General features: G+C 63.3%; 55 protein-coding genes (2 of these 55 running past the window's edge). 24 read left to right on the forward strand and 31 right to left on the reverse strand.

The features are described from left to right. Window positions 1-1,709, forward strand: the 3' portion of a protein-coding gene (locus tag KUV26_RS07955; protein ID WP_315900092.1) for a glycosyltransferase. 103 nt of this gene lie to the left of the window's left edge; the window shows 1,709 of its 1,812 coding nt (coding positions 104-1,812); its start codon lies off the left edge, out of view; its stop codon occupies window positions 1,707-1,709. Here the strand turns inward: KUV26_RS07955 and KUV26_RS07960 are convergent. Beyond that, a complete protein-coding gene (locus tag KUV26_RS07960) occupies window positions 1,681-2,325 on the reverse strand; it encodes a GntR family transcriptional regulator (protein WP_222504058.1) in 645 nt (214 codons plus the stop codon). The genes KUV26_RS07955 and KUV26_RS07960 overlap by 29 nt on opposite strands. A 142-nt stretch (window positions 2,326-2,467) precedes the next feature. Between KUV26_RS07960 and KUV26_RS07965 the strand changes: the two genes are divergently transcribed. The 3 genes from KUV26_RS07965 (at window position 2,468) to KUV26_RS07975 (ending at window position 4,799) form a co-directional block, all read left to right on the forward strand. Then, window positions 2,468-3,112: a pyrimidine 5'-nucleotidase gene (locus KUV26_RS07965; RefSeq protein WP_222507952.1), complete on the forward strand. Its 645-nt coding sequence runs from the start codon at window positions 2,468-2,470 to the stop codon at window positions 3,110-3,112. A 163-nt stretch (window positions 3,113-3,275) separates the two neighbouring features. Beyond that, on the forward strand, window positions 3,276-3,524 hold the full coding sequence (locus KUV26_RS07970; protein ID WP_222504060.1) for a hypothetical protein: 249 nt from the start codon (window positions 3,276-3,278) through the stop codon (window positions 3,522-3,524). 78 nt (window positions 3,525-3,602) lie between these two features. Further along, window positions 3,603-4,799 carry a UbiH/UbiF family hydroxylase gene (locus KUV26_RS07975; protein ID WP_222507953.1) on the forward strand — a complete coding sequence of 399 codons (1,197 nt, stop codon included), beginning with the start codon at window positions 3,603-3,605 and terminating at the stop codon, window positions 4,797-4,799. A 74-nt stretch (window positions 4,800-4,873) separates the two neighbouring features. Here the strand turns inward: KUV26_RS07975 and KUV26_RS07980 are convergent, their stop codons facing one another. The 3 genes from KUV26_RS07980 to KUV26_RS07990 form a co-directional block, all read right to left on the reverse strand. Continuing rightward, the gene (locus tag KUV26_RS07980) at window positions 4,874-5,998 is read right to left on the reverse strand and encodes an aminotransferase class V-fold PLP-dependent enzyme (protein ID WP_222507954.1); all 1,125 of its coding nucleotides are present in this window, start codon (window positions 5,996-5,998) and stop codon (window positions 4,874-4,876) included. 199 nt (window positions 5,999-6,197) lie between these two features. Next, window positions 6,198-6,656, reverse strand: a complete 459-nt coding sequence (locus KUV26_RS07985; RefSeq protein ID WP_174145422.1) for an Lrp/AsnC family transcriptional regulator — start codon at window positions 6,654-6,656, stop codon at window positions 6,198-6,200. Next, the gene (locus KUV26_RS07990) at window positions 6,653-7,108 is read right to left on the reverse strand and encodes an Lrp/AsnC family transcriptional regulator (protein WP_222507955.1); all 456 of its coding nucleotides are present in this window, start codon (window positions 7,106-7,108) and stop codon (window positions 6,653-6,655) included. The genes KUV26_RS07985 and KUV26_RS07990 overlap by 4 nt, the downstream gene beginning before the upstream one ends. Window positions 7,109-7,240: 132 nt before the next feature. Here KUV26_RS07990 and ilvC point away from each other — a divergent pair, with 132 nt between their 5' ends. The 3 genes from ilvC (at window position 7,241) to KUV26_RS08005 (ending at window position 10,259) form a co-directional block, all read left to right on the forward strand. Next, complete coding sequence (ilvC, locus tag KUV26_RS07995) at window positions 7,241-8,263, forward strand: ketol-acid reductoisomerase (protein ID WP_027236799.1); 1,023 nt, start codon at window positions 7,241-7,243, stop codon at window positions 8,261-8,263. Window positions 8,264-8,352: 89 nt separating this feature from the next. Next, entirely contained in the window at window positions 8,353-9,261 is a 909-nt protein-coding gene (locus KUV26_RS08000; protein WP_222507956.1) for a DMT family transporter, read from the forward strand. A 92-nt stretch (window positions 9,262-9,353) separates the two neighbouring features. Continuing rightward, on the forward strand, window positions 9,354-10,259 hold the full coding sequence (locus KUV26_RS08005) for a DMT family transporter (RefSeq protein WP_222507957.1): 906 nt from the start codon (window positions 9,354-9,356) through the stop codon (window positions 10,257-10,259). Between the two features lie 24 nt (window positions 10,260-10,283). Here KUV26_RS08005 and glmM read toward each other — a convergent pair whose 3' ends face one another. The 8 genes from glmM to KUV26_RS08045 all read right to left on the reverse strand — a co-directional run bounded on the left by glmM (window position 10,284) and on the right by KUV26_RS08045 (window position 20,945). Further along, window positions 10,284-11,630, reverse strand: a complete 1,347-nt coding sequence (gene glmM, locus KUV26_RS08010) for a phosphoglucosamine mutase (RefSeq protein WP_222507958.1) — start codon at window positions 11,628-11,630, stop codon at window positions 10,284-10,286. A 22-nt stretch (window positions 11,631-11,652) separates the two neighbouring features. Next, window positions 11,653-12,648 carry a dihydropteroate synthase gene (folP, locus tag KUV26_RS08015; RefSeq protein ID WP_222507959.1) on the reverse strand — a complete coding sequence of 332 codons (996 nt, stop codon included), beginning with the start codon at window positions 12,646-12,648 and terminating at the stop codon, window positions 11,653-11,655. Further along, window positions 12,645-13,565 carry a dihydroneopterin aldolase gene (locus tag KUV26_RS08020; RefSeq protein WP_222504068.1) on the reverse strand — a complete coding sequence of 307 codons (921 nt, stop codon included), beginning with the start codon at window positions 13,563-13,565 and terminating at the stop codon, window positions 12,645-12,647. Before KUV26_RS08020 ends, folP begins: the two co-directional genes overlap by 4 nt. A gap of 128 nt (window positions 13,566-13,693) precedes the next feature. Further along, window positions 13,694-14,350, reverse strand: coding sequence for a cell wall hydrolase (locus KUV26_RS08025; RefSeq protein WP_261398692.1), 657 nt, complete (start codon window positions 14,348-14,350; stop codon window positions 13,694-13,696). 172 nt (window positions 14,351-14,522) lie between these two features. Further along, window positions 14,523-17,099 carry a putative PEP-binding protein gene (locus tag KUV26_RS08030; RefSeq protein WP_222504069.1) on the reverse strand — a complete coding sequence of 859 codons (2,577 nt, stop codon included), beginning with the start codon at window positions 17,097-17,099 and terminating at the stop codon, window positions 14,523-14,525. Between the two features lie 177 nt (window positions 17,100-17,276). After that, entirely contained in the window at window positions 17,277-19,376 is a 2,100-nt protein-coding gene (gene glyS, locus KUV26_RS08035; protein WP_222507960.1) for a glycine--tRNA ligase subunit beta, read from the reverse strand. Window positions 19,377-19,449: 73 nt separating this feature from the next. Continuing rightward, entirely contained in the window at window positions 19,450-19,986 is a 537-nt protein-coding gene (locus KUV26_RS08040) for a DUF6446 family protein (RefSeq protein WP_222507961.1), read from the reverse strand. Between the two features lie 17 nt (window positions 19,987-20,003). Beyond that, on the reverse strand, window positions 20,004-20,945 hold the full coding sequence (locus KUV26_RS08045; protein ID WP_222507962.1) for a glycine--tRNA ligase subunit alpha: 942 nt from the start codon (window positions 20,943-20,945) through the stop codon (window positions 20,004-20,006). Window positions 20,946-21,200: 255 nt separating this feature from the next. Between KUV26_RS08045 and KUV26_RS08050 the strand changes: the two genes are divergently transcribed. Beyond that, window positions 21,201-22,967, forward strand: a complete 1,767-nt coding sequence (locus tag KUV26_RS08050; RefSeq protein ID WP_222507963.1) for a trypsin-like peptidase domain-containing protein — start codon at window positions 21,201-21,203, stop codon at window positions 22,965-22,967. A gap of 146 nt (window positions 22,968-23,113) precedes the next feature. Here the strand turns inward: KUV26_RS08050 and KUV26_RS08055 are convergent, their stop codons facing one another. From KUV26_RS08055 to KUV26_RS08070, 4 genes are all read right to left on the reverse strand, one after another. Next, a complete protein-coding gene (locus tag KUV26_RS08055; RefSeq protein ID WP_222504074.1) occupies window positions 23,114-23,755 on the reverse strand; it encodes an SDR family oxidoreductase in 642 nt (213 codons plus the stop codon). A 28-nt stretch (window positions 23,756-23,783) separates the two neighbouring features. Next, on the reverse strand, window positions 23,784-24,290 hold the full coding sequence (locus KUV26_RS08060) for a DUF1178 family protein (protein WP_222507964.1): 507 nt from the start codon (window positions 24,288-24,290) through the stop codon (window positions 23,784-23,786). 78 nt (window positions 24,291-24,368) lie between these two features. After that, entirely contained in the window at window positions 24,369-25,142 is a 774-nt protein-coding gene (locus KUV26_RS08065; RefSeq protein ID WP_222507965.1) for an EcsC family protein, read from the reverse strand. 52 nt (window positions 25,143-25,194) lie between these two features. After that, on the reverse strand, window positions 25,195-25,683 hold the full coding sequence (locus tag KUV26_RS08070; RefSeq protein ID WP_222507966.1) for a GNAT family N-acetyltransferase: 489 nt from the start codon (window positions 25,681-25,683) through the stop codon (window positions 25,195-25,197). Between the two features lie 98 nt (window positions 25,684-25,781). Between KUV26_RS08070 and KUV26_RS08075 the strand changes: the two genes are divergently transcribed. Both KUV26_RS08075 and KUV26_RS08080 read left to right on the forward strand, forming a co-directional pair. Then, on the forward strand, window positions 25,782-26,387 hold the full coding sequence (locus KUV26_RS08075; protein WP_222507967.1) for a flavin reductase family protein: 606 nt from the start codon (window positions 25,782-25,784) through the stop codon (window positions 26,385-26,387). Window positions 26,388-26,395: 8 nt separating this feature from the next. Further along, window positions 26,396-27,037 (forward strand): CatB-related O-acetyltransferase, encoded by a 642-nt coding sequence (locus KUV26_RS08080; RefSeq protein WP_222507968.1) that lies wholly within the window; start codon window positions 26,396-26,398, stop codon window positions 27,035-27,037. A gap of 278 nt (window positions 27,038-27,315) precedes the next feature. On the opposite strand, the gene KUV26_RS08085 is transcribed toward KUV26_RS08080, so the two are convergent. After that, window positions 27,316-28,959, reverse strand: a complete 1,644-nt coding sequence (locus KUV26_RS08085; protein WP_222507969.1) for a SulP family inorganic anion transporter — start codon at window positions 28,957-28,959, stop codon at window positions 27,316-27,318. A gap of 252 nt (window positions 28,960-29,211) precedes the next feature. On the opposite strand from KUV26_RS08085, the gene KUV26_RS08090 reads away from it, so the two are divergent. The 5 genes from KUV26_RS08090 to KUV26_RS08105 all read left to right on the forward strand — a co-directional run bounded on the left by KUV26_RS08090 (window position 29,212) and on the right by KUV26_RS08105 (window position 33,094). After that, a complete protein-coding gene (locus KUV26_RS08090) occupies window positions 29,212-30,147 on the forward strand; it encodes a PRC-barrel domain-containing protein (RefSeq protein ID WP_222507970.1) in 936 nt (311 codons plus the stop codon). Between the two features lie 285 nt (window positions 30,148-30,432). Beyond that, complete coding sequence (locus tag KUV26_RS08095; RefSeq protein WP_222508013.1) at window positions 30,433-31,296, forward strand: S-methyl-5'-thioadenosine phosphorylase; 864 nt, start codon at window positions 30,433-30,435, stop codon at window positions 31,294-31,296. Window positions 31,297-31,461: 165 nt separating this feature from the next. Then, on the forward strand, window positions 31,462-31,842 hold the full coding sequence (locus tag KUV26_RS23600) for a hypothetical protein (RefSeq protein WP_261399776.1): 381 nt from the start codon (window positions 31,462-31,464) through the stop codon (window positions 31,840-31,842). A gap of 93 nt (window positions 31,843-31,935) precedes the next feature. Next, entirely contained in the window at window positions 31,936-32,415 is a 480-nt protein-coding gene (locus KUV26_RS23605) for a DUF418 domain-containing protein (protein ID WP_261399801.1), read from the forward strand. Window positions 32,416-32,554: 139 nt separating this feature from the next. Next, complete coding sequence (locus KUV26_RS08105; RefSeq protein ID WP_222507971.1) at window positions 32,555-33,094, forward strand: adenine phosphoribosyltransferase; 540 nt, start codon at window positions 32,555-32,557, stop codon at window positions 33,092-33,094. 170 nt (window positions 33,095-33,264) lie between these two features. On the opposite strand, the gene KUV26_RS08110 is transcribed toward KUV26_RS08105, so the two are convergent. The 11 genes from KUV26_RS08110 to coxB all read right to left on the reverse strand — a co-directional run bounded on the left by KUV26_RS08110 (window position 33,265) and on the right by coxB (window position 43,235). Further along, entirely contained in the window at window positions 33,265-34,683 is a 1,419-nt protein-coding gene (locus KUV26_RS08110; protein ID WP_222507972.1) for an FAD-binding oxidoreductase, read from the reverse strand. Window positions 34,684-34,723: 40 nt separating this feature from the next. Then, window positions 34,724-35,548, reverse strand: a complete 825-nt coding sequence (locus KUV26_RS08115) for an MBL fold metallo-hydrolase (RefSeq protein WP_222507973.1) — start codon at window positions 35,546-35,548, stop codon at window positions 34,724-34,726. A gap of 174 nt (window positions 35,549-35,722) precedes the next feature. Continuing rightward, complete coding sequence (locus KUV26_RS08120; protein ID WP_222507974.1) at window positions 35,723-36,313, reverse strand: GNAT family N-acetyltransferase; 591 nt, start codon at window positions 36,311-36,313, stop codon at window positions 35,723-35,725. Next, window positions 36,313-37,575 (reverse strand): M16 family metallopeptidase, encoded by a 1,263-nt coding sequence (locus KUV26_RS08125; RefSeq protein WP_222507975.1) that lies wholly within the window; start codon window positions 37,573-37,575, stop codon window positions 36,313-36,315. Before KUV26_RS08125 ends, KUV26_RS08120 begins: the two co-directional genes overlap by 1 nt. Continuing rightward, on the reverse strand, window positions 37,572-38,960 hold the full coding sequence (thrC, locus tag KUV26_RS08130; protein WP_222507976.1) for a threonine synthase: 1,389 nt from the start codon (window positions 38,958-38,960) through the stop codon (window positions 37,572-37,574). Before thrC ends, KUV26_RS08125 begins: the two co-directional genes overlap by 4 nt. 20 nt (window positions 38,961-38,980) lie before the next feature. Next, window positions 38,981-39,649: an SURF1 family protein gene (locus KUV26_RS08135; RefSeq protein WP_222504088.1), complete on the reverse strand. Its 669-nt coding sequence runs from the start codon at window positions 39,647-39,649 to the stop codon at window positions 38,981-38,983. A gap of 116 nt (window positions 39,650-39,765) precedes the next feature. After that, the gene (locus KUV26_RS08140; RefSeq protein ID WP_222504089.1) at window positions 39,766-40,575 is read right to left on the reverse strand and encodes a cytochrome c oxidase subunit 3; all 810 of its coding nucleotides are present in this window, start codon (window positions 40,573-40,575) and stop codon (window positions 39,766-39,768) included. A gap of 23 nt (window positions 40,576-40,598) precedes the next feature. Next, entirely contained in the window at window positions 40,599-41,186 is a 588-nt protein-coding gene (locus KUV26_RS08145; RefSeq protein ID WP_222504090.1) for a cytochrome c oxidase assembly protein, read from the reverse strand. Beyond that, window positions 41,186-41,350, reverse strand: coding sequence for a cytochrome C oxidase assembly protein (locus KUV26_RS08150; RefSeq protein ID WP_222504091.1), 165 nt, complete (start codon window positions 41,348-41,350; stop codon window positions 41,186-41,188). The genes KUV26_RS08145 and KUV26_RS08150 overlap by 1 nt, the downstream gene beginning before the upstream one ends. A 1-nt stretch (window position 41,351) precedes the next feature. Next, entirely contained in the window at window positions 41,352-42,293 is a 942-nt protein-coding gene (cyoE, locus tag KUV26_RS08155) for a heme o synthase (protein WP_222507977.1), read from the reverse strand. A 96-nt stretch (window positions 42,294-42,389) separates the two neighbouring features. Continuing rightward, entirely contained in the window at window positions 42,390-43,235 is an 846-nt protein-coding gene (gene coxB / locus KUV26_RS08160) for a cytochrome c oxidase subunit II (RefSeq protein WP_222504093.1), read from the reverse strand. A 194-nt stretch (window positions 43,236-43,429) separates the two neighbouring features. On the opposite strand from coxB, the gene tldD reads away from it, so the two are divergent. The 3 genes from tldD to topA all read left to right on the forward strand — a co-directional run bounded on the left by tldD (window position 43,430) and on the right by topA (window position 49,092). Next, window positions 43,430-44,851, forward strand: a complete 1,422-nt coding sequence (gene tldD, locus KUV26_RS08165; RefSeq protein WP_222507978.1) for a metalloprotease TldD — start codon at window positions 43,430-43,432, stop codon at window positions 44,849-44,851. Between the two features lie 227 nt (window positions 44,852-45,078). Beyond that, window positions 45,079-46,260 carry a DNA-processing protein DprA gene (gene dprA / locus KUV26_RS08170; RefSeq protein ID WP_222507979.1) on the forward strand — a complete coding sequence of 394 codons (1,182 nt, stop codon included), beginning with the start codon at window positions 45,079-45,081 and terminating at the stop codon, window positions 46,258-46,260. Window positions 46,261-46,449: 189 nt separating this feature from the next. Continuing rightward, window positions 46,450-49,092 carry a type I DNA topoisomerase gene (gene topA, locus KUV26_RS08175; protein ID WP_222507980.1) on the forward strand — a complete coding sequence of 881 codons (2,643 nt, stop codon included), beginning with the start codon at window positions 46,450-46,452 and terminating at the stop codon, window positions 49,090-49,092. Here the strand turns inward: topA and KUV26_RS08180 are convergent. After that, window positions 49,089-49,628, reverse strand: a complete 540-nt coding sequence (locus KUV26_RS08180) for a TetR/AcrR family transcriptional regulator (RefSeq protein WP_261399777.1) — start codon at window positions 49,626-49,628, stop codon at window positions 49,089-49,091. The genes topA and KUV26_RS08180 overlap by 4 nt on opposite strands. Before the next feature lie 113 nt (window positions 49,629-49,741). On the opposite strand from KUV26_RS08180, the gene KUV26_RS08185 reads away from it, so the two are divergent. The 3 genes from KUV26_RS08185 (at window position 49,742) to KUV26_RS08195 (ending at window position 51,655) form a co-directional block, all read left to right on the forward strand. Continuing rightward, window positions 49,742-50,167, forward strand: coding sequence for a VOC family protein (locus tag KUV26_RS08185; protein WP_222507982.1), 426 nt, complete (start codon window positions 49,742-49,744; stop codon window positions 50,165-50,167). Between the two features lie 136 nt (window positions 50,168-50,303). After that, window positions 50,304-51,026: a CoA transferase subunit A gene (locus KUV26_RS08190; RefSeq protein ID WP_222507983.1), complete on the forward strand. Its 723-nt coding sequence runs from the start codon at window positions 50,304-50,306 to the stop codon at window positions 51,024-51,026. Next, complete coding sequence (locus tag KUV26_RS08195; RefSeq protein WP_222507984.1) at window positions 51,026-51,655, forward strand: CoA transferase subunit B; 630 nt, start codon at window positions 51,026-51,028, stop codon at window positions 51,653-51,655. The genes KUV26_RS08190 and KUV26_RS08195 overlap by 1 nt, the downstream gene beginning before the upstream one ends. Window positions 51,656-51,721: 66 nt before the next feature. On the opposite strand, the gene KUV26_RS08200 is transcribed toward KUV26_RS08195, so the two are convergent. Then, window positions 51,722-52,093 (reverse strand): hypothetical protein, encoded by a 372-nt coding sequence (locus KUV26_RS08200; protein ID WP_261399778.1) that lies wholly within the window; start codon window positions 52,091-52,093, stop codon window positions 51,722-51,724. A gap of 244 nt (window positions 52,094-52,337) precedes the next feature. Continuing rightward, window positions 52,338-53,147 (reverse strand): lytic transglycosylase domain-containing protein, encoded by an 810-nt coding sequence (locus tag KUV26_RS08205; protein WP_222507985.1) that lies wholly within the window; start codon window positions 53,145-53,147, stop codon window positions 52,338-52,340. Window positions 53,148-53,505: 358 nt separating this feature from the next. Between KUV26_RS08205 and KUV26_RS08210 the strand changes: the two genes are divergently transcribed. From KUV26_RS08210 to KUV26_RS08220, 3 genes are all read left to right on the forward strand, one after another. Next, window positions 53,506-53,712 carry a hypothetical protein gene (locus KUV26_RS08210; protein WP_222504103.1) on the forward strand — a complete coding sequence of 69 codons (207 nt, stop codon included), beginning with the start codon at window positions 53,506-53,508 and terminating at the stop codon, window positions 53,710-53,712. A gap of 176 nt (window positions 53,713-53,888) precedes the next feature. Beyond that, complete coding sequence (cpaB, locus tag KUV26_RS08215) at window positions 53,889-54,746, forward strand: Flp pilus assembly protein CpaB (protein ID WP_222504104.1); 858 nt, start codon at window positions 53,889-53,891, stop codon at window positions 54,744-54,746. 215 nt (window positions 54,747-54,961) lie between these two features. Further along, window positions 54,962-55,953, forward strand: the 5' portion of a protein-coding gene (locus tag KUV26_RS08220) for a type II and III secretion system protein family protein (protein ID WP_222504105.1). Its footprint extends 415 nt past the window's final position; 992 of the gene's 1,407 nt are visible here — the first part of the coding sequence; its start codon is at window positions 54,962-54,964; the stop codon falls past the right edge of the window.

The following is a 55,953-nucleotide window of genomic DNA, read 5'->3' on the forward strand; positions in this document are numbered from 1 at the left end:
CCCGGCAATACCGCATGCCCCGCGCCGACTTGACCGGTCAGATGGCCAATGCCCGGCTTCTGGCATGCAAACCGGCACAGTTCTGGCTGCGCCATTGCGCGTTGCCGTGGATGCAGCTTGGTCAGGCCGTCACAATTGCCATTGCCCATCCCGACCGGTTTGAGGCTCTGCAACAGGATCTTCAGGGCAGTTTCAAGCAGGTCATTCCGGTTCTGGCCAGCGAAGCGCAGATCACCGCGTTGCTGACCTCCCATTTCCGCACAGCACTCGCACGCGAGGCCAGCCGCAGCGTTGCCCCGCGTTTGAGCTGCCGCACATTGCAGCCTGCCAAAGGCCGCGTCCTGCTGAGCGCCTGCGCCTTGCCAGTAGCATATCTTTGCTGGGCTGCCCCCGCAGCGGTTTTCACCCTCCTTAGCGTGACGGCACTTTTCTCTGTGCTCCTGTTCACTGCGCTCAAGCTTTGCGGGCTCGTCTCTTTTTGGACCGCAAAGGCCCGCCGGAGCCCCGCCCCGCCTGCTGTTTTTCCGGGTGCTCCGCCTGAACAGCCAGTCATTTCAATTCTCCTGCCGCTGTACAAGGAGGCGGAGATCAGCCGCGCTCTGCTCGTCCGCATCCGCAAGCTTCGCTACCCGCGGGCGCTGACCGATGTGATTCTGGTGCTGGAAGAGCATGACCGCATAACCCGTGCGGCCCTGGAGAACACCCGTCTGCCGCCCTGGATCCGCGTCGTCGAGGTGCCGGCCTTCGGCGGGCTGACCACCAAGCCGCGGGCGATGAACTACGCGCTGAACTTCTGCCGCGGAAGTATAATCGGGGTGTGGGACGCCGAAGATGCACCCCAAGCGGATCAACTGGATAAGGTGGCGCAAGCTTTTTTCAGCGCAGATGAACGCACAGCCTGCTTTCAAGGGGTGCTCGACTATTACAATCCTGGCACCAACTGGATTTCGCGCTGCTTCACGCTGGAGTATGCTAGCTGGTTCCGGATCGTCCTGCTCGGGATCGCCAACCTTGGGCTTGTGGTGCCGCTGGGCGGCACCACTATGTTTGTCCGGCGCGACGTACTGGAGGAACTGGGCAGTTGGGATGCCCATAACGTGACTGAGGACGCTGACTTGGGCGTCCGCCTTTACCGGGCAGGGTACCACACGGAAATGCTGCCTAGCACCACCTTTGAAGAGGCAAACTGGCGCCCCTGGCCCTGGATAAAGCAACGCTCCCGCTGGCTGAAAGGGTTCATGCTAACCTACCTGGTGCATATGCGCCAACCGCTGCGCCTCTTGAATGAACTCGGCTGGAAACGCTTCCTGGGCTTTCAGGCTTTCTTTCTGGGAACTATCGGGCAGTTTTTCTTTGCCCCAGTTCTTTGGTCGTTCTGGCTGATAGCACTTGGCCTTCCCCATCCCACCGCAGACAGCCTGCCGCCGCTTTTGCTGACGCTTGCGGCGGCGGCGCTGGTGTTCTTTGAAGGGCTGGGGCTGGTCATCAGCATCACCGCGGCTTTTGCAGCGCAGCGGCCCTGGCTGGCGGTCTGGGCACCGGTGATGGTTCTCTACTTTCCAATGGGGGCCATCGCCGTGCTCAAAGCCGCGCACGAAATGCTCGCCCGCCCGTTTTTTTGGGACAAGACAGCGCACGGCATAATACCCGCGGCCAAGAACCGGCACCGGCTACGGAGGCTTATCCCCGTCCGCTGGCGTCCTGCTTGAGCCGGGTCATGAAGGCGATCGAGATATGTTCCTTTAGCGCCTCGCCCGCCGCAGCCTCATCCCGGCGGCTGATCGCATCGACGATCCCTTTGTGCTCGGACTGGGCAATCTCGCTGCGGCCCTCGGCAGCCAGCGACGTTGTCGCCATCAGCGCCATAGTCCGGTGCACAAGATCCAGCTGCTGCACCAGGTAACGGTTGTGCGAGGCCAAGTGGATCTGCTCATGAAAGCGGCGATTGGCCTTGGACAGCGCAGCCGGATCGCCGATCAGCTTGTCGTCAGCCTCGACCATCTCCTTCAGAACCTTGATCTCTTCCTCGGTGGCATGGCGCGCCGCCAGCCGCGCTGCCAACCCCTCCAGCTCGCGCCGCACCACATAAAGCTCGGCCATCTGGTTGTGATCCAGCGAGGCCACAATCAAAGACCGCCCATCTCGCTCCAGCAGTGATTGGGTTTCCAGCCGCTGCAACGCTTCGCGGATCGGAGTGCGCGATACGCCAAAGCGTTCCGCCAGATCGCTTTCCACCAGCCGGTCGCCCGGTTTGTAGATCCCGGAATCGATTGCCTCAAGGATCAGCGCATAGGCATCTTTCTGGTTGCTGCGGCTCTGGCTCATGGTCGTTCCTGTCTGTTCCGATCCGACAATCTCTACAGCGCGGCGGTCAGCAATCAACCCTGATGGCGCCAAAGTGCTGAAAACCCGCAGGCAAAATGCGCTTTTGATTGCAAATCCGGCCGCACCGCCCTACTCCGTCGGCATGCCCAAACAATCCTTTTCCCACGTCCGCCAATGGGTGTTCGATCTGGACAACACCCTCTATCACCCGTCTGCGCGGCTGTTTGACCAGATAGAGGTCAAGATGACCGCCTATGTGATGGACGCGCTCAAGGTGGACAAGGCGGAGGCCGACCGCCTGCGCAGCCACTACTGGCGCGAGCATGGCACCACTCTAGCCGGGCTGATGCGGGAACACGATCTGGACCCTGATCCCTATCTGGTCGCGGTGCATGACATCTCGATGGACCACCTGGAGGAAGACGCGCCGCTGGCGGCTGCAATCAGCAACTTGCCGGGCAAGAAGATCGTCTATACCAACGGCTCTGCCCCCTATGCCGAACGGGTGCTGGCCGCCCGCGGGCTGTCCGGACTGTTCGATGAGGTCTTCGGCGTCGAACACGCGGACTACCACCCCAAGCCCGAACGCCGCGCCTTCAACCGGGTGTTTGCCCGCGCCGGAATCGCCCCGCAGCAGGCCGCCATGTTCGAGGATGACCCGCGCAATCTAACCGCCCCGCATGAGATGGGCATGCGCACCGTGCATGTAGCGCCGGAGCCGGTCAAGGCCGCACATATCCATCATCATTCAGATGATCTGGCAGGCTTCCTGGCCGCTCTGACCTGATACCTGCGCAGGTCCGGCGGCGCTATTCATCCGTCAATTGCCGCATCGCGGAATGTGTGCCTGGGCATTCCGGCAAGTTTCTGCAACTGCGGCAAAATACACCTGTTTGCAGCATCTTTTCCTCCCTATATGCGCCGCGAACCCAAACGCAGGAGACCACCCGATGAGCGCATATACCCTCCCCGCCCAACTGACCCTGTGGCAGCGCATCTTGTTTGCCGTGCCGCTGCTGGGACGGATGATCAAAGAGGTCGCCTATGGCCCGGAGGAAAACATCTGGTACGCCCTGGCAACCTTTGTCAGCCTGTGGGGCTGCGCGATCATGCTGTTCGGCATCCCCGGCCTCTACATCCCGGCAGTGTGCATGGTGCCGGTGGTCTTCCTGGTGCTGATCTCCATCACCCGCGGCTAATTCCCCGCGCGGCAGGTTGCTGCTTGTCTTCCCCCTCCGTCAGGGCCTATTTCAGGGCAACAACGGAGGGCTGAGACCATGGCCGAGACCTGCGACATCCTGATTTCCGGCGGCGGCATTGCGGGACTGACCGCAGCCGCCGCTTTTGCCTCCAGCGGGTTCAGCGTGATCTGCGCCGACCCGGCCCCGCCAGTGACAGAACGCGACGCCGAAGGCGCTGACCTGCGCACCACCGCCTTTCTGCAGCCAGCCCAAGCGCTGCTGGAGCAATGCGGGATCTGGGCCCGGCTGGCGGGCCACGCCGCCCCCTTGCAAATCATGCGCATCGTCGATGCCGGCGGCGCCCGGCCCGAGCCGCGGGTGGTCAAGGACTTCAACGCCGCCGATATCTCCGACCAGCCCTTTGGGTGGAACCTGCCCAACTGGCTCCTGCGGCGCGAGTTGATTGCCCGGCTTGCGGAGCTGCCGAACGTGGATATGCGCTTTGGCACCGGCACTACGGGCCTCTTCACCCGCACCGATGAGGCGCGCGTCAGCCTCAGCGACGGCAGCCAGGTGACGGCCAAGCTGGTGGTGGCCTGCGACGGCCGCAACTCCCCGATGCGCGAGGCCGCGGGCATTCCGGTGAAAACCACCCGTTACGGGCAAAAGGCGCTGGCCTTTGCCGTCACCCACCCGGTGCCTCACGAAAACGTCTCGACCGAGATCCACCGCTCCGGCGGCCCGTTCACCCTGGTGCCGCTGCCCGATTACCAGGGCCAGCCGTCCTCCGCGATTGTCTGGATGGAACGCGGTCCGCGCGCGCAGGAACTGCTTAACCTGAAGCCTGCCGCCTTTGAGGCCGCGATGACCAAACGCAGCTGCGGGTTGTTCGGCGATCTGAAACTGGCGTCGCGCCGCACCATCTGGCCGATCATCAGCCAGTCGGCAGAGCGGCTGAACGGCGAGCGTCTGGCGCTGATGGCCGAAGCCGCCCATGTGGTGCCGCCGATTGGCGCACAAGGCCTTAACATGTCCTTGGGCGATCTGCGCAGCCTGCTGGAGCTGGCCGAGGCCCGCCCCGAATCCTTAGGTGATGCCCAGATGCTGGCCGCCTACCACAAGGCCCGCCACAATGAAATCCTGCTGCGGGTAAAGGGCATCGACCTCCTGAACCGCACCTCGATGCTGGCGCCGCGCCCCTTGCGTGATCTGCGCGCCTTTGGCCTCAACGCGCTTTACTCGCTGGCACCGGTGCGCAAGACGCTGATGCAGATGGGGCTGGGGGTTAAGTAAAGTACGCGGCTTTCCTGATGGAAAGCCGCTGCCTCCGGCGGGAGTATTTTTAGAAAGATGAAACGCCGGTGCGTTTACAGCACTTGGTCCAAGACCGTCTTCAGCCGCGCCAGGGTGGCATCCACATCATAGAGCTTGTCGAGGCCGAACAGGCCCAGGCGGAAGGTACGGAAATCGGCGGGTTCGTCGCACTGCAGCGGCACGCCCGCGGCGATCTGGGTGCCCAGCGCCAGGAACTTCTTGCCGTTCTGCACATCCGGGTCGCTGGTGTAGCTCACCACCACACCTGGCGCGCCGAAGCCATCCGCGGCAACCGAGGTGATGCCCTTTTCCTTCAGCATCGCGCGCACGCCGTTGCCCAGCGCCCATTGCGCATCCCGCAGCTTCTCGAAACCGTATTCCTTGGTTTCCAGCATGGTGTCTCGGAACGCCTTCAGCGCATCGGTCGGCATGGTGGCGTGATAGGCGTGGCCGCCATCCTCATAGGCCTTCATGATGGTGCGCCATTGCTTAAGGTTGATGGCAAAGCTGTCCGAAGTGGTTTCCTCCAGCCGCGCCAGCCCTTTCTCCGAGAACATCACAAGACCGGCTGACGGCGAGGCGCTCCAGCCCTTCTGCGGTGCCGAGATCAGCACATCGACGCCGGTGGCCTTCATGTCGACCCAGGCGCAGCCAGAGGCGATGCAGTCCAGCACCATCAGCGCGCCGACCTCATGCGCGGCGGCGGCCATCGCGGTCACATAGTCGTCCGGCAAAATCACCCCGGCGGCGGTTTCCACATGCGGTGCAAAGACGATGTCCGGCTTCTGCTCCTTGATCGCGGCGACAACCTCGGCAATCGGTGCGGGTTCGAACGGAGAGGCAGATTCATTGCCGGTGCAGCGCGCTTTCATCACGGTCGAGGACGCGGTGAAGCCGCCCGCCTCGAAAATCTGGCTCCAGCGGTAGGAGAACCAGCCGTTGCGGACCACCAGCGCATTGGACCCGCGGGCAAACTGGCGCGCCACCGCCTCCATCGCATAAGTCCCGCCGCCGGGCACCAGCGCCACGGCTTCAGCGTTATAGACCTCTTTCAGCATCGCGTTGATGTCCAGCATCACCTGCTGGAAGGTCTTGGACATGTGGTTGAGCGAGCGGTCGGTGAAAACCACCGAGAATTCATCCAGACCCTGCGGGTCCACGGTGTCGAGCAGTGCCATCTGGGCCTCCCTTGTTGTATTCCTTTACAAACGGCTAGCCGGCGCCGCAGGCTTTGGCAAAGCCTACAATGGCATACAGCACCGCCGCCGTTCTCCGAAGGGGATACTGGCGAAACGGACGGGAAAAGACAGCCCAAGCACGACAGAAAACACCCGTATTTGCGCCAAGCCGGTTTCGCAGCGGCAAAAAAGTTCGGCCTCAGCCCAGCGGCCCCGGCCGCCGCTCCTCGCTCAGCAGCACATTGGCCTCGACATTCCCCACCCCCGGCAGCGTCATCACCCGGCGCCGCAGCACGCGCTCAAAGTCCGAAATGTCCCGCGCCGTGACCCGCAGGCGGTAATCGTACATGCCCAGCACATGCTCCACCGTCTGCACTTCGGGGATGGCAGAGACCGCGCGTTCAAAGTCCTCCAACGAGACCCGCCCCTTGGTGGCCAGCTTCACCCCCAGAAAGACGGTGACGCCAAACCCCAGCTTTTCCTTGTCCAGTTCCAGCCTGCGGCCCGCGATGATGCCCGTCTCCTGCAGCCGCTTGATCCGCCGCCATGTGGCAGGCTGGCTGAGGCCCAGCTGCCGCCCTAAGGCGCCTGCCGACAAGGTCGCATCCTCCGACAGCGCCCGCAGGATGGCAAAATCCAGATCATCCAGCGCACTCATACCGGCAGCACCTCATCCGATTTGATCCGCGCCACATGCATCAGCGCCTCGATATCGGTGATATGCGGGAGGTTCAAAATGGCTGCGCGGTAGATCTGCTGGTAATGTGGCATGTCCCGCGCAATCACCGAAAGCCGTACATCGACCTGGCCCAGAAAGGTCTGAATCTCGATCACCTCGGCAATGCCGCGGGCGGCCTCGATGAACTCGTCAAAGGCGCGCGGATTGGTCTTGTCCAGCGTCACCCGCAGCGACACCTCAACCTCATACCCCAGGGCCCGCCAGTCGACCACCGCCCGCTGGCCCAGGATCACGCGCGCCTCGCGCAGCTTCTCCAGCCGCCGCGAAAGCCGCGAAGCCGAAAGGCCCAGCCGTTCGGCCAAATCCGGAATCGATTGCTCCGGGTCGCTTTGCATATAGCGCAGAATGCGCCTGTCGAGATCATCAAGCATGATTTCATCACTATCAGGCCAAATGACGAATGACTACTGCAAAGAAACTGTAAAATTCATGCACAACAGCAATCGCCTTCCCCGCCCGCATGCCTATGATGCCCTCAAACACCAAACGAAAGGACGTGGATCATGCGCGTTTATTACGACCGCGATTGCGATGTGAACCTGATCAAGGACAAGAAAGTGGCCATCCTGGGCTATGGCTCCCAGGGCCACGCCCACGCGCTGAACCTGCGCGACAGCGGCGCCAAGAACCTTGTCGTTGCCCTGCGCGAAGGCTCCCCCTCCGCCAAGAAAGCCGAAGGCGAAGGCCTGCAGGTCATGGGCATCGCAGAAGCGGCCGCCTGGTGCGACGTGATCATGTTCACCATGCCCGACGAACTGCAGGCTGAGACCTACAAGAAATACGTCCACGACAACATCAAGCCGGGCGCAGCCATTGCATTCGCGCACGGCCTGAATGTGCACTTCGGCCTGATCGAGCCGAAAGAAGGCGTCGACGTCATCATGATGGCGCCCAAGGGCCCCGGCCACACCGTGCGCGGCGAATACACCAAAGGCGGGGGCGTGCCCTGCCTGGTCGCGGTTCACACCGACGCCACCGGCAAAGCGCTGGAAACCGGCCTGTCCTACTGCTCCGCCATCGGCGGCGGCCGCTCCGGCATTATTGAGACCAACTTCCGCGAAGAATGCGAAACCGACCTGTTCGGCGAGCAGGCGGTTCTCTGCGGCGGCCTGGTTGAGCTGATCCGCTGCGGTTTCGAAACCCTGGTCGAAGCCGGCTATGCCCCGGAAATGGCCTACTTCGAATGCCTGCACGAAGTGAAGCTGATCGTTGACCTGATCTATGAAGGCGGCATCGCCAACATGGATTACTCGATCTCCAACACCGCCGAGTACGGCCAGTACGTCACCGGCCCGCGCATCCTGAAGTACGACGAAACCAAAGCCCGCATGAAAGCGGTTCTGGAAGACATCCAGCAGGGCAAATTCGTCCGCGACTTCATGCTGGAGAACCAGGTTGGCCAGCCGACCCTGAAGGCCTCGCGCCGCGCCAACGACGAGCACCTGATCGAGGAAACCGGCGCCAAGCTGCGCGGCATGATGCCGTGGATCTCGGCCGGCAAGATGGTCGACAAAGAGAAGAACTAAGGCGCCCGCGGAACCCTCCGCTGACCTTACCTCTGCAGGGCGCTCCATTTTGGGGCGCCCTTTTTCATTTATTTTATTGAGGTTATCCGATGCCAGACTCCCCCGGCGCCGCCAATTGGGCCAAGCTTCTGTTCCTCGGCGTGATCTGGGGCGCCTCCTTCATGGCGGTGTCGCTGGCGCTGCGGGGCTTCCCGCCGATGACCATCGCCGCGCTCAGGATTTCGATCGGCGCGGTTTGCCTGCTGGCCGTCGTCTATGCGATGGGCATCGGCCTGCCCTCGCTCCGCACGCGTGACGGCCGCGTCATCTGGGCCTGCGCCATTGGCATGGGGTTCTTTACCAACGCCCTGCCCTTCACCCTGCTCAGCTGGGGGCAGACCTACGTGGCCAGCGGCTTTGCCGGGGTCTGCATGGCGGTGGTGCCGCTGTTTGTGCTGCCGCTGGCGCATGTGCTGGTCCCGGGCGAGCATATGACCCTGCGCCGCACCATCAGCTTTCTGATCGGATTTGCCGGCGTGGTCGTGCTGATCGGGCTGGATGCCTTCCGCTCCGCTGGAACCGACTTTGAATCGCTCGCGCGCCTCGCCTGCCTTGGCGCCTCGCTGTGCTACGCCATCGGCTCGATCATCACCCGGCTCTGCCCGCAGGTGAACATGCTGTCGCTATCTGCCGCAGCCCTCCTGTGCGGAGCCGCCATGATGACCCCCGCCGCGCTTTGGGCTGAGGGCGTGCCGGACTTGCCCGCCGCCCTGCCGCTTGGTGCCGTCTTATACCTTGGCCTCTTGCCAACCGCCCTCGCCCAGGTGCTGCTGGTGCAGGTTGCCCGCAGCGCAGGCCCGGCATTCCTGTCCACTGTGAACTACCAGGTGCCGGTCTGGTCGGTGATCTTCGGTGCCGCCCTCTTGGGCGAAACCCTGCCGCCGCAGCTGTTTGCCGCGCTGGCGCTGATCCTCGGCGGCCTCCTGCTCAGCCGCAGCCGCCGCCCGCGCGTGGCGTGAAGCGCAAACCGTTCGATAGATAACAAAGCAATTGCCATTGACCCCGCCTGCCCGGCGGGGTCTTGTCGCGCGGAAACCGGCACGAGGGACCCATGCCCGATATCGCACCGCGCTACTGGCTGATGATCGCCACCCTAGGCTTTGTCTGGGGCGGGACGTTTCTGCTGATCAAGCTGGCGCTGGACGGCATCACCCCGTTCTGGCTGGCGGCCAGCCGGATCGGATTTGCCGCGCTCTTGCTCTGTGCGGTCTGGGGGTGGCGCGGGTTCAAGCTGTTTCGGGGTGAGGCCAACTGGCCGTCGCTGATCCTGATCGGCATTCTCAGCACCGCCCTGCCCTTCATGCTGATCTCCTGGGGCCAGCAGCATGTCTCCTCCGGCTTTACCGGCGTCAGCATGGCGGCAATCCCGCTGATGGTGCTGCCGCTAGCACACTTCTTTGTGCCGGGTGAGCAGATGACCCTGCGCCGCCTCATCGGCTTTTGCATCGGCTTTGCCGGTGTTGCGCTGCTGATCGGCGGCAAGGCGTTTGAAACCAGCGGCACCGAGCTGGAAGCCTATGGCCGCGCCGCCTGCCTGTCCGCAGCGGCCTGCTATTCGGTCAGCTCGATCCTGACCCGCCGCCTGCCGGCGGTGGATCCCGTGGGACTGGCGGCTGTCCTCCTGGTGATCGGCTGCTTCATCATCTTCCCGGCCGCCTGGGCCGCCGAAGGCCCGCCGGTGATGCCGGACACCCGCACCCTAATAATTGCCGCCATCCTCGGCCTGATCCCCACCGCCGCAGCAAACCTGCTGCGCGTCATCGTGGTGCGCGAGGCAGGCCCCACCTTCATGACCCTCACCAATTACCAAGTGCCGGTCTGGGCCGTGGTGCTTGGGGCGGTGTTCCTGGGCGAGGAGCTGCCGCCCTCGATGCTGCTGGCAATGGTAATGATCCTGGGCGGCCTTGGCCTCAGCCAGTTCGGCAGGCTCAGCCGCCTGTTCAGCAAAGGGCGCTGAGCGCGCCCCCCCCCCCCTGCCCGCTTAGTCCGCGACAGCCGCTTCAACCGCGGCGACCACGCTGTCGACTGCCAGCGTCATCACTTCGGCGTCCTCGCTCTCGGCCATCACCCGCACCAGCGGTTCGGTGCCGGATTTGCGGATCAACAGGCGCCCCTGGCCGTCCAGCATCTTCTCAGCCGCGGCAATCGCCTCCTGCACCCGCGCATCCTCCAGCGGCATCTGGCCCGCCTGGAACCGCACGTTGCGCAGCCGCTGCGGCACGGTTTCGAACTGATGCGCCAGCTGGGAGGCCCTTTGCCCCGTCTGCACCATTTCCGCCAGGAAATGCAGCCCCGCCATCAGCCCGTCGCCGGTGGTGGCATAGTCGCTCATCACGATATGGCCGGATTGCTCGCCGCCCAGGTTGAACCCGCCTTCGCGCATGCGCTCCACCACATAGCGGTCACCCACGGCGGTGCGTTCCAGCCCCAGCCCCTTGCTTTCCAGGTGGCGCTCCAGCCCGAGGTTCGACATCACTGTCGCCACCAGCGCGCCGCCTTGCAGCTGGCCCTGTTCGGCCCAGCGCGTCGCCAGCAGCGCCATCAGTTGATCGCCATCCGCCACCGTGCCGGTCTCGTCAATCAGGATTACCCGGTCGGCGTCCCCGTCCAGGCAGATCCCGACATGCGCCCCATGCGCCACCACGGCCTCAGCCGCCGTCTGCGGCTGGGTCGAGCCGCAGCCCCGGTTGATGTTCAGCCCATCCGGCGCCACACCCACCGGGATCACCTCGGCGCCCAGCTCCCACAGAACCTCAGGCGCTGTCCGGTGCGCCGCGCCATTGGCGCAGTCAATCACAACCTTCAACCCGTTCAGGCCCAAATTGCGCGGCAGGGAGCTCTTGACCCGCTCGCCGTAGCGGAAGCGGGCATCGTCGATCCGCTTGGCGCGGCCGATGTTGGCGGCCTGGGCCGGCTCAACCCCGGCCTCGACCAGCGCCTCAATTTCCATCTCCGCACTGTCCGACAGCTTGAAGCCGTCAGGGCCAAAGAACTTGATGCCGTTGTCCTCGGACGGATTGTGGCTGGCAGAGATCATCACCCCCAGATCCGCCCGCATCGATCGTGTCATCAGCCCCACCGCCGGCGTCGGCACCGGGCCCAGCAGCAGAACGTTCATACCGGTCGAGGTCAGCCCCGCGGTCAGCGCGTTTTCAAACATGTAGCCGGACAGCCGGGTGTCCTTGCCGATCACCACCCGGTGCACCCCGGTGCCATCGCGCCGGAAATAGCGCCCGACAGCGGCGCCGATGCGCAGTGCCATTTCGGCGGTCATGGGATGGGTATTGGCGGTGCCGCGCACGCCGTCGGTACCAAAAAGTTTCCGCATTATGCTTTCCTGCCCAAAGGCCTTACCGGACTGCCTGCCAAAGCCGCAGGGCCTGAACCGTTTCAGCCACGTCATGCACCCGCAGGAATTGCACGCCTTGCGCCAGGGCTGCAAGCCCCACGGCTATCGAACCGGGCGCGCGGGCATCGGCCTGCGGCTCCTCGCCGATGGTGCCGATGAATTTCTTGCGCGACACGCCCAGCAATATCGGGCAGCCAAGCCCGTGAAACAGGCTGAGGTTACGCAGAAGCGTCAGGTTATGCGCCTGCGTCTTGCCAAAGCCAATACCCGGATCAATCACAATCTGCTCGCGGATCACCCCGGTCGCTTCCAGCCGGTCAATCTGCGCGCTCAGGAAATCATAAACATCCAGCAGCACATTTCCGTACTGAGGGTTTGCCTGCATTGTCGAGGGATCGCCCTGAGCATGCATGATGCAGACCGGCACATTGGCCTGCGCTGCCAGCGGCGCCAGAGCCGGATCGAAGGTGAAGCCGGATACGTCGTTCAAGAGATCCGCGCCGGCCTCCAGCGCTTCCATTCCGACATTGGCTTTACGGGTGTCGATCGAAACCGGCACCTGGCTTACGGCGCGGATCGCAGCGATCACCGGCGCGGTACGCTCAATCTCCGCCGCCTCAGCAACCTCATCTGCCCCGGGCCGGGTGGATTCGCCCCCGACATCAATGATCGTGGCGCCATCCGCCACCATCTGAAGCGCCGCAGCTTTGCCTGCCTCTACGCCTGCATGCTTGCCGCCGTCAGAGAAGCTGTCGGGGGTGACATTCAGGATGCCCATGATCTGCGGCTGCGTCATGTCCAGCCCGGCAATAGATGCCCGCCGCGCGCTCAGGCGCCGCCGCTCTTTCTCCGGAACCAGCCCGGCCGGCGCAATCCGCGGCGGCGCCCCCCGGCTGAGAATCTCGACTTCGGTAAACCACAAGGAACTGCCTGCCAGCGGCACAGCCCCTTCCGGGCGTGCCTCGCCATGCTGAACCAACGGCCGGTAGTAAATCACAGTTGAGCTTGCTCCACGCTGACGCTCCGCAAGGGAACGCCGGGATTATCCGGCAAATCCCCGCCAAGCACAATCATTTCGCCTGCTGCAAAAGTCGACGCGAACCAAGCCGCCAAAGCCACCGAGTTCGAGGGCGGCGCCGAAGGCCCCTCCACCGCGTCGAGCACAATCTTGGAGGGCGCCCAAACGCAAATCTGGCGGTTCTTCATGGCCCAGTCCAGTTCGGTCCGGGTGGACACCACAACGCAGCGATCATCCTTGGCTGCCAAGCGCCAAGCATTCTGTTCAATCGCCAGAAGGTCAATCCGGCGCTGGGTCCATTTATGTCCGGTCGTGGGCACTGTCAGCGGGTGGGTTCCGACACAGAGGATAAGCGGCCGCTTGCGGCACTCCATCTGGTCGATCCAGGAAGTCAGGTTGTCGCTGTCGATGGCAGCATTGGACAAGTACATCAACCGCGGATGCGGACGGTCTTCCTCGCCTTTCAGGTGGCTGATCTGGTCCTTGGAGCGCACCACCTCGACGCCCAGTGCGCCGGGACCGCGGTCCAGCTTTTCGATCCGCACAAAAGCGCGCACAGCCTGATGCTCCAGCAGGATCCGTTCGGCCACGCGTTCCGCCAGCGTCTCAAGCAGGTTCAGCCGCTCGGCCGCCAGTTCATGGGCGATGGCCTCGGTCACCTTGTCGTAGGACAGGATCCGGTCGACATCATCATCCAGATCCTTGGGCAGCGGCGCTACTTCGACAACCACGTTAAAGCAAATCCGCTGGGTAGTGCCGCGCTCCGCCTGGAACGCGCCGATCTCCACTTCGACGATATGGTCACGCAGGGAAATACGGTCCAGCGGTCCCGGCGCGGCAGTTGCCATGGAACGCTCGGACGGATGCGCAAAGGCGAGGCGGATTTCTGAGGGCATTGGAAAAGGGCCTTTGGCTGGCTGTGTCAGGTGTGGGTCCCAACAATAGACTTTCAGCGGCTTCTTAACAGTCCCGCATACGCCATGCCAGTGGCAGAAAGCGGCACATGCATGCCGCCTTCAGGCCATCAGTTGCTCATCGCGGTCTGATAGCGATCGTCGCGATAGAACAGATGAACGCCAATGCGCGTGGTGTTTGTGAAAACCCGGCTCCAGCGCGGCCGCACCGCTGTGGTGTGATAGTAGGTCGCGCCTTCTGTCAGCTCGGATTTCAACCCGTCCAGCGCCGCGCGGGCTACCTTGGCCACTCGCTGATACGCTTTCTTCTCGCGGATCACTTCCTCGTATCCGTCGCAGGTGTAGGTGAACTGGCATTGGTACTTGCGCCCGGTCCCCTGATTGATCACCCCGCAGGGGGTGTCCGGGAACTGCTCGCTCTTGACCCGGTTCAGGATCACCTCAGCCACCGCAAACTGGCCTTTCACGGTCTCGCCCCGCGCCTCGAAGTACAACGCCTCAGCCAGACAGGCGAACTGCTCGCCGCCGGTGGCTTTCGGCTGGTTGTCCAGCCAGGCCTTGGAATACTCCACCTGTTGCGCACCGTTCTTGCGGCTCTTGAACGGATTAGTGCGGAAACCAAAGAATCCGCTGAACTTCCGCGCAGGCACCGCATTCAGACTGGCCTGTTCACGCTCGATCAGCGTATCCAGGCCGGTTTCGGCAGCAACACTCTTACCCATCGTGATGGTGGCAGCCATCACGGCGATCATAGTCAACAATTTCATTCAGGGTTCCCCCGTCCTCGCAGCTTGCAACCGGTTTCCCCGGCCACATGCGGTCGCATCCCTTAATGGAATTGGTCAGCAACGTCCAGCTTGCCCCCCCGCGCCGCGACAACGTGGTTAACCGGTACGCGCACCTGACACCGCTTCCCGCTGAAAGGCAGACTGTATTTTCCTAATATTTAGCGTAAGTTGGCGCGACCTGCCCGGTTTTACTGCCAATCGCCAGCTGGGCAGCGGCTAACCGCGCAACCGGCACACGAAACGGCGAACACGAAACGTAGTCAAAGCCCGCGTCACGGCAAAATGCAATCGATTCGGGGTTGCCGCCATGCTCGCCGCAGATCGACAGCGTGATAGCGCCGTTCTCCTCCCGGCCGCGCCGAACCCCCAGTTTCAGCAATTCGCCGACCCCGTCGGTATCCAGAACATGGAACGGATCTTCCGGAAACACACCCTGGTTCACATACTGTGACATGAACCGCCCGGCATCGTCCCGCGACAGGCCATAGGTCATCTGCGTTAGGTCATTGGTGCCGAAACTGAGGAACGCCGTATGCGGCGAGATTTCCCCCGCACGCAGCGCTGCCCGCGGCGTTTCTACCATCACGCCCAGCCGGTAGGTGAAATCCTCGCCGCGCTCGAATTTGACTGCGGCAGCCACCGCATCAATGCGGGCCTTGACCAGCTCCACCTCGCGCTTGGCAGATACCAGCGGGATCATGATCTCCGGCACCACTGGCTCACCCCATTTCGAAGCCTCCAGCGTGGCCTCGAAAATGGCCCTAGCCTGCATGTCATAGATTTCCGGCACGGTGACGCCCAGCCGCACACCGCGCAAGCCCAGCATCGGATTGTACTCGTCCATCTCCTCAACCCGGCGGGTCACGTCGCTGACCGGAATACCCAGCGCCTCGGACAGCTCACGCTGACCGGTCTTGGTGGCTGGCAGGAACTCGTGCAGCGGCGGGTCGAACAGGCGGATGCAAACCGGCATGCCTTCCATGATCCGGAACAGCTCGCGGAAGTCATCGCGCTGCATTGGCAGCAAACGTTCCAATACCGCCGCCCGCCCCGAGGGTGTCTCCGCAAAGATCATCTCCCGCATCACCGTCAGCCGCCCGGGCTCAAAGAACATATGCTCGGTGCGGCACAACCCGATACCCTGCGCATTGAACTTTCGCGCCATTTCAGCATCTTCCGGCGTATCCGCATTGGCCCGGATACCAATGTCGCGAGCTTCGTCCGCCCAGGTCAGCAAGGTCAGCAGCGCCCCGTCCTCGGCAGCCTCCAGCATCTGCGGCTGGCCTGCCAGCACCTGGCCGCTGCTGCCATCAATGGTAATGGTATCGCCCGGTTTGAACACCCGGCCGTCCGCCGCCTCGAGCATCTTGCGCTTGCTGTGGAATTTCATGTTGGAGGCGCCGACAATGCACGGCAACCCCAGCCCGCGGCCAATCACCGCGGCGTGGCTGGTCATGCCGCCCTTTTCTGTCAGCACCCCTGCGGCGGCATGCATGCCGCGCACATCCTCAGGCGAGGTTTCCCGGCGCACCAGGATGCAAGGTTCGCCGCGCGCGGCACTGGCCTGCGCGCCTGCAGCAGTGAACACTAGCTTACCGGTGGCCGCACCGGGGCTGGCCGCAATCCCGCGGCCGATGACGTCGCGCTTGGCATCCGGTGCCACCTGGCGGTGCAGCAGTTCATTGAGGATATGCGCATCAACCCGCATCAGCGCTTCTTCCTTGGAGATCACCCCATCCTCGGCCAGTGCCACCGCAATGCGGACCGCCGCCTGCGCCGACCGCGTGACGCGGACCCCGTCCAGGATATGCACCCGGCCGTTTTCGACGACAAACTCCAGCTGCATCTCTTCGCGCAGCTTCACCCGCATCAGCGCGGCATGGGCTTTCAGATCAGCAAAGGCCTCCGGCGCCAGCTCCTCCAGCGACAGCCCGCGCGCATCCTTGCCCAGGTACAACGCCTTGGCCCCGGCGCCCAGCGCATCGCGTCCCTGGCTCTGGCTCAGGTAGCGGCCGGTCAGCTGCGGCATGCCCGTCGTCGAATTCACCAGCTGCAAAACACCGGAGCCGCACTCGCCCTGCCCTACGCCCGGGATCATCTCCTGCACCACCAGACCCAGGCCCGCATCGGCAGGCGCGCCCTTGGCCTGGCGCAGCAGCCGCGCCGAAGTTCCCTCCCAGGCCCGTGCCATTGAGCGCAGCACTGCCGCCAGCTGCTCGCTCGGGTCCTGCGGGAACGGCTCATCCGTCTCCGCCTCATAAGCATGCAGGATTTCGCTCAGCGCATCGGGACCGCCGTCCTCGACATCATCGAACACATCCGGGTCCAGACGCGCCACATGCACCGCATAGGATTGCACGAACCGCAAATAAAGCGCCGCCGCGGCCTCCCGCCCCAAGCTGTCGCAGAGGTCGACATAGCGCGCATCGTTCATGCCGATATTCAGGATCGCCCCTGGACCGCCCCAGTCCGGGTCCTCCGAAGACGGGCGCACGCACAGCAGCGCCTCGTGATCGAACTCCGAAAGCACCACATCCAGGTCCGGCATCTGACCTTCGGCAATGGAGTGCACCGCATCAAAAGACAGCGCCACCGTGCGCGGCACCGGCAGGTCCAGCCGCACCAGCCGCTGCAAGCACTTGGCCCGCCCGCCATGGGTGGCGGTGGCAATCGGTGCGGTCGCTGTGATGAGGCAAGCCGGCGGGGTCTGTTCGAAATCTTTCTGCACTGCAGCGTGTCTCCTTTGCCTGTCACCATAAGGGGATGCGGCGACGGCGCAAGAGTCTTGTAACAGGGCGGCGACGCATAAAGCGGGTGCAGATACGAAAAACCGGCCTTCCCTGACGGAAAGGCCGGTGCTTCCGGCTGGAGTCATTTTGGAAAGGTGAAAGAGCGGGCGACTCTCTCAGCCCTCAACCTTGGTGAGGTCCGCCACCTGGCCGCAAACCGCGCGGATCTGGCTGAGAAGATTCAGCCTGTTGCGGCGCACCACTTCACTGTCCGCATTGACCTGCACCGCTTCAAAGAACGCATCGATGGGTGCCCGCAGGGCCGCCATGCCCCGCATGGCGGCCGCGAAATCCTCGGCCGCGATGGCCGGAGAGATCGCCGCCCCGCCTGCCTCCAGCGCATCGAACAGCGCTTTTTCGCTGTCATCCTCGGCAAACTTGCGGTCGGCGCCATAGGAATACTCGACGCCATCCTTTTCCTCTGCCTGGGACAGGATGTTGTTGGCGCGTTTGAAGCCCTGCAAGAGGTTCTCGCCGTCCTCGGTCTTCAGGAAATTCTCCAGCGCGCGGGCACGCTTAACCAGCAGGGTCAGGTCGTCGTTGCCGTCCATGGCGATGCAGGCGTCGATCACGTCATGGCGGATGCCCTGATCGCGCAGGAAGACCTTGAGACGGTCATGGAAGAAGGAGAGGAGGTCGTTCACATCAGCAAATGCTTCACCTGACGCACCTTCACGCTTGCCAGTAATCTCAGCGGCTTTGCCAAAGACCAAATTGAGCGACATCCGCACATCATTCTCCAGCACCAGCCGGATCACCCCCAGCGCAGCGCGGCGCAGGGCGAACGGGTCCTTGGAGCCGGTGGGCTTTTCGTCAATCGCCCAGAAGCCGGTCAGCGTGTCCAGCTTATCGGCCAGCGCAACGGCCACCGAAACCGGCTCCGACGGCACATCGTCGCCCGGGCCCAGCGGCGAATAATGCTGCTGGCAGGCGTTTGCCACGGCTGAGGGCAGGCCCGCCGCCTCGGCGTAGTAGCGGCCCATCAGCCCCTGAAGCTCAGGGAATTCATAGACCATCTCAGAACTGAGATCGGCCTTGGCCACCCGCGCCGCCTGTTCCGCCAGATCCTCATCAGCCCCAACAACCGGCGCGATCTCCCGCGCCAGCGCGGCGATACGGTCAATCCGCGCCGCCTGGGTGCCCAGCTTGTTGTGGAAGGTCACGTTGCCCAGGTTCTCCACCCAGACGCTCATGCCTGCCTCGGATTTCGCGGTGCGCAGGTCGTTCTCCCAGAAGAACTTGGCATCCGCCAGGCGCGCCGACAGGACTTTTTGGTTGCCCGCCAGGATGGTGGCTCCATTGTCCGCGGTCTCGCGGTTGGCGACGGTGATGAATTTCTCGATCCGGCCGGTCTTGGGGTTCTTCACCGAGAAGAACTTCTGATGCTCCTTCATCGAGGTCTGCAGCACCTCCGGCGGCAGTGCCAGGAATTCTTCGTCAATCGCGCCCATCAGCACCACCGGCCATTCGACCAGCCCGGCAACCTCGGCCAAGAGGCCCTTGTCCTCGACCACTTCCAGCCCGTTGGCAAAGGCCTGATTGGCCGCCTCCTGCCAGATCGCCTCGGCCCGCTCGCGGGCATCCAGCACCACATGGGCACGCTTCAGCTTGGCGGCATAGTCGTCAAAACCGATGACGGTGATCTCGTCCGGCGCCATGAAGCGGTGGCCGCGGGTGGTGTTGCCGGACTTGATGCCGTCGATGTCCAGATCAACTACGGATGCGCCTGCCTCATCCGACAGGATACACAGGATCGAATGCAAGGGCCGCACCCAGCGCAAGGCGCCTGCGCCCCAGCGCATCGACTTGGGCCAGGGGAAGTTGCGGATACAGTCTTCCAGCACTTCGGCAATGATTTCGGCTGCCGGGCGGCCCGGCTTTTCGATCATCGCAAAGTAAACTGCACCTTTGGGGGTCTCGCGCTCTTCCAGCTGCTCGCGGCTCAGGCCCGCGCCGCGCAGGAAGCCCTCGATCGCCTTGTCCGGCGCGCCCACTTTCGGCCCCTTGCGCTCTTCGCGGATAGTGGGGCTTTCTGCCAGCAGGCCGTCCACCGCCAGGGTCAGGCGGCGCGGTGTCGACAGCGCGGCGGCCCCGGCATAGGTCAGACCCGCCTCAACCAGGCCATCGGTCACGCGCTTCTTCAGGTCCTCGGCGGCACGCGCCTGCATGCGGGCCGGGATTTCCTCGGAAAACAGTTCAATCAGCAGATCGGGCATCAGATATCCTCGGGCGTGGCCGCGCGGGCGGGCGCAGCGGAAAATTCAGAAAATTCGGGCAAGATGCGGGGCACTATCCGTTGCCTCCGCCGGCCTCAGGCCGCGGCGGGCATTCCTCGCCCACCACGGTGCCGTCATAGGCTTTCTGGCCGCAGTCATTCAGCTCATGCCAGACATAGCCGCGGCCCTCATTGGTGACGGCGACAATCCGGTCGACGCCATAAGAGATGTTCTTGACCGACAGGAAGGATTTGGCTGAACCCTCCGCCAGCTTGGCGCCAATACCGGCGGCATCAAAGCACTCGAACCAGTCCGGCGCATTGCGCGGCTCTGTCTTGTCCGACAGGGTAAAGACCTGCGCCAGCTGATCCGGCGACACCTTGGTGGTGAAACAGGCCCGGTAACGGATGGGGGAGCTGTCGGCGTCAATCGCCTCAAAATCCGCATAGGCAATCGGCTGGGCCTCGCCGCCATCCAGCGGCACCAGCATCACATCGCGGCCCGGCTGCAGCGCGACCTCGTCATAGAAGCCATAGACCTGCAGGTAATACATCGCCCCCCCGGCCGCGAGGCTGGAGACGATCAGGATCAGGGCAAGGAATTTCCCCATGGTATGCCGCCCCCTGCTCAGGCCGCGCTCTCGGGCGTGAACCCGCCAGCTTCGGTCAGCACAAAGGCATCGGCGCATTGCTTGGCCAGCGCCCGGACCCGGCCGATATAGGCCTGGCGTTCGGTGACCGAAATCACCCCGCGTGCATCCAGCAGGTTGAAGATGTGGCTGGCTTTGATGCACTGGTCGTAAGCCGGATGCGCCATAATGATGCGTTTGCCGGTCTTCGGGTCCTGATGCTCCTGCGCGAGGATCGCGGCGCATTCGGCCTCCGCCTCCTCGAAATGGCGCAGCAGCACCTCGGTGTTGGCCACGTCAAAGTTCCAGCGCGCGTATTCTTCCTCAGTCTGCTTGAACACATCGCCATAAGACAGCGGGATCAGTGCGTCCGGGTCGTTGAACGGCATGTCCATCACGTGATCGACGCCCAGAATGTACATCGCCAGACGCTCCAGCCCGTAGGTCAGCTCACCCGACACAGGGTGGCAGTCATGGCCGCCGACCTGCTGGAAATAGGTGAACTGGCTGACTTCCATGCCGTCGCACCAGACTTCCCAGCCCAGCCCCCAGGCGCCAAGTGTAGGGCTTTCCCAGTCATCCTCGACAAAGCGGATGTCGTGCATCTCCATATCGACGCCAATCGCCTCCAGGCTGCCCAGATACAGCTCCTGCAGGTTCGGCGGGCTGGGTTTGATCAGCACCTGATACTGGTAGTAGTGCTGCAGCCGGTTCGGGTTCTCGCCGTAACGCCCGTCGGTGGGGCGGCGCGAGGGCTGCACATAGGCCGCGGCCCAGGCCTTGGACCCCAGCGAGCGCAGCGTGGTCGCCGGGTGGAACGTGCCGGCGCCGACTTCCATGTCATAGGGCTGCATCACCGCGCAGCCTTTGGCGGCCCAGTAGTTCTGGAGCCTCAGGATAATCTCTTGGAAGGAGCGCGGCGCGCCGTTGGTCTGGGTCATCTCTTATCCCTTTGGGGGCATCTGGGGCAGCAATTGCGGGGTTCTTCCTATGCAAGGCTCTTGGCAGGGTCAACGCCCTGCGGCGCGTCAGGCTCCGGCGATGCCCCGCTGCCCGGAGCACATCGGCAACAAAAGTGCGGGAATGCGGCAACGGGCCGGCAATTCCCCCTGCCGTGAGGAGTTTCCATTGCCGCCGCAAAGTGCTTAATCTCCGCAGCAAGAATAAGAGCACTTCCGGGATACGAGGCCCTGACAATGAAAAAACTGTTTGCCGCTCTGGCGCTGCCGCTGATTGCGCTGGCCATAGCGTTCACGGCGCCGGTTTCGGCGCAAAGCAGCCGCGATGCGGTCTGGATCCAGATCGCCGCCCGCCCATCGCTGCGCGAAGCGGAGAACGAAGCCCGCAGCTTTGCGGCGCGCCTGCCCGATGTCTCCGGATACGCGCTCGGCGGCGGCTGGTACGGCGTGGTTCTGGGCCCATACGCCCGCGAGGACGCCGAGCGCGTTCTGCAGGTCTACCGCGCCGAAGGCCAGATCCCGCGCGACAGCTTCATCGCCTTTGAACGCAACCTGCGCAGCCAGTTCTACCCGGTGGCCGCGGATGCCACCCAGCCCGCGGAACCGGCGCCAGTTCCGGCACCGGCTGAAAGCGCAGTGCAGGAACCGCAGCAGCAGGCTGCCCTGCCATCGGGCCTGCCGGATGAAACCCCGGCCCAGGCGCGCCGCAGCGAAAGCACGCTCAGCCGTGAAGAGCGTATGGAACTGCAGGTCGCGCTGAAGGCCGCAGGATTCTATAACTCCGGCATTGACGGCGCCTTCGGCCGCGGCACCCGCGCTTCGATGGGCGACTGGCAGGCCGCACGCGGCTTTGAGCCGACCGGCGTGCTGACCACCGCTCAGCGCCAGGTGCTGATGGATGAATACAACGCGCCGCTGATTTCCGTCGGCATGACCCGGATGGAGGACGCCAAGGCAGGTATCGCCTTGCAGATTCCGGCAGGAGAAGTGGCTTTTGACCGTTATGAATCGCCCTTCGCCCACTACACCAGCAAGGGCGGCCTGGGAGCCCAGGTTCTGCTGATCAGCCAGCCCGGCGACAAGCGCACCCTGTTCGGCCTCTACGACATCCTGCAGACGCTGGAGATCGTGCCGCTGGACGGCCCGCGAGAACGCGGCTCTGACAGCTTCACCATCGAAGGCCGCAACAGCAAGATCGTTTCCTTCACCCAAGCCAGCCTGAAGAACGGCGAGATCAAGGGGTTCACCCTGATCTGGCCGGCCGGCGACGAAGACCGCCGGACCCGCGTTCTGGCGGCAATGCAGGCCAGCTTCACCCGCCTCGACGGAGTGCTGGACCCGGCCGCCGGCGGCGACGCGGTGCAGAGCATTGACCTGGTGTCCGGCCTGGAAATCCGCAAGCCGAAGCTGTCGCGCACCGGCTTCTTCGTGGACGACAGCGGCACTGTGCTGACCACCTCGGATGCGGTGGCCGGCTGTACCCGGATCACCCTGGATCACGGTTACCAGGCCGAGATTGCCGCCAATAACGCCGACGACGGTATTGCGATCCTGAAACCAACACAGGCGCTGGCGCCTGCCGCAGTTGCCGGCCTCAGCACTGCCTCGCCGCGGCTGCAGTCCGAGGTTGCAGTTTCCGGATTTTCCTATGAAGGCGTGCTCGGCGCACCCAGCCTCACATGGGGCAAGATTGCCGATGTAAAAAGCCTCGACGGCAACAGAAATGTCGCCCGTCTGGATCTGACCGCACAGCCAGGTGACGCCGGCGGCCCGGTTCTGGACGCAAGCGGTGCGGTGCTGGGGATGCTGCTGCCGCAGCAGACCGGCAGCCGGCAGCTGCCCGAAGGTGTGAGTTTTGCGGTGAATGCCGAGGTGATCCGCGGCGCCTTGAACGCAGCCGGTGTGACCCCCGCCGCACAGTCCGCCTCCGGCGGCAGCCTGCCCAAAGCAGCGATGACCCGGCTCGCCTCCGGCATGACTGTACTGGTCAGTTGCTGGGAGTAATGGCACCGGCCGACACCGGTCGGCCTGCCCAAATAACGAAGCCGGCGCGTTTTTCGCGCCGGCTTTTCAGTTTCCAGGACTCCCGGCGGGCAGCTCATAAGCGGGCTTGCGTTTGAGACAGGCTCCCCAGCTGCCGCCGTGTCGGATCAATAGGGGTGAATGCGGCCATCCCAGGTGTGAAAGCAGCCAGTGGTGTCCAGGGTCAGGATATCGAACTCGTTGATCAGCCCTGACACCGACTCCTGCACTGTGATCTCGCCGTCATAACCGCCCATGTCGGTCTGCACCCAGCCCGGGTGGTAGATGCCGACGGCGATTCCTTCCGGCTTCAGGTCGGTGGCCAGGTTGCGCCCGATGTTTAGGGCCGCCGCCTTAGACGCGCGATAGGCATAGCTGCCGCCCGGCGCCCGGCTGTGGCTCGCCATCTGCGACGACAATATCGCGATCTTCGGCGCTTCCGCCAACCGCAAGTTCGGCAGCATTGCCTGCACCGTCAGGAACACGCCCGTCACATTGGCGGCCAGGGTCTTGGTCCAGACCTCGGCCGAGTAATCCTCAAGCCCCATCGCCTTGTCGATATAGACGCCGGCATTGCACACCAGCAGGTCGACCGGCCGGCCCTTGATCTGGGCGGCAAACCGTGCCTGCTGGCCAGGGTCGGAGACATCCAGCTTGACGCCTGAGGAATGATCGCGCGAGGTGCCCGTCACCTCATAGCCAGTTTCCCGCAGCTGCTTCACCAGCTCCTTACCGATGCCGCGGCTGGTTCCTGTTACAACTGCATGCATTCTGCCGTGCCCTTCAGTTTGAATTTCGTCAGTTTGATTTCCGGCCTGGACGGAACGGCAGCGGCAGCACCGGCACACCTTCCTCAATCAGCTCCCGCGCGTCTTCCAGCTTGGCCTCGCCGTGTATCGCCCGCTCGGGAGCCTCGCCAAGATGCATCGCCCGCGCTTCCCGGACAAAGTTGCTGCCGACATAGTCGGAATTTTCCTCAACTTTCTTGCGCAGTTCGGCTAGCGCCTTCTCCACTTCGCCGGACGGGCGGCTCAGCAGGCCCGGCCCCGCTGCGGCGGATGCAAGGGCAGGCACCGGGGCAGGCCGAGGCGCAGAAGCAGTCTGCGGTTCAGCCTCGCCGACACCGGACACCGCCTTGCGGCCCGGGCGCACCCGCGGCGCCATTATAGCCTTCTTCACCTGCGTGCTGCCGCAGACCGCGCAGGCGACCATCCCGGCCGCCGCCAGCTTGTCAAAAGCCGCTGCTGACTGGAACCAGCTGTCGAAACTGTGGCCGTCCGCACATTTGAGGCTGTATTGAATCATGCGTTCTCTCTTAGCAGGAAAGGCTGATTAAATCTGCCTTTCCGGTAAGCGCAAGAGGTCTCTGTGCCAACCATGCAGCTACCGCGCCGCATCCGCGCGCTGCAGCCGCTGCCGCAGCCGTGCCGTCAGCTCCTCCTGCGGCACATCCGCGTCCACGGCCAGCCGCCTGAGGCCAAAGTGCACATGCGCCATCTCCCGGTAATAGCCGGAAAAGACATAGTTCACCGCAGCCCCGGCCACCGCGCCGGCCACCGGCACGGCCTGGGCCGCCAGCTTCTGCCCCAATACCGTGCCCAGTTTGGGCGCCACCTGCGCTATCAGCTTGTGCAAGCCTCCCGGCAGCCCCAGCCGGACTGAAACGAAGCCCAGATCGGCACCGTCATCGTCCGCCAGCGGGCCCGCCGCGGAAAACACCTGGATACAGTCGAAGGTCACGCTGTCAGCATCGGGGTCGAATCCTTCAGCGGCGGCAGCGCTCTGGATGGTGCGCAGTAGAAAAGCGGTGGTGGCCGGGAGCTCGACCAGCGCGCCCGGCAGACCCGCCGCACCGCCCGCGGCCCCCATTGCAGCGCTTACCATCCGGTCGACACCCGGTTTCTGGTCCGGTACCACGCGGCGCGAGTGGCTGGCGCCCTTCATGGCGATCCGCAGGGCAGTTTCCGTGGCCCCTGTCAGCCCGGCGCGCACCGGTGCGGGCAGCCGCTCCAGCAGGCTCTCGCCGCTGCCGCCCAGCCGGTTCAAAAGATCCACCCCAAACCCGCCAGCTGCCCGGTAGCGCTGGGCCAGCGCATCCAGCTCGGCCTCGATCTCCTGCGGGGTGTAGACCCGCGTGTTTGTCAGTACATCCGCCACATGCGTCTCCTCTGCCCAATCCCAATAAAGATCGGCAGCTAAAGGCACATTTTCAAGCCGGCCAGCGGGTCACCTGCCCCTGCACACCGTCCCAGGCGCCGTCCTGCAGCGCCAGCCCCAGAACCCGCTCCGGGTTGGTGGGGGGCGGCATCTCGACGCCCGTCAACTTGCTGAAACCGAACCGCTGGTAATAAGGCGCATCGCCCACCAGCATCACCCTGGACCAGCCGCTTTCCTCAGCCTTCGCCAGGCTGTCGCGAATCAAGGAGCCTCCCAGGCCTTCGCCCTGCCGGGTCGGGTGCACCGCCACCGGCCCCAGGAGCAGCGCCCGTGTCCCGCCCACAAGAACCGGCCAATAGCGGATCGCTGCGGCCAGAATACCGTCGCTGTCGCGCGCCACCTCGCTCAGGCCTTCGACCGGCGGCACCCCGTCGCGCAGACGGTAGGACGACAGCGCCTCGCGCCCGGGCGCAAAGCACAAATCATACAGCGCCTCGACTTCCCACCGGTCGTCCGGCTGCTCTGCCCTCAATTCGATCACGCCGCCCCTGCCTCCGCATTCTTCCCTGCAGGCTGGCGTTTGGCCTAGCATGAGCGTAAGCCTTGGGCAAACACCTATGATCAGAGCAGGAAACAGAAATGTTCTACCGGCCCGAGGACGGCCACGGCCTCCCCCACAATCCGTTCAACGCCATTGTCACGCCGCGCCCGATCGGCTGGATTTCCAGCCGCTCGCCGGACGGGGTGAACAACCTGGCGCCCTATTCCTTCTTCAACGCGGTGGCCTACACCCCGCCGCAGGTGATGTTTGCCTCCACCAGCAGCAAGCCGGACCAGCAGGGCACCAAGGATTCGGTCGCCAATATCGAAGCCACCGGTGTATTCTGCGTCAACGTGGTCTCCTACGCGCTGCGCGACGCCATGAACGCCAGTTCCGGCGCGCTGCCCAAAGACGTGGATGAGTTCGCCCATGCGGGGCTGGAGGCCGCGGACTGCAAAACCATCGCCTGTTCCCGCGTCGCCGCCGCCCCCGCCGCGCTGGAATGCAAGCTTACCCAAATCGTCACCCTGCCAGGCGAGGCCAACAAAGTTGTGTTCGGCGAAGTGACCGGCGTGCACATGCGTGACGACTGCCTGCGCGACGGCACCTTCGACGTCACTGCATTCCAGCCGCTGGCCCGCCTCGGCTACCGCGACTATTCGGTGGTGCGTGATCTGTTTTCCCTGTCCCGCCCCGGAGATTAAAGCCTGCCATGCCGCTTCCCGATCCCCGCAAGCGCAACCCGATCACCCTGCCCGACGGCACGTCCCACGCGGGCACCGTGATGCTCAGCCAAGTTCTCAATCATCCAAACATCAAGGCGGGCGACTACAGCTATGCCTCCGATTTCGACCCGCCGCAGGACTGGGCGCAGCATCTGGCGCCCTACCTGTTCCCCGGCGCCCGCGAGCGGCTGGTGATCGGCCGTTTCTGCCAGATCGCCCATGGCGCGCGCTTCATCACCGCCTCCGCCAACCACGCCCAGGACGGGCTCAGCTGCTACCCCTTCCCGGTGTTCGACCCGGATCAGATGGCCGGCTTCCAGCCCGACACCCGCGACACCATCGTGGGCAATGACGTCTGGATCGGCTACGGCGCGCTGATCCTGCCCGGCGCCCGCATCGGTGACGGCGCCATCATCGGCGCCGGCGCCGTGGTGCGCGGCACGGTGCCGCCCTATGCCATCGTCACCGGCAATCCCGGCGCGGTGCAAAGCTACCGCTTCTCCAAGCCCCAGATCGCCCGGCTGCTGGCGCTCAAATGGTGGGACTGGCCCGCAGACCTCATCACCCGCGCCGAACCGGCGCTCCTGTCCGGCGACCTCGACATGCTCGAAAGCATCGCCCCCGACTGACGGCCTGCCGGGCATTTGCTGGTCCGGAGCCGCCGTCGCCTGAGACCGGACAGGCACCGCCCGCAGCGGCGGGCCAGCAGAATTGCCGAGGCTCCGCGCCGCCAGGCGTGGATACGGCCATTGTGCTGGCACGGCGCGAGGACCGGTGGCAGGCACGGATCAGGGGATGGAGGATCCGGGCCAGCGTTTGCTGGTATGGTGAGCCGGAAGCTCCCTATTCAAATCAAAGGCCCGCGGTTCACCAGAACCGCGGGCCTCATTGTTCATTATGTCAAAGCTCAGTGGCCGCCCAGGATACCGGTCCTGACCGAGTAATCCACCGCGACCTCGTATTCCGGGTCATCGTCGCTATCGACCATCAGGTGGCCCGCCTTGGTCAGCAGCTGGTGGCAGTCGCGGCTCAGATGCCGCAGCACCAGCTTCTTGCCTTCAGCCTCGTACTTCGCGGCCACCGCCTCGATCGCCTGCAGCGCCGACTGGTCCACCACCCGGCTGCGGGCAAAGTCAACAATCACACGCTCCGGATCGCCGGCCACGTCGAACAGCTCGATAAAACCGTCAGTGGAGCCGAAAAAAAGCGGGCCTTCGATCTCATAGACCTTGGCCCCCTTGTCCGTCACCGACTCCCGCGTGTTTGCGTGGATGCGGCGGGCATTATTCCACGCATAGGCCAGCGCCGACACGATCACGCCCACGACCACCGCAACCGCCAGGTCCGACATCACAGTCACAACCGTTACCAGCACGATCACGAAGGCATCCATCAGCGGCACCTTGGTCATGATCTTAAGGCTGTTCCACGCAAAGGTGCCGATGACCACCATGAACATCACGCCGACCAGCGCCGCGAGCGGGATCTGCTCGATCAGCGGCGAGGCCACGACAATGAACAACAGAAGGAAGAGTGCCGCAGCGATGCCCGCGATCCGGGTCCGGCCGCCGGATTTCACATTGATCATAGACTGACCGATCATCGCGCAGCCGCCCATGCCGCCGAAGAAGCCGGTCACCACATTGGACGCGCCCTGCGCAATGCACTCCTGGCTGGCACCGCCGCGCTTGCCGGTAATCTCACCCACCAGGTTCAGCGTCAGCAGGCTCTCGATCAGGCCGATCGCGGCTAAAATCACCGCATAGGGCAGGATGATCCACAGCGTCTCCAGCGTGAAGGGCGCCAGCGCGGTCCCGTAAAGCCCCTCGCCGGTTCCGAACGGATTGTGGAACGCCGGGAAACCGCCCTCGATTGAGGCCATATCACCAACCCGCGGCACATCCAGCCCCAGTGCGATCACCAAAACCGCAACGATGCCGATGCCCGCCAGCGGCGCCGGGATGATGCTGGTGATCTTGGGCATGCCCCAGATGATCACCATGGTCAGCGCCACCAGCCCCAGCATCATGTAGAGCGACGCACCGCTCAGCCATTCCGCGCCACCGCTGCCCGGCACCTTGAACTGCGTCAGCTGCGCCAGGAAGATCACGATGGCGAGGCCGTTTACAAAGCCTAGCATCACCGGATGCGGCACCAGGCGGATGAACTTGCCCCAATGCATGACACCGGCGAAAATCTGCAAAATCCCCATCAGCACCACGGTGGCAAACAGGTATTCCACCCCGTGTTCGGCCACCAGCGCCACCATTACCACAGCCAGCGCGCCCGTGGCGCCGGAGATCATTCCCGGCCGGCCGCCAAACACTGCGGTGATCAGTCCGACCATGAAAGCCGCATAAAGCCCGACCAGCGGATGCACGCCGGCGACAAAGGCAAAGGCCACCGCCTCCGGCACCAGTGCCAGCGCCACGGTCAAACCTGACAGCAATTCGGTGCGCACGCGGCCAACGGTAAAGCCCTCGTCCTGCATGATGGAGAGGTTGGGCGGGGAAATCTGCTTGGCCAGCAAAGCCACGGCTGCGCGTCTCATGTCAGGTACCTGTGCTCGGGAGGAGGAGTGTTCGCTGCCCGCCCCTAGCGGAAAACCGCCAACGGGGCAAGGGCGGCAACCTCGGGCGCACCGTCACAATGCGAAGCCGGCAGCAAGCCCCCACCCTTTGCACCCGGCCGCTTGAGAAAAACTGCGCGCAGAATGCAACTTCGCTGGAACCGAAACCGGGCATGGGCGTTTGTCCGGTGAGTACTCACGCACGAGCCACCTACTAACCGAGGAGTGAACGCTATGAAAAAGCTGCTACTTACCACCGCGATTGCCGCCGTGACAGCCTTCCCCGCGCTTGCGGCCGATGCCAACAGCATGTTCCGCACCGAAGCCGGACCGCAGGAAATCCACGCATCCGAGTTCATCGGGATGCGGGTCTACCGCGCTGAAGCTGCCGATGCTGAAGAGTATGAAGGCGTGCAGGACGGGTGGGACGATATTGGTGAGATCAACGATATTGTTCTCAGCCAGGACGGCACAGTTGAAGCCGTGCTCGTCGACATCGGCGGGTTCCTCGGCATCGGTGAAAACCAGGTTGCGGTGGATATGAACTCAATCAGGTTTGTCGCTGACAGTGCCACCCAAGAGGACGTCTCCGATTTCTTCCTGGTGCTGAATGCCCCGCGTGAAGTGCTGGAAGAAGCACCGGCTTACGAAATGTCCGGCGCCCATGACCAGGTCGACGCCGCCGCGGAAGCCGAAGCAAATGTCGAAACCTCCGCTGAAGAGACAGGTGACGCAGTTGCAGAAGAAACCAGCGAGATGGCTTCGGAAGCGGAAGCTGCAGCCGAGGAAGCCGGTGATACCGTCGCCGAAACTGCGGAAACCGCCGAAGCCGAAACCACTGCAGCCATGCAGCCGCGCGCGCCGATTGAGCGCGACGGCTACGTGACCGCGGAAGAAACCGAACTGACCGCGGAAAAACTGACCGGCGCGGCAGCCTACGATGCCAATGACGAATGGATCGGCGAGGTGTCCGAACTGCTGCTGACCGATGACGGCAAGGTGAAGGCCGCGGTTATCGATGTCGGCGGCTTCCTTGGCCTGGGCGAGAAACCGGTTGAGCTGGAGCTGTCGAAGATCGACATCCTGCGCGCCGACGACGGCTCGGACCTGCGCGTCTACGTCTCGATGACCGAAGAAGAGCTGAAGGCGATGCCCGACTACGAGGGCTAAACCCGTCCTAAGCAACACCGGAGAACCCGCCGCCTGGCGGGTTCTTCTGTTTCTGCCCCGATCCAGCACAGCAGTGCAGGTCGGCATCACCCGGCCCGTCCAGTCCAGAGTGGTTCCTACCTTCGCAAGCGTTTCCGCCTTTGCAGCCCCTCTGTTACACGGGAAGCGCAAGGTGATTGCAGGCAAGTCACCCGCTGTTTATCTCCCTGGGCTTGCCAAAAGCTGCCCTGCTTGCGCATATCCACACCAGCAGCAACAGGAGGACAGGACGTGACCAGAGAAACCATGATCGGCGTGATCGGCGGCTCGGGCATCTACGAAATCGACGGGCTGGAAGACGCGCAATGGGTCTCGGTCGACACACCTTGGGGCGCACCGTCAGACTATATTCTCACCGGTTCCCTTGCCGGTGTGAAGATGGCCTTCCTGCCCCGCCACGGCCGCGGCCATGTGCATTCCCCCACCGAGGTGCCCTACCGCGCCAATATCGACGCGCTGAAGCGGCTGGGCGTGACCGACGTGTTCTCGGTGTCCGCCTGCGGATCGTTCCGGGAAGAAATGGCACCGGGTGATTTTGTCATTGTCGACCAATTCATAGACCGCACCTTCGCGCGAGAGAAAAGCTTCTTCGGCACCGGCTGTGTCGCCCATGTGAGCGTCGCGCATCCTACCTGCGAGCGGTTGTCGGACGCGGCGGAAGCTGCGGCGCGGGATGCCGGTGTCAAGGTGCACCGCGGCGGCACCTACCTGTGCATGGAAGGGCCGCAGTTCTCCTCGATGGCCGAAAGCAAAATGTACCGCGAGCAATGGGGCTGCGATGTGATCGGCATGACCAACATGCCCGAGGCCAAACTCGCCCGCGAGGCGGAACTGTGCTACGCCTCCGTGGCTATGGTCACCGACTACGACAGCTGGCACCCGGAGCATGGCGCGGTGGAAATAACGGATATCATTGCAACTCTTCAGGGCAACTCAGCCAACGCCCGCGAGTTGGTGCGCCGCCTGCCGGGGCTGCTGGGCAAGGACGGGGCAGACTGCCCGCATGGCTGCGACAAGGCGCTGGAATATGCCATCATGACCGCTCAGGAAAAACGCGACCCGGCGCTTCTGACCAAGCTGGACGCCGTGGCGGGCCGGGTTCTGGGCTGACCGGCACCTGCAGGATCTGACATTTAACGGGGCGGCCTATTCGGGGGCGCCCCTTTTCTTTGCTGTCCGAAGCACCTTTATCCTATCCGGACAAGGACTTTTGACCGCCTTGATTTCAAGAGCTTGCAGGGATTGGACATTGCCCGTTTTCTTGACTTTTGCGGCATGGTCCTGGAGAACTTCCGCGTTGCCGCCCAGGTCAAACCCGGTGCGGACGCCGCTTCGCTGCTTACCAACAGCTTGGAGGGGCGGGCCGCGGCGCTGTTTATGGGGCTGGCTGGAATCAGCCTGTCTCCGGGCCGTCCGGACCGGGCCGCGATGGCCCGCCGCGCAGTGTTTCCGTTCGTGATCGGATTGCTGAACCTTTCGATATTCGAAGCTGATATCCTGCAATTCTACGCGCTTTACTTTCTTGTGGCGCTGCCGTTTCTGAAAGTTTCCGGCCGGACGCTGCTATATGCGGCCGCGGGTGTTCTGGCGATTGGAACGGTCAGCCTCCTTTTGCTGGACTACGAGATGCATTGGAACTGGGTCACCCTTGCCTAAACGGATTTCTGGACGCTCGAAGGGTTTCTCCGTCATTCTTTCGTGAAAGGCTGGCATCCAGTGTTTCCCTGGGCCGCTTTCCTGCTCCTGGGAATGTGGGCCGGGCGCCGCCAACTCACCAGCCGACGTGTCCAAATCCATCTGGTCATTTGGGGCACGGCAGCGGCAATACTGGCCGCACTTCCTGGCATGCTGGTCCAGGACCCCGACCTGGCTGAGCTGATCGGAACCAATGCCATCCCGCCGGGCTCCTTCTATTTGACTACCGTGTCCGGCAGCGCGCTGGCGGCCACCGGAGTTGTGCTGGCCATCAGCCCGGCTCTGGAAAAAACAGGGCTTGCCGAGTGGCTGGCAGCGCCGGGCAGGCACTCGCTCAGCCTCTATGCCTTGCATATCCTGTTGGGCATGGGGACGCTGGAAGCCATTGGGCGGCTTGACGGCTCGCTCAGCCCCACGCAGATTTTCGGCTATTCTCTCGGCTTTTGCGCACTGTCGATGGTGATGGGATGGGTTTGGAACATTTTCGCTAAGCGGGGCCCGCTGGAGGCTCTGATGCGCTGGAGCACGGATTAGAGCGGAACTTATACGCGGGGTAAGGACAGCCCGCCGGGTGCCCGCTTCCTCTTGCAACAGGGCAACGTATCGTCCAAACCGCTGCTGGTCCGGCTTTTGCTGGACCTCAACGTTAGTACTACCAACGGGAGCCGAGCCGATGCCCAAGAAGCCAGCAGTCAAGGACTACATCCGCACCATCGTCGACTTCCCGCACGAAGGGATCATGTTCCGCGATGTGACCACCCTGTTTGCAGATCCGCGCGGCTTCCGCATGGCAGTCGACCAGATGCTGCACCCCTACGCGGGGGAGCAGATCGACAAGGTGGTCGGACTTGAGGCGCGCGGCTTCATCCTGGGCGGCGCAATTGCGCATCAGCTGGGCACCGGCTTTGTGCCGATCCGCAAGAAGGGCAAGCTGCCCGGCACAACGATCAGCCAAGAGTACAAGCTGGAATACGGCGAGGCGATCGTCGAGATCCACGACGATGCCATCAAGCCAGGCGAGAAGATCCTGGTGGTGGACGACCTGCTGGCCACCGGCGGCACCGCGGGCGCCGGCATCAAGCTGATTGAACGGCTGGGCGGCGAAATCATCTCCTGCGCCTTCATCGTCGATCTGCCGGAACTTGGCGGCCGCAAACTTCTGGAGGAGATGGGCATGGATGTGCATGTGCTCTGCGAATTCGAGGGCCTCTGACACCCCCTAACCGCCTGCTTGGCCAGTTCAAGCGCTCCCGCCGGTAAGGTGCCTTACCTAGAAAAGGCTGTTTCCGATGGGCTTGACACCGTCTGATCCTTTGGACCGGGTGGCGCGCGCCGCGCAGCCGGGCCGGCGCGGAAGCGGGAGCCTTCCCCACAGCAGACAGTTCAGACGGTTTTCAGCACCGCGCCCGGGTTCATGATGCCATTGGGGTCCAGCGCCTGTTTGATGGCCCGCATCGCTGCCAGTTTCGCGGGATCCCCGTAGCGTTCCAGATCGACGGTCTTCATCCGGCCGACACCATGCTCAGCACTGAAGGAGCCGCCAAAAGAATGCACCAGATCATGCACGGCTTCCTTGACCGCACCGCGCAGGGCCTCATAGTCCTCGCGCTTGCGGCCCTGTGCCGGGAACACGTTGTAGTGGAGGTTGCCGTCGCCCAGATGGCCAAAACAGTTGATGCGGAAGTCGCCGAGCCCCGCGACCACCTCCCTGCCCCGTTCGATGAAGGCCGGGATCTCTGATATGGGCACAGAGATGTCGTGGCTGGACACAGAACCGATGGCTTTGTTGGCCAGCGGGATATGCTCGCGCACCGACCACATCGCTTGCCGCTGGCTTTCCGACTGGGCAATCACGCCATCGCTGACAAGCCCAGTGGCTTCGGCGGCTTCGAACAGCTCTGCCAGCGTTTCCTCTGCCTCCAGCCCGCGTGGCAGGCCGAGCTCGATCAGCACACACCATTCCGGCGCTTTTGCAAAGGGCTGGCGGACCTGCTGCAGCGTCTCCGCCAGGAAATTCAGCCCCTGCCGGTGGATCAGTTCAAAGGCGCTGACGCCCTCGCCCGCGTGATCCCGGGCCAGGGCCAGCAGATCAATGGCCGCCTGCGGGTCCGTCACGGTAAAGACCGCAGTGCCCTGCGACGCCGGGATGGGCAACAGCTTCAGCGAAGCAGCGGTGATCACGCCCAAAGTGCCCTCGGCCCCGATCAAGAGGTTCCGAAGGTCATAACCGGTGTTGTCTTTCCTGAGCCGCGACAGCCCGTGCCAGATTTCGCCCGTAGGCAGCACTGCCTCCAGCCCCAGGCAGAGGTCGCGGGCGTTGCCGTAGCGCAGCACGTTGACGCCGCCGGCATTGGTCGCAAGGTTGCCACCGATCCGGGCCGAGCCTTCCGCAGCCAGCGACAAGGGAAACAACCGCCCTGCCGCCTGAGCCGCCGACTGAACATCGGCCAGAATGGCGCCAGCCTCTGCAATGATCACATTCTCTAGGCTGTGAACGGCCCGGATGGCCGCCATCCGCTCCAGCGAAATCACCAGCGGCGGTGGCCCGCCCGGCATCACCTGACCGCCAACCAGACCTGTCCCGCCGCCATAGGGCACAACCGGCACCCGGGCGGCATTAGCCTCGCGGATCAGGGTTGAGACCTGCTCTGCATTCTGCGGCAGCGCCAGCACGCCGGCCTGCCCCTGAAAACTCCCGCGCGGCTCCTCCAGGTAGCGAGGCTCAGGCAGGCGGAGCACGCCTTCGGGCAGCAGGCCCGACAGACGGTCGGCAAAGGCGGGGTCGGCGGGGTTCAGCGTCATGCCCTATCCATGCCGCAAGGCCCTGCGGCTGGCAAGCGGCTCACTCGTCCTCAAGCAGATACTTGGGGCGCAGTACATGTATAGTCGGTCGGCTGGGCAGGCTCCGCAGCGAGACGGTCAGGTCGCTTGCCCCTTCGTCCACCACATCGAACTCCGGCCCGATCCGGGCCAGGAAACGCTCCAGCGAATAGTCACTGAACCAGTGCATCGGGATAATAACAGAGGACCGCAGCCGCCCCAGCACCTCCAGCATCTGCTCCAGCGGCAGGGTGATGCCCCCGTCAACCGCCGCCATCACCACGTCGAGCCGCCCCAGAGCCGCATACTGTTCCGGTGTCGGCACATGGTGCAGGTGGCCCAAGTGGCCGATACACAGGCCCGCAGCCTCGAACACAAAGATCGAGTTGCCCCGTTCCTCCACCCCGCCGAACATGTTGCGAATGTCGGTCGGCACGTTCCGGATCAGCATCTCGCCGAGATCAAGGTAATGCTCGATGCCTGCCCCGAAAGGCCCCCAGCCCTCCAGCACATGCTGGATCGCCGGATCAGGGTGCGCGGTCCAATGGGTCTCATGGGCGTGGTTCATGGTGACCACATCGGGGATCAGCGGCGCAGCCCCGGTGAAGCCAGTGAAATCGGTGACCACGTTCAGCCCGCCTTCGGTGCGCAGTAAAAAGGAGGCATGGGCAATGTACCGGATCAGCACGCTGTCCTCGGCAACGGGATCCTGCCAGCTGGCCTTGTGCAGGTAGGTCAGGCCCGGCGTTTCCTGGGCCAGCGCGATGCAGTGGCTGGGCCGCCGCTCCTGGGCGTGGAGGGCACCGGCACAGAGGATCAACCAAAAAACACAGCAAAGCGCGCGCATGAGGCAGGTTCTAGGGCGCAATCCACCGCTGTCAGCCCCGAGAGTGAAAAAAGCCCGCCGGCCGTGCGCCCGCCGGCCCCGGCAGAACCGGAAATTCCGCCCGCCTGGAGCGGTGCATTTCAATTGCACCAGCGACGGGCGGGAGCCTCTTCCAGAATGCGGTTTGCCGTTCGTTTAGGCCTGGCCTGCCAAGGTCTTTCCGCGGCGGTCATGGCGCAGGGAGGCATAAAGCACATGGGTTCGCCAGCGGCCGTTGATCTGCAGGTAGGACTGGGCGACACCTTCGTACTTGAAGCCGGACTTTTCCAGCAGCCCGCGGGAAGCCTGGTTTTCCGGCAGGCAGGCGGCCTCGATCCGGCTCAGGTCCAGTTTGGTGAAGGCGTGATGCACCACCGCGCCGATCGCCTCACGCATGTAGCCCTGGCGGGCAAAAGGCAGTCCGGTCCAATATCCGAGCGTGCCAGCCTGCGCCGGGCCGCGGCGGATGTTGTCGAGCGTGATCGCCCCCACCAGCACCTGATCCGACCGCCGCACCAGGAACAGCGGCAGCGCGGTACCGCCAGTGACGGAGCGGCGCGCCCAATAGACCCGGTTGGTAAAGCTCTTGCGGCTGAGGTGATCCGCCGCCCAGCTGGGCTCCCAAGGGGTCAAATAGGGCTGGCTCTGCAGCCGCAGAGCCGCCCAGCCGTGAAAATCCGCATGCACCGGCGGCCTGAGGGTCAGGCGCTCGGTTTCGATGCGGACCTTGCGGCGGGTGAGCAGCATCAGGCGGCGCGCCTCTCCTGCAGCCTCTCCAGCGCCGGAGCATCCGCCACCGGGCCGTAAAGCGCCAGTGCCGCAGGCGCGGTCACCGCCATGGTCTCCGCCAGTTCACGCACGTCCTTGGTCGTTACCGCCTCAATCCGCTCCACCGTGCGCTCCAGCGACGGCACTTTGCCCCAGATCTGCACCAGCCGCGCCAAGCGCTCGGCCCGGTTCGAGGGGCTTTCCAGCCCCATCAGCATCCCCGCCTTCATCTGGGCGCGGGCGCGTTCGACCTCGGCGTCGCTCATATCATCCGCGGCGCGCTTCATCTCGTCGATGGTGATGCCCGCAAGCTCTTCCAGCTGCTCGCCCGAAGTGCCGGCATAAACCGTCATCGAGCCGGTATCGGCATAAGAGCCCGCCTGCGAGAAGATCGTGTAGCAGAGGCCGCGCTTTTCGCGCACCTCCTGGAACAGCCGCGAAGACATGCCGCCGCCCAGGGCGCTGGCATAGATCTGCGCGGTGTACATCGACTGGTCGCGGTAGCCGGGACCCTCGAAGGCCAGCGCGAAATGCGCCTGCTCCAGGTCCTTGACCTGCCGCGCTTCGCCGCCGGTGAAGGTGGCACCTTCGGCGGTGAATTCCGGCTTGGCCTCCATGTGGCCGAACAGCTGCTCCGCCAGCTTGACCAGCGAGTCATGATCAACGCCGCCCGCTGCCGCCAGGATCATCTGACCCGGGCCGTAGTGTTCGGCCACAAACCCCTGCAGATCCTCGCGTGAGAACGCACGGACACGTTCTGCAGGGCCCAGAATGGTCCGGCCCAGCGGCTGGCCGCGGTAGCTTTCCTCCTGCAGCCAGTCAAAGATCACGTCGTCCGGCGTGTCCAGCGACTGGCCGATCTCCTGCAGGATCACCCCGCGCTCGACCTCGATCTCGCGCTGGTCGAACATCGGGTTCAGCAGTATGTCCCCGATCACATCCACCGCCAGCGGCACGTCATCCTTCAGCACCCGGGCGTAGTACGCCGTCACCTCGCGCGAGGTGTAGGCGTTGATATAGCCGCCCACATCCTCGATTTCCTCTGCGATCTGCAGGGCCGAGCGCCGCTTGGTGCCCTTGAAGGCCATATGCTCCAGGAAATGGGCAATGCCGTTCTGCTCCAGCCGCTCGTGGCGGCCGCCGGCGCTCACCCAGATCCCGACCGCCGTGGATTCCAGACCCGGCATATGCTCAGAGACGATACGGAACCCGTTGGCGAGTGTGTGCTGCTGAACTGTCAATTCGCGATGTTCTTTCTGATGTGATCCTCAAGGGCAGCCAGATCGTTGGCGATCCGGGTGACCCGTTCCGGCCTCTCATACAGGTCGGACATGCGCGGCGGCAAGGGCGGATGAATGCCGCTGGCCTCTTCCACCGCGGCCGGGAATTTCGCCGGATGCGCAGTGGCCAGTGTGATCATCGGCACGTCTGCCTGGCGGTGCTCATTGGCAACCTTCACGCCAACCGCGCCATGCGGGCACAACAGCTCGCCTGAGGCCGCCAGCTCGGATTTGATGGTCGCCAGGGTTTCTTCCTCAGAGGTGCGACCGGAGACGTAATTTTCCGCCAGCGCCTGCATCGCGCCTTGCGACACGTCAAAGCCGCCGTTCTTCAGCTCATCCATCAGCTGCGCAATGGCCTTGGCATCCTTGCCATAGGCATAGAACAGCGCGCGTTCAAAGTTCGAGGACACCTGAATGTCCATCGAAGGGCTGATCGAGGGCTGGGTCTCACCCTTGTAGTAGCCCTGTCCCGACAGGCAGCGGTGCAGGATGTCGTTCTGGTTGGTGGCGACCACCAGCTGATCGATCGGCAGGCCCATCTGCTTGGCGATAAAGCCCGCAAAGATGTCACCGAAGTTTCCAGTCGGCACGGTAAAGCTCACCTTGCGCTGCGGCGCGCCCAGCGACACCGCGGAGGAGAAGTAATAGACCACCTGCGCCAGCACCCGAGCGATGTTGATCGAGTTGACGCCCGCCAGTTTCACACCGTCGCGGAAATCGAAGTCGTTGAACATGTCCTTCACGCGGGCTTGGCAGTCGTCGAAATCGCCATCTACAGCCAGCGCATGAACGTTTGCGTCCTGCGGCGTGGTCATCTGGCGGCGCTGCACCTCGGACACGCGGCCGTGCGGATAGAGGATGAACACATCCACATTGCTGAGGCCGCGGAAGGCTTCCATCGCCGCCGATCCGGTGTCGCCAGAGGTGGCACCTGCAATGGTCACCCGGTCGCCGCGGCGCTCCAGCGCGGCCTGGAACAGCTGGCCGATCAATTGCATGGCGAAATCCTTGAACGCCAGCGTCGGGCCGTGGAACAGCTCCAGCAGGAAATGGTTAGGCGCCAGCTGCTTCAGCGGCGCGCGGGCGGCATGGCCGAACCCCTCATAGGCGCGGGCGATGATCGCGCGAAATTCCTCATCGGTGAAGCAATCGCCGATGAACGGGCGCATGACGCGGAAGGCGGTTTCCTCATAAGACAGCCCCGCCAGCGCCGCGATCTCTTCCTGGGACATCTGCGGGATTTCCGCGGGCACATAGAGGCCGCCGTCGCGGGCCAAGCCGGTCAGCATTGCGTCTTCAAAGGTCAGCTCGGGCGCTTGGCCCCGGGTCGAGATATATTTCATCGCCTTCAGCTCTTTCGGGTTCAGGGGCGGCTGCGCCGCAGGAAGTAGAGGGTCATCGCCGCCCAGATAAGGGCCAGCGAAAACCAGGTGATCGCATATTGCAAGTGGTCATTGGGGATGCCGGAGGTGGATACCGGAACCGGCCGCAGGCCCGCTTCCCCTTCGGGGCTGGCCCTCAGGACAATCATCACCGGCTCTGTGCCAAGGTGATCTGCCATGCGCCCGGTGTTGCGGGCGTACCAGATGTTGCCTGCCAGGTCCGGTGCGGGGGTGTAGCTGTCGGTTTCCTGCGGCCAGTGGATGTTGCCTTCGATGGTGGCGGGGCCAGAGATGCGTGCCGCCTGCTTTTCCTTCACCGGGATAAATCCGCGGTCAACCAGAACCCGGCGGCCGTCCTCCAGCGTGAAGGGAGAGATCACCCGGTAGCCAGGGCCGATGTCCTTGATCGAGGTGAGGACATGCAGTTCCTCTGCGCCGATATCTCCGGTCAGGCGGACCGGGCGGTATTTGTCCGCTTCCTGATCCAGCGCCTGCGGCAGGTGGTCAGCAGATTCATCGGCGATACGCGCCTCGATGGTGGCGAGGATGCCTTCTTTCCAGGCCTTGCGCTGCAGCTGCCAGGTGCCAAGGCCGATTAGAATGGCCAGGCCCGCGCCGCTGATAATCAACAGGAAGATGACACGCCGCATCATCGCTGCTCCGCTACAAAAACTAGGGGCGCGCAAGGGATACCTTGCGCGCCCCGTGTGTGGCCTCATGCCCGCGGAGAATCAACCGCAAACATGTACCCGTTACAAACCGCCGGTTACAGGCCTGCGGTGCCCCAGATGTAAACCGCAACGAAGAGGAACAGCCAGACAACGTCCACGAAGTGCCAGTACCAGGCGGCAGCCTCGAAGCCGACGTGCTGCTCAGGGGTGAAGTCGCCCTTCATCGCGCGGATCAGGCAGACGGTCAGGAAGATGGTGCCGATGACCACGTGGAAACCGTGGAAACCGGTGGCCATGAAGAAGTTCGAATAGAACTCGTCACCACCGAACTGCCAGCCTTCGTGCAGCAGGTGCGCATATTCATAGCCCTGCAGGAAGGTGAAGGCGACGCCGAAGGCGATACCGATGGACAGGCCCTGGATCAGAGCCTTGCGGTCGTTGTTGTGCACCAGAGCATGGTGCGCCCAGGTCACCGCACAGCCCGACAGCAGCAGGATCAGGGTGTTGATCAGCGGCAGGTGGAAGGGGTCAACAGCATAGATTTCCGGCGCCACGTATTCGGTGCCGACATAGGTTTCCATCGGGTAGATGGCGTGTTTGAAGAACGACCAGAACCAGGCGAAGAAGAACATCACCTCGGACATCACAAACAGAATAAAGCCGTAACGCAGGCCGATCCGCACCACGGGGGTGTGGTCGCCGACCTTGCTTTCCTTGACGACCTCTGCCCACCAGGCAAAAGCGGTATACAGCACCGCGACAAAGCCAATCCAGAAGCCCCAGGCAGTGATGCCCTTCATCCAGAACACCGCGCCGACCAGCATGATGAAGGTGCCCACCGAGGTGGCCAGCGGCCAGATCGACGGCGGCAGAATGTGATAATCGTGATTTTTAGCGTGCGCCATTTAAGTGTCCCTCACCTAGCGGCCTAGTTCGTGGTTGCGCCTGCCCCGGTGTTACCCCCGGTGTCGAGAGCAGCATAGCCCTCGGGCAGATCGATTTCATGGAACGTGTACGACAGCGTGATCGTATGCACGTATTTTGCATCCCGGTCGTCAATGATTTCAGGGTCTACATAGAAGGTCACGGGCATCTGCACCCGTTCCCCCGGCTGAAGCACCTGCTCGGTAAAGCAGAAGCAGTCGATTTTCTCGAAGAACCCGCCGGCCTGATAAGGCGCCACATTATAGGACGCCTGCCCTGCAACGGGGCGATCGGTCGGGTTGTAGGCTTCATAAAAAGCCAGGCCGGTTTCACCCAGCTTGATCTCCATCTCGCGCTGGACCGGCTTGAACTCCCACGGCATCCCGCGTTCCTTGGAGCCGTCAAAGCGCACCTTGATCGTCCTGTCCAGAATGGTTTCGGATCCCGCCGTGGCGACCTGGGTCACCCCGCCAAAGCCGGTAACACGGCAGAACCAGTCGTAGAACGGGACGGAAGCCCAGGACAGCCCCCCCATCAGCACGACAACACCAACCAGTTGAACAACCGTCTTTTTCGGACCTTGCAGCGCCATCAGTTTTGCTCTCCCTGGGCATCGGGGAACTTGAAGCTGTTGGACGTCACCTTGACCATGGTCAGTGCGAGCACCAGCACCACGAAGGCTCCCAGCAGGATACCGACGCCCATGTTGCGGCCCGAGCGCCGCTTATGAATCTCATGTTCCTTGCGCAGGGCCATCTTACCAGCCTCCCAGACCGTAGGGCTTCAGCAGGGCCTCAGCCAGAATAGCGCCGAAATGCAGGAACAGGTACAGCAGCGACAGTTTGAAAAAGCTGCGCTCGACCTTGAAGTTGTCCGCCTCGGAATCCTCTTCGTCGCGGCGGGTGATTTTCAAGGCGCCATGCAGGAACAAGGCATTCATCACCAGCGCCGCCGCCAGGTAGACCGGGCCGCCGATGCCGGAGAAGGCAGTGCCGACGGCCAGAACGGCCAGCAGGACGGTGTAGGCCAGAATATGGATACGGGTAGAACGGCGGCCGTGGGTCACGGTCAGCATCGGCACCCCTGCGTCGTCGTAATCGGAGCGCATGAACAGTGCCAGCGCCCAGAAATGCGGCGGCGTCCACATGAACGTGAGCAGGAACATCAGCCACGGCTCCACCGACATGGTGCCGGTCGCAGCGATCCAGCCGATCACCGGCGGGAAGGCCCCGGCAGCGCCGCCGATCACGATGTTCTGCGGCGTCGCGCGCTTCAGCCACATGGTGTAGATCACTACATAGAAGAAGATGGTGAAGGCCAGGAAGGCACCGGCAAAGACATTGGCCGCCAGGGCCAGCATGATCACCGACAGGCCGGACAGCGCCAGGCCCAGCGCCAGCGCCTCGCCCGGCTCAACCTTGCCGGCCGGGATCGGGCGCGATTTGGTGCGTTTCATCACCTTGTCGATGTCCGCATCCCACCACATGTTCAGCGCACCGGAAGCGCCGCCGCCGATGGCGATGAACAGGATGGCGCAGAAGCCGACAACCGGATGCACGGATACAGGCGCGGCCAGCAGCCCCACAAGCGCGGTGAACACCACCAGTGACATGACACGGGGCTTCAGCAGGGCGAAATAATCGCCGAAGCTGGCCTCATCCTCATATCCCCTGCTTGCGTTGATGCTTGCGTCGCTCATCTTCGGTCCTCTGGCGGCAACAGGTGCGCATTGCTGCGCACCCCGGTCTTGTTTCTGTTCCATATGGAGCTCCCTTGAGCTCCATATAGCCAGTTATCAGTTGGAGGCGACCTGGTAGGCCTGCGGCAGCCCCGCGTATTCTTCCTTGGCGCCTTCCAGCCAGGCGTCATATTCTTCCTGGGTCACAACCTTGACGGTGATCGGCATGTAGGCGTGATCCTTGCCGCAAAGCTCGGAGCACTGGCCGAAGTAGATGCCTTCCTTGCCTTCGTCGACCTTGAACCACAGCTGCGCCAGACGGCCGGGGACCGCATCCTGCTTCACGCCGAAGGCCGGGATGGTCCAGGAATGGATCACGTCGGCTGCGGTCACGTTCATCACGACGGTTTTGCCCGAGGGAACGACGACGGCGGTGTCGGTGGCCAGCAGCCATTCATCTTCGGCATACCCGTTTGCAGCCAGCTGATCCTTGGGCAGCAGGAAGCTTTCGAACCCGAACTCGTGATCGCTGTACTCATAGCCCCAGTACCACTGGTAACCGGTCACTTTGATGTTGATGTCGCCTTCAGGGATTTCCTGCTGGGCAAACAGCTGCGGCAGCGAGAAAGAACCGATGAACACGAGCACCAGGATCGGAATGACAGTCCAGGCGATCTCGATCGGGGTATGGTGGGTGAACTTGGCCGGGGTCGGGTTGGCCCGCTTGTTGAAGCGCAGGATCGCGTACAGCAGGAGACCAGCGACGAACACGCAGATCACGGTGATAATTACCAGAATCATGAAGTCGAGTTTCTGGATGCCGTCCATCAGCGATGTTGCTGCCGGCTGGAAGTTCAGCGCGCCGTCAACCGGCTTGCCAATGGTTTTCAGGCCTTCTTGCGCCATTGCTGGAAGGCTCGAAAGGCCGGCGAAAAGGCCCGAAAGCATCAAAGCGTTTTTCATGTTCTGTCCTGATCGGTTGATCGCATTGTTCCTGCGGCAGCACGAATGCGGGGAATCATTGATTCCACAAAACGCACCTGCCCCGTTGTCTTTGATGCCGCTTAAAATCATATTCGGGCGTACAGATAAAGAGGCAGCCAAGCGTCAAACCGTCGCTTTCTTGATTTAGATCAAAAAAACCCGAGGACCGTGCCATGGAAAACCCAGCCTTCCGTCCCTTTGAAACCGCGCTTCCGGAGGATGAGGCGCTGGCCGCCCTGCGCGATGCGCTGAACGGTGCGGAGGATGGAGAGATTTTTGCCGAGCGCCGTAAGTCCGAGGCGCTGTCCTTTGATGACGGGCGGCTGCGCAGCGCCAGCTATGACGCCTCCGAAGGCTTCGGCCTGCGGGCGGTGAACGGCGATGTGGCGGGCTATGCCCATTCCACCGATGTCTCCATCGCCTCGCTGCAACGCGCGGCGGAGACCGCCAAGCTGGCGGTTGGCGAAGGCGGCGGCACCTATGCGGAGGCGCCGCAGGCCACCAATAGAAAACTTTACACCGACGCCGACCCGATCAGCGCCATGCCCTTCCCTGTCAAGGTGGAGACGCTGCGCGAGATCGACGACTACGCCCGCAATCTCGACAAACGGGTGGTGCAGGTGTCCGCATCGCTGGCGGCGTCCCTGCAGGAAGTGGAGATCCTGCGCGCTGACGGGGTGCGGGTGCGCGATGTCCGTCCGATGGCGCGCCTGAACGTGTCAGTGATCGTCGAAAAGGACGGCCGCCGGGAAAGCGGCTCGGCCGGCGGCGGCGGCCGGCTGGGCCTAGACGGGCTGGTCGACCCAAAACATTGGCAGGCCCAGGTGCAGGAAGCGCTGCGCATCGCTTTGGTCAATCTGGATGCAGTCCCCGCCCCGGCCGGCGAGATGGACGTGGTGCTTGGCCCCGGCTGGCCCGGGATCCTGCTGCACGAGGCGATCGGCCACGGGCTGGAGGGCGACTTCAACCGCAAAGGCTCCTCTGCCTTTGCCGGGCTGATGGGCCAGCAGATTGCGGCCAAGGGCGTGACCGTGCTGGACGACGGCACCATCCCGGACCGGCGCGGCTCGATCACCGTGGACGACGAGGGAACGCCAAGCCAGAAGACAACGCTGATCGAGGATGGCGTTCTAGTCGGCTTCATGCAGGACCGTCAGAACGCGCGGCTGATGGGCGTTTCCCCCACCGGAAACGGCCGGCGGCAGAGCTATGCCCACGCGCCGATGCCGCGGATGACCAACACCTACATGCTGGGCGGCGGAGCCGAACCCGGCGATCTGGTGGCGCAGATCAAGGATGGTATCTGGGCGGTCGGCTTCGGCGGCGGCCAAGTGGACATCACCAATGGCAAGTTCGTGTTTTCCTGCACCGAAGCCTACAGGGTCAAGGACGGCAAGATCGGCGCGCCGGTCAAAGGCGCGACCCTGATCGGCGACGGCGCCACGGCGCTCAAGCAGATTCGCGGCCTTGGCAACGACATGGCCCTGGATCCGGGCATGGGCAACTGCGGCAAGGCCGGGCAATGGGTGCCCGTAGGCGTCGGCCAGCCCTCGGTGCTGATGGGAGGTCTGACGGTGGGCGGTTCAGCCGCGTAAATTCGCAGCAAAACCGTGTGCCGGCCGTAAAATCCGGAGCTCTTTTCCGGATTTTACCCTCTCACCGGCGCCGTTTGAACTGCACAACCCCAGATTGATTTCGGTTTTTCCAATTATTCCGGCAACTTAGGAAAATTTTCGCGGCTTTGCCAAAAACCCGCCCTTCGTTCACCACCTGTTAACCCCCTCAAGGTTAATTCTGGTCCTGCAAACAGGCGGAGCTGCGGATGACCGAAGAAGCACATTCTTCCACTCACCCCCCACTCCCACCCACCACGGAAGATAACCGGTATTCCTGGCTTCGCCTTTTGCGCTCCAAACGGGTTGGCCCGGTGACATTTCACCGGCTGCTCGCGGAATACGGTTCAGCGCAGAACGCGCTGGATGCGTTGCCCGAAGTGGCACGCTCCGCAGGCATCAAAGGGTATGAAACATGCCCCGCCAAGGCGGTGGACGACGAAATCAAGACCGCAAAGGCCGCCAAAGCGCGGCTTTTGTGCTTTTCGGACACGGATTATCCCGAACTGCTCAGAGGCCTGAAGGACGCGCCGCCCCTATTATGGGCCATCGGAGACCTCTCTGTACTGGAGCGTCCAATGATTTCCATGGTTGGCGCGCGAAATGCTTCCTCATTGGGGCTGCGCATGGCCCGGTCACTCGCCCGCGGCCTGGGGGACGCCGGATTTACTGTTGTGTCAGGTATGGCCCGGGGCATCGATTCCGCGGCACATCAGGCGGCGCTGGAAACCGGCACCATCGCGGTGCTGGCAGGCGGTGCCGATGTCATCTATCCGGCTGACAACGCCCGCTTGGCTGGGCAAATCAGTGAATCCGGGCTGCGGTTATCAGAACGGCCGATGGGATTAACGCCCCAGGCGCGCGACTTCCCCAAGCGCAACCGGATCATCGCCGCAATGTCCCGTGCCGTCGTGGTGGTGGAAGCGGCGGCCAAGTCCGGCAGCCTGATCACCGCGCGCGATGCGCTGGATTACGGGCGCGAGGTGCTGGCGGTCCCGGGCCACCCGTTCGACGCCCGCAGCTCCGGCTGCAACTGGCTGATCCGGGACGGCGCGATCCTCGTTCGCGATGCCGCTGATGTACTGGAGGCGCTGCCGCCGCCGGAACAGGACCGCCCACCGGCGGCAGACCCGCAAGACCTGCGGCAGGCCTTGGCCGCACTGCCGCCCCCGCCGCCGCAACGGCGCAGCCTGGCGGACACCCACGCTTTGCATCAGCAGATCCTCGGCAGGCTCGGCCCCTCCCCGACTTCCGAGGCACAGCTGATCCGCGATCTGTCCCTGCCCCCGCAGCAAATCGCGCCGGCGCTGACCGATCTGGAACTTGAAGGGGCCATCCGCCGTCAGCCGGGCGGGATGCTCTCCAAGACCTTTCCCGGCGACGAAGACTGACGCTGTTTCCAGCCACCGTGCCGGGGAACCGAACCAGTGCCCGACGCTCCCCTGCATCTGCGCTGCTGGCCTGAACGCGGCCCGGTTCCGCCTCTGTTCATTGCACCCGGATTGACATTCTCCCCTTGCGCCCCACATGCTGCCCCGCCATAGAACCTGCCAAAGCGGTCCGAAGAGGTATCAGAATTTATGCCAGTCGTTGTTGTCGAATCCCCGGCCAAAGCAAAAACAATCAATAAATATCTTGGCTCCGACTATACGGTTCTGGCGTCTTACGGGCATGTGCGCGACCTGCCGGCGAAGGACGGATCAGTCGACACAGACAATGATTTCGGCATGACCTGGGAGGTCGCCAATGATTCCCGCAAGCATGTGAAGGCCATTGCCGACGCACTGAAAGACGACAATGCGCTGATTCTCGCCACCGACCCCGACCGCGAGGGAGAGGCGATCAGCTGGCACCTGCAGGAAGCGCTGACCAAGCGGCGCTCGATCAAGAAGGACACCGCCGTAAGCCGGGTGACCTTCAACGCGATCACCAAGGAAGCGGTGACCGAGGCGATGCGGAACCCGCGCCAGGTCGACATGCCGCTGGTGGAGGCCTACCTGGCCCGCCGCGCGCTGGACTACCTGGTGGGCTTCAACCTGTCGCCGGTGCTGTGGCGCAAACTGCCGGGCGCGCGCTCGGCGGGCCGTGTGCAATCCGTTTGCCTGCGCCTGATCGTTGAGCGCGAGATGGAGATCGAGGCCTTCAATGCGCAGGAATACTGGTCCGTGCGCGCCCATCTGGCCACCCCCCGCGGCCAGGAGTTCGAGGCGCGCCTGACCGTAATGGGCGGCGACAAGCTCGACAAATACAGCCTGAAAAATTCCACCTCTGCTGAAATGGCGGTGCAGGCCGTGGCCTCGCGCAAGCTGTCGGTGCTGTCGGTCGAGGCCAAGCCCGCGGCCCGCAACCCCTCTGCCCCCTTCATGACCTCGACCCTGCAGCAGGAAGCCAGCCGCAAGTTCGGCATGGGCGCCCGCCAGACCATGAACGCGGCCCAGCGCCTGTATGAGGCCGGCCTCATCACCTATATGCGGACCGACGGCATCGACATGGCGCCGGAAGCCGTACAGGAAGCGCGCGCCGAGATCGAAAAACGCTATGGCGGTGAATATGTCCCTTCCTCGCCGCGGATTTACAAGAACAAGGCCAAGAACGCCCAGGAAGCCCACGAGTGCATCCGGCCCACCGACATGAGCCGCGATGCCCACAGCCTGAAGGTGTCGGACGACGACCAGCGCAAGCTCTATGACCTGATCTGGAAACGGACCCTGTCCTGCCAGATGGAGGGCGCCCGGCTGGAGCGCACCACCGTCGACATTGGCTCCAGCGACCAGCAGGTTGTGCTGCGCGCCACCGGCCAGGTGGTGCTGTTTGACGGCTTCATGCGCGTTTACGAGGAAGGCCGCGACGACGTGGCGGACGAGGATGACAAGCGCCTGCCCCAGATCATGCAGGGCGAGGCACTGAAGTTCGCATCTTCGCTTGCGGCGCAGGCAGAGAAGGCAGGCAAGGACGCCTCTGTTCTGTCCGGAGATGGCGCCGTGCTGGCGCTGCAGCACCACACCCAGCCGCCGCCGCGCTATACCGAGGCGACCCTGGTCAAGCGGATGGAAGAACTGGGTATCGGCCGCCCCTCGACCTATGCGTCCGTGATCACCACGATCCAGGACCGCGAATACGTACGCAAGGAAAAGAACCGCCTGTTCCCCGAAGACAAGGGCCGGATCGTCACCATCTTCCTGCTGAATTTCTTCCGCAAGTATGTGGGCTATGAGTTCACTGCTGAGCTGGAAGAAGAGCTGGATGATGTGAGCGCCGGCGCGCGTGACTACAAAGATCTGCTGGGGCGCTTCTGGCGCGATTTCTCCGCCGCCATTGCCGAGACGTCCGAATTGCGCATCACCGAAGTGCTGGACGTTCTGGACGATGCCCTTGCTCCGCAGCTTTACCCCCCGCGCGAGGATGGCACCGATCCGCGCACTTGCCCCAAATGCGGGGCAGGGCAGCTGCACCTCAAGACTTCGCGCACCGGCGGTTTTGTCGGCTGCGGCAACTATCCGGAATGCAACTACACCCGCCCCATCTCTGGTGAAGGCGCCGAGGGCTACGAGCGCATCCTGGGCGAGGACAGCGGCGATGAAATCCACCTGAAGTCCGGCCGCTTCGGGCCTTACGTCCAGCGCGGCGAAGCAACCCCCGAGAACAAGAAACCGCCGCGGTCTTCGTTGCCCAAGCAGGGCAAGGACTTCCTGCCAGGCTGGGGCCCAAATGAGATCACCCTGGAACAAGCGCTGACCCTGCTGACCCTGCCGCGCGAGATCGGCCAGCACCCGGACGGCGGCGCCATCCAGTCCAACCTGGGCCGCTTCGGGCCGTACATTGCGCATCAGCTGCCGGATGAGGAAAAGCCAGTCTATGTTAATCTCAAAGAAACCTTGGACGTCTTTGAGATCGGCATGAACCGCGCCGTTGAGATGCTGGCAGAGAAACGCGCCAACCCGGGCCGCCGCGGCAGCCGGGCCGCAGCCAAGCCGCTGAAGGAACTTGGTGAACACCCCGAAAGCGGCGGCGCCATCAACATCATGGACGGGCGGTACGGGCCTTACGTCAAATGGGAAAAGGTGAACGCCACCCTGCCCAAGGACGTCGAGCCCAAGGACGTGACCATGGAGATGGCGGTGCAGCTTATTGCCGAGAAATCGTCGAAGGGCGGCAAGAAAAAGGCGACGGCGAAGAAGCCTGCAGCCAAGAAGAAACCTGCCGCAAAGAAAGCCTCGACCTAAGTCTCCGGTTCGATGGCGGCGCGCATCAGTGCCGCCATCGCCGCCTCGTAGGGCGCGGTCTCGGCGCCTTCGGAAATGGCAAGCGCCGCCCTGTCGAAGGCGGCCGACATCACCGCCGCCAGCGCATCAAGCTCACCTTCGTCCAAGCCCGTTCCGGCAGCCGCCAGCCCCGCGCGCAGCGCACTGCGCCCCCCGCCGGCATCAATTTCATCCATCGCAGCGGCTCCAAGCACGGCAGGCCCGTCCACCAGAAGAATGCGGGCGCGGCCCGGCACCGCCATTGCGGCAAAGAAGGCCCGGCTGCCCGCCTTCAGCCCCGCCCCGCCAGGCGCCTTGGCCGCAGCTTCGATTGCCTTGGTGACCGCTTGGGCTTCGGCTTCGGCAACCGCGCGGAACAGCGCTTCCTTGCCATCGAAGTGATGGTAGAGCGCGCCGCGTGTGACCTCCGCGGCCTTGACGATTTCCGGCGTCGATGTCTCAGCGTAGCCTTTTTCCGAAAACAGAGCACGAGCAGCGGCGATCAGCCGTTCACGCATTGCAGCCCGGCGCGCACTGTTCGGAACGGGGGCATTTCTCTCTTGCATACATGCAGCCTGTATGTTTACCTCTTCATACATACAGACTGTATGTTTTTCAAATGAGGTGCAAGATGAAAGTGACTCAATACTACCCGGTGCTGCAAACGAACGACGTCTCAGGCACCGCCGCGTTCTACCAAACCCACTTTGGCTTCCAGCCGGCATTCGAGGCAGACTGGTACGTGCATCTGCAGTCCCGCACAGACCCGGCCGTGAACCTGGCCATACTGGATGGCACGCACCCCACGATTCCCGATGCCGGGCGCGGCAATAGCGCCGGTGTCATCCTGAACTTCGAGGTGGAGGATGCCGCGGCCGAATACACCCGGCTGACCAGCGCAGGCCTGCCGGTTCTGAAGCCGCTCACCGACGAAGACTTCGGGCAGCGCCACTTCATCACGGCGGACCCGAACGGTGTGCTGATCGACGTAATCACCCCGATCCCGCCCAGCGCAGCGTTCGCCGCCCAATACGCCGAAGACGCCCTGCCCGGCTAAGCCCCGGTTCTGGCGGGCCGCCGTCCCAGGCGGACCGCCCTCCGTTCCGTAGAAATACGCAGCCCTCTCCGTATTCATTGACTCTGGCCCGGCTGAGCGCCAGAAATCGCTGCAACCGGCATAATGGGAGAACTCCATGAAAAAGGTATATTCCAGCGCCGCTGAAGCGCTCGACGGGCTGCTTCACGACGGCATGTTCATCGCCGCGGGCGGCTTCGGCCTCTGCGGCATCCCCGAGCTGCTGCTGCAGGCGATCAAGGACGCGGGCACCAAGGATCTGACCTTTGCCTCCAACAACGCGGGCGTTGACGATTTCGGCATCGGCATCCTGCTGCAGACCCGGCAGGTGAAAAAGATGATCTCCTCCTACGTGGGTGAGAACGCCGAATTCATGCGCCAGTACCTCAGCGGCGAGCTGGAACTGGAATTCAACCCGCAAGGCACCCTGGCCGAGCGCATGCGCGCCGGCGGCGCGGGTATCCCGGGTTTCTTCACCAAGACCGGCGTCGGCACCGTGATTGCCGAGGGCAAGATGGAGAAGCAGTTCCCCACCGGCCCTGACGGCGCGATGGAAGATTACATCATGGAAGAAGGCATCTTTGCCGACCTCGCCATCGTCAAGGCCTGGAAAGCGGATGAGACCGGCAACCTGGTGTTCCGCAAGACCGCGCGCAACTTCAACGCGCCCGCCGCCACCTGCGGCAAGGTCTGCGTCGTCGAAGTCGAGGAAATCGTGCCCACTGGCTCACTGGATCCGGACACGATCCACCTGCCCGGCATCTATGTGCACCGCATCATTCAGGGCCAGCACGAGAAACGCATCGAACAGCGCACCGTGCGCAAGCGGGAGGAAGCATAATGCCCTGGGATCGCAATCAGATGGCGGCGCGCGCCGCACAGGAACTGCAGGACGGCTGGTATGTGAACCTCGGCATCGGCATCCCGACGCTGGTGTCCAACTACATCCCCGAAGGGGTTGAGGTCACGCTGCAATCGGAGAACGGCATGCTCGGCATGGGCCCCTTCCCCTATGAGGGTGAAGAGGATCCGGACCTGATCAACGCGGGCAAGCAGACCATTACCGAGCTGCCGCAGACCGCCTATTTCGACTCGGCGCAGTCGTTCGCGATGATCCGCGGCGGCAAGATCGCCATGGCGATCCTCGGCGCGATGGAAGTGGCCGAGAACGGCGACCTGGCGAACTGGATGATCCCCGGCAAGCTGGTCAAGGGAATGGGCGGCGCCATGGACCTGGTCGCGGGCGTCGGCCGCGTGGTGGTGGTGATGGACCACACCAACAAACACGGCGACAGCAAGGTGCTGAAGGAATGCACCCTGCCGCTGACCGGCAAGGGTGTGGTGGACCGGATCATCACCAATCTGGGTGTGCTGGACGTGGTCGAGGGCGGTCTGAAGATTGTCGAACTGGCGGATAGCGTCAGCGAGGACGAACTGCGCAGCGCGACCCAAGCGGCCATCGTGGATTGAGCAATCGGCTCCCGCAAAAAAGTAAAGACGGCCCGCCAGTGACTGGCGGGCCGTTTCTTTTCGGGCTCACACCCCAGCATTCAAGCCAGGACGGTGGCGCGGCCGCAGCGTGTGCCAGACCGCCCCTGCCGGCGGGTTGACGATTTCATACATATAGACACGCTTGTTGTACCAGTTGACGATCTTCTCCTCGCCGTCTTCAAAAACCACCACGCAATAGCTGCCCTGAGCCGGATCGCAGCTGTCACGGCCGAGCCAGGTTACGATGACCGGATCCACCAGGTGCCGTTTAAACAGCACTGAGGCCTTGGTCATCTTGCCGGAGGCGTAAAGCCCGCCGGCAAACAATGCAGCAGCCAGCAGAATGAACCCGCTGCCTGAGAAGTTCCGGAAAGGGTTGGACTTTGCAATGCTGGGGCCAAAGGCAACAAAGACCATTCTGCCAAAAAAGCCGGCAAACGCGATTGTCCCAATCAGAACAAGAGTGCTGGTCAGCTCTTCAGAACCCGCGGCCACCGCCGACGGATCAATACCTAAATCCAAAATATGTCTCCAATGAATTGAGAACCTGAAAATACCGGACAGAAATCAGTCATCCCGGGCAGCAGCAAGGCCCGCCGCCAAGGGAAGCATAAACTTTCCGAGAAAACGCAGCGTCAGCCCGATTTAGGGAGCTGCACGCCTAGTTCTGCATCCGGAATACACAGCCGTCGGACAGGAACAGCGGCGGCGTCAGGCACAGGCCCCGCGCCACTTGGTACGCGGCCAGCACCTTGGGCACATAATCGCGCGTCTCAGCGTAGGGCGGCACCCCCTTGTGCGCACGCACCGCCCCCTCGCCCGCGTTGTAACCGGCCAGCACCAGCATCGGGTCGCCGCCGAATTCTTTCATCAGCCAGTCAAGATACCGGATTCCGCCCGAGATGTTCTGCTTGGCCTCCAGGGCGTCGCTGACTCCGAAACGCGCGGCCGTGTCAGGCATCAGTTGCATCAAGCCCTGCGCGCCTGCGGAACTGACCGCATCGGATTTGCCTGCGGATTCGACGGCGATCACCGCCAGGACCAGCGCCGGCGACACCTCGGTGCCAACGCTTTCGGTCAAAATCTGCACGCCGCGCGCCTGAACGATGTCCTGCATCAGCTGCAGCCGCGGCGCCGCCAGCCCCTTGGCACCGTTCAAGGCCTGCATGGCGTCATCCAGCCGTCCCGGCCCAGCGCCTTCCAGCCCCGGCGCCACCTTGTCCCAGAACCAGCCGTACCGCCCGGCGGCAGGGACGGCGGCCGCCTCTCCAGCCACTGGCACGGCAGGTGCGGCAATCTTGGCCTCGGGTTCAGGCTCAATCTGCACGGTGATGCGCTTGCCCGCCCCCGGAGCCGGCGGTTTGACACGCTTTGCCTCGAACTCAGGAAAGGGCTCCGGCGCCTCTTGCCCCGGCACAGCCTGGGGCAAGGCGCACAGTACCGCTGCCAAAACCGCTTTACGCACGGACATTGCTCTGCCTGCCTTAGGTTTCTTTTGCCAAAAGACTCGGAAACCCGGAGCGCAAAAGCCAGCCTTTCCGCCTCAGAATCTGGCGTATTCGCCATATTTGCCCCCGACTGGCGCGGAAATACCACGGGACGCCGGCTGGTAATGTTTTTTTAACCCGGCAAAAACAGTGCGTTACGGCAATTCTTTTTGAAAAGTTAAATTTGGGCAACAATTTCCGGCTTTCAGCCCAAATCCTGCCACGCTGCACTGGCTATATGTATTCATCCAAGCCGGACAGGAACCAAAGCTGGTGAGAGAGCAGGTTCCAGAGCGACGGCGGGATGTAGCAAATTCAGAGATCCTTTGGAGGGACCATACCATGATCAAGTTCATCAAAAACTTCCGCAAAGACGAAGACGGCGCCGTGACTGTTGACTGGGTTGTGCTGACCGCAGCTGTCGCCGCTCTGGCCGGCGTTGCCTACACCAGCGTTGCAAGCGGCGTGGACAGCGTTGCAGACGCAACCGGCACCGCCCTGACCAACTCCGTGCCGACCACCTACAGCCTGGGCACCAACCCGTCCTAAGCTTCGGCTGACGTCGAACAAAGCTTTGGAAGCCGCCTGCCCTCCAGCGGGCGGCTTTCCTCATGGTTTCTGCCGCGCCAGGCGGCTGCGGACTTTCAGCCGCAAAACATGATGACCGGAACCTAAGCAGAGTCATTGTTCAGCACCCCGGCTGGGCATTTGACCGAAGGAGCGTCATGCGTACAGTATTCGGACTTGTTCTCATCCTGGGCGTCGCTTTGGCCGGCGGCGCTGTGATGATGGCGAAAAAATATATCAGCTCATACCAGCAGGCTCTGGCTCAGGAACGCGCATCCCGTGTGGAAGCGGTTCCCACCGTCGACATTTTCGTTGCGACGGACACTTTGAAATACGGCCATCGGCTGACCAAGGAAAACGTCCGTCTGGTCCGCTGGCCTCAGGAAAGCCTGCCCGAAGGCGTGTTCACCACAATGGAAGCGCTGTTCCCGCCGGGCGCCGACGAGACCCCCCGCGTCATTCTGCGGACGATGGAAAAGAATGAGGCGATCATGGCCAGCAAGGTCACGCTTCCGGGTGAGGACGCCGGCATCACCTCGCGGCTTGAACGCGGCATGCGTGCCTTTGCAATCCGGGTGGATGTCTCCTCCGGCGTCTCGGGCTTCCTCCGCCCAGGTGACAGGGTCGACATCTACTGGACCGGCCAGGTGCGTCAGGCCGGCGCCACGGAGGGCGAATTCACCCGGCTGATCGAAACCAACGTCGAGCTGATTGCAGTCGACCAGAAAGCAAATAATGACATCAGCGGCGCAATCATCGCCCGCACGGTCACAGTGGCCGCCCGGCCGGAACAGGTTGCGGCTCTGGCCCAGGCACAGAGCACCGGCAAGCTGACCCTGGCACTGGTGGGCGCAGGTGATGACACGGTGGCCTCGGTCATCGAAGTCGATCAGCGCAAGCTCCTGGGCCTTGGTGCGATCGAAGCCCAACCGGAGGTGGAGCGGGAAAAAGTCTGCACCATCCGCACCCGCCGCGGTGCAGAAGTTCTGGAAATCCCGATCCCCTGCACAAACTAGAATTCTCATTCTTGCACAAAGCGTTATCAGGCCCAGCCGCCCTTCCCCTGCGAAGGGCGGCTGAATTGCCTGTTGCCAAGGCCCCACATCGCCTGCTGCTTAGGAAAGGCCGCGAAACCATTGATTCTTGCAATAATTCGGGAACTGCACCACAGTGCGGGAAACAGCGGGCGAAAAGACCCGGATTTTGAGGCGTGATCGGAAAGGCAGGTCACATGGCAATTCGACGGTTCGTGGCGGCGGCCCTGATGGGGCTTTCGCTAATTGGCATACCGAATGCAGATGGGGCATCGGCGCAATCTTTGCGGGTGGTGAAAAAGGGCACGGCAGCAACGCTTGACGTGCCGATGAACCGCGCCGTGGTGGTGGAAAGCGAAACCCCCTTTGCGGAGCTCAGCATCGCCAACCCCAGCATTGCTGACATTTCCTCCCTCTCCGACCGCACCATCTATGTGCTGGGCAAATCGCCCGGCCTGACCACGCTGACGCTGCTGGACGGCTCCGGCCGGCTGATCACCAACGTGGATGTGCGGGTCGCCGCGGATGTCACTGAATTCAAGCAGCGCCTGCGCCAGATCCTGCCGAACGAAAAAATCGAGGTGCGGACCGCGAATGACGGCATCGTGCTGTCCGGCACGGTATCCAGCTCGGCCCGCCTGCAGCGGGCACTGGACCTGGCAGAGCGCTATGCGCCGGAGCGGGTCAGCAACCTGATGTCGGTCGGCGGCGTGCAGCAGGTGATGCTCAAGGTCCGCTTTGCCGAAATGCAGCGCTCTGTCTCCAAATCGCTCAGCGCCTCTCTGGGCTTCAACGGCGGCACCGGCAATGGCCGCACCGGCGGCGTCAACACGCTGAACACTTCTGGCGCCCTGGCCAACTCGCTGGCCGGCAACATTCCCGCCGCCAACGAAAACACCGGCGCCTTCCTGTTCGGCTTCAATGCTGGCTCCGTGCAGGTCAGCCTGCTGCTGGAAGCCCTGGAGCAGAAAGGCGTTGTCCGCACCCTGGCCGAACCCAACCTCTCTGCCCTGTCCGGACAAGAAGCCAAGTTCCTGGCCGGCGGAGAATATCCGGTTCCCGTTGCCCAGGAAAACGGCGTTATCACCATTGAATTCAAGCCCTTCGGGATTGAGCTGAACTTCATCCCCCGGGTGGTCGACGGTGACCTGATCAATCTGGAACTGAACGCGGCTGTCTCCGCGATCGA

Origin of the sequence: Leisingera daeponensis (assembly GCF_019801465.1) — a bacterium.
GTDB lineage: Bacteria > Pseudomonadota > Alphaproteobacteria > Rhodobacterales > Rhodobacteraceae > Leisingera > Leisingera daeponensis_A.

Bases quoted from the DNA above. Each gene is read 5' to 3' on its own strand.
- KUV26_RS07960 (WP_222504058.1), bottom strand. From the start codon at position 2,325: ATGAGCCAGAGCCGCAGCAACCAGAAAGATGCCTATGCGCTGATCCTT.
- KUV26_RS07965 (WP_222507952.1), top strand. From the start codon at position 2,468: ATGCCCAAACAATCCTTTTCCCACGTCCGCCAATGGGTGTTCGATCTG.
- KUV26_RS07970 (WP_222504060.1), top strand. From the start codon at position 3,276: ATGAGCGCATATACCCTCCCCGCCCAACTGACCCTGTGGCAGCGCATC.
- KUV26_RS07975 (WP_222507953.1), top strand. From the start codon at position 3,603: ATGGCCGAGACCTGCGACATCCTGATTTCCGGCGGCGGCATTGCGGGA.
- KUV26_RS07980 (WP_222507954.1), bottom strand. From the start codon at position 5,998: ATGGCACTGCTCGACACCGTGGACCCGCAGGGTCTGGATGAATTCTCG.
- KUV26_RS07985 (WP_174145422.1), bottom strand. From the start codon at position 6,656: ATGAGTGCGCTGGATGATCTGGATTTTGCCATCCTGCGGGCGCTGTCG.
- KUV26_RS07990 (WP_222507955.1), bottom strand. From the start codon at position 7,108: ATGCTTGATGATCTCGACAGGCGCATTCTGCGCTATATGCAAAGCGAC.
- ilvC (WP_027236799.1), top strand. From the start codon at position 7,241: ATGCGCGTTTATTACGACCGCGATTGCGATGTGAACCTGATCAAGGAC.
- KUV26_RS08000 (WP_222507956.1), top strand. From the start codon at position 8,353: ATGCCAGACTCCCCCGGCGCCGCCAATTGGGCCAAGCTTCTGTTCCTC.
- KUV26_RS08005 (WP_222507957.1), top strand. From the start codon at position 9,354: ATGCCCGATATCGCACCGCGCTACTGGCTGATGATCGCCACCCTAGGC.
- glmM (WP_222507958.1), bottom strand. From the start codon at position 11,630: ATGCGGAAACTTTTTGGTACCGACGGCGTGCGCGGCACCGCCAATACC.
- KUV26_RS08020 (WP_222504068.1), bottom strand. From the start codon at position 13,565: ATGCCCTCAGAAATCCGCCTCGCCTTTGCGCATCCGTCCGAGCGTTCC.
- KUV26_RS08025 (WP_261398692.1), bottom strand. From the start codon at position 14,350: ATGAAATTGTTGACTATGATCGCCGTGATGGCTGCCACCATCACGATG.
- glyS (WP_222507960.1), bottom strand. From the start codon at position 19,376: ATGCCCGATCTGCTGATTGAACTGTTTTCCGAGGAAATCCCGGCCCGC.
- KUV26_RS08040 (WP_222507961.1), bottom strand. From the start codon at position 19,986: ATGGGGAAATTCCTTGCCCTGATCCTGATCGTCTCCAGCCTCGCGGCC.
- KUV26_RS08045 (WP_222507962.1), bottom strand. From the start codon at position 20,945: ATGACCCAGACCAACGGCGCGCCGCGCTCCTTCCAAGAGATTATCCTG.
- KUV26_RS08050 (WP_222507963.1), top strand. From the start codon at position 21,201: ATGAAAAAACTGTTTGCCGCTCTGGCGCTGCCGCTGATTGCGCTGGCC.
- KUV26_RS08055 (WP_222504074.1), bottom strand. From the start codon at position 23,755: ATGCATGCAGTTGTAACAGGAACCAGCCGCGGCATCGGTAAGGAGCTG.
- KUV26_RS08060 (WP_222507964.1), bottom strand. From the start codon at position 24,290: ATGATTCAATACAGCCTCAAATGTGCGGACGGCCACAGTTTCGACAGC.
- KUV26_RS08075 (WP_222507967.1), top strand. From the start codon at position 25,782: ATGTTCTACCGGCCCGAGGACGGCCACGGCCTCCCCCACAATCCGTTC.
- KUV26_RS08080 (WP_222507968.1), top strand. From the start codon at position 26,396: ATGCCGCTTCCCGATCCCCGCAAGCGCAACCCGATCACCCTGCCCGAC.
- KUV26_RS08085 (WP_222507969.1), bottom strand. From the start codon at position 28,959: ATGAGACGCGCAGCCGTGGCTTTGCTGGCCAAGCAGATTTCCCCGCCC.
- KUV26_RS08090 (WP_222507970.1), top strand. From the start codon at position 29,212: ATGAAAAAGCTGCTACTTACCACCGCGATTGCCGCCGTGACAGCCTTC.
- KUV26_RS08095 (WP_222508013.1), top strand. From the start codon at position 30,433: ATGATCGGCGTGATCGGCGGCTCGGGCATCTACGAAATCGACGGGCTG.
- KUV26_RS23600 (WP_261399776.1), top strand. From the start codon at position 31,462: ATGGTCCTGGAGAACTTCCGCGTTGCCGCCCAGGTCAAACCCGGTGCG.
- KUV26_RS23605 (WP_261399801.1), top strand. From the start codon at position 31,936: ATGTGGGCCGGGCGCCGCCAACTCACCAGCCGACGTGTCCAAATCCAT.
- KUV26_RS08105 (WP_222507971.1), top strand. From the start codon at position 32,555: ATGCCCAAGAAGCCAGCAGTCAAGGACTACATCCGCACCATCGTCGAC.
- KUV26_RS08110 (WP_222507972.1), bottom strand. From the start codon at position 34,683: ATGACGCTGAACCCCGCCGACCCCGCCTTTGCCGACCGTCTGTCGGGC.
- KUV26_RS08115 (WP_222507973.1), bottom strand. From the start codon at position 35,548: ATGCGCGCGCTTTGCTGTGTTTTTTGGTTGATCCTCTGTGCCGGTGCC.
- KUV26_RS08120 (WP_222507974.1), bottom strand. From the start codon at position 36,313: ATGCTGCTCACCCGCCGCAAGGTCCGCATCGAAACCGAGCGCCTGACC.
- thrC (WP_222507976.1), bottom strand. From the start codon at position 38,960: ATGAAATATATCTCGACCCGGGGCCAAGCGCCCGAGCTGACCTTTGAA.
- KUV26_RS08135 (WP_222504088.1), bottom strand. From the start codon at position 39,649: ATGCGGCGTGTCATCTTCCTGTTGATTATCAGCGGCGCGGGCCTGGCC.
- KUV26_RS08140 (WP_222504089.1), bottom strand. From the start codon at position 40,575: ATGGCGCACGCTAAAAATCACGATTATCACATTCTGCCGCCGTCGATC.
- KUV26_RS08145 (WP_222504090.1), bottom strand. From the start codon at position 41,186: ATGGCGCTGCAAGGTCCGAAAAAGACGGTTGTTCAACTGGTTGGTGTT.
- KUV26_RS08150 (WP_222504091.1), bottom strand. From the start codon at position 41,350: ATGGCCCTGCGCAAGGAACATGAGATTCATAAGCGGCGCTCGGGCCGC.
- cyoE (WP_222507977.1), bottom strand. From the start codon at position 42,293: ATGAGCGACGCAAGCATCAACGCAAGCAGGGGATATGAGGATGAGGCC.
- coxB (WP_222504093.1), bottom strand. From the start codon at position 43,235: ATGAAAAACGCTTTGATGCTTTCGGGCCTTTTCGCCGGCCTTTCGAGC.
- tldD (WP_222507978.1), top strand. From the start codon at position 43,430: ATGGAAAACCCAGCCTTCCGTCCCTTTGAAACCGCGCTTCCGGAGGAT.
- dprA (WP_222507979.1), top strand. From the start codon at position 45,079: ATGACCGAAGAAGCACATTCTTCCACTCACCCCCCACTCCCACCCACC.
- topA (WP_222507980.1), top strand. From the start codon at position 46,450: ATGCCAGTCGTTGTTGTCGAATCCCCGGCCAAAGCAAAAACAATCAAT.
- KUV26_RS08180 (WP_261399777.1), bottom strand. From the start codon at position 49,628: ATGCGTGAACGGCTGATCGCCGCTGCTCGTGCTCTGTTTTCGGAAAAA.
- KUV26_RS08185 (WP_222507982.1), top strand. From the start codon at position 49,742: ATGAAAGTGACTCAATACTACCCGGTGCTGCAAACGAACGACGTCTCA.
- KUV26_RS08190 (WP_222507983.1), top strand. From the start codon at position 50,304: ATGAAAAAGGTATATTCCAGCGCCGCTGAAGCGCTCGACGGGCTGCTT.
- KUV26_RS08195 (WP_222507984.1), top strand. From the start codon at position 51,026: ATGCCCTGGGATCGCAATCAGATGGCGGCGCGCGCCGCACAGGAACTG.
- KUV26_RS08200 (WP_261399778.1), bottom strand. From the start codon at position 52,093: ATGGTCTTTGTTGCCTTTGGCCCCAGCATTGCAAAGTCCAACCCTTTC.
- KUV26_RS08205 (WP_222507985.1), bottom strand. From the start codon at position 53,147: ATGTCCGTGCGTAAAGCGGTTTTGGCAGCGGTACTGTGCGCCTTGCCC.
- KUV26_RS08210 (WP_222504103.1), top strand. From the start codon at position 53,506: ATGATCAAGTTCATCAAAAACTTCCGCAAAGACGAAGACGGCGCCGTG.
- cpaB (WP_222504104.1), top strand. From the start codon at position 53,889: ATGCGTACAGTATTCGGACTTGTTCTCATCCTGGGCGTCGCTTTGGCC.